At 41.0% G+C, this 55,715-nt stretch carries 47 protein-coding genes and 1 other annotated feature (1 of these 48 only partly in view); of the genes, 9 read left to right on the top strand and 38 right to left on the bottom strand.

Going from position 1 to position 55,715, the window contains the following annotated elements:
• Both FFM66_RS07020 and treP read right to left on the bottom strand, forming a co-directional pair.
• Window positions 1-4,263 (bottom strand): MucBP domain-containing protein (locus FFM66_RS07020; RefSeq protein ID WP_137605438.1); only part of this gene is annotated, 4,263 nt, incomplete at its 3' end.
• 258 nt (window positions 4,264-4,521) lie between these two features.
• Window positions 4,522-6,510 carry a PTS system trehalose-specific EIIBC component gene (gene treP, locus FFM66_RS07015; RefSeq protein WP_137605437.1) on the bottom strand — a complete coding sequence of 663 codons (1,989 nt, stop codon included), beginning with the start codon at window positions 6,508-6,510 and terminating at the stop codon, window positions 4,522-4,524.
• 345 nt (window positions 6,511-6,855) lie between these two features.
• On the opposite strand from treP, the gene FFM66_RS07010 reads away from it, so the two are divergent.
• From FFM66_RS07010 to treR, 3 genes are read left to right on the top strand one after another with little or no spacing between them, the layout of a single operon-like run.
• Window positions 6,856-9,468, top strand: coding sequence for a glycoside hydrolase family 65 protein (locus FFM66_RS07010; RefSeq protein WP_137605436.1), 2,613 nt, complete (start codon window positions 6,856-6,858; stop codon window positions 9,466-9,468).
• A 51-nt stretch (window positions 9,469-9,519) separates the two neighbouring features.
• Window positions 9,520-10,170 carry a beta-phosphoglucomutase gene (gene pgmB / locus FFM66_RS07005; protein WP_137605435.1) on the top strand — a complete coding sequence of 217 codons (651 nt, stop codon included), beginning with the start codon at window positions 9,520-9,522 and terminating at the stop codon, window positions 10,168-10,170.
• Between the two features lie 35 nt (window positions 10,171-10,205).
• Window positions 10,206-10,922, top strand: a complete 717-nt coding sequence (treR, locus tag FFM66_RS07000) for a trehalose operon repressor (RefSeq protein ID WP_048604580.1) — start codon at window positions 10,206-10,208, stop codon at window positions 10,920-10,922.
• A 37-nt stretch (window positions 10,923-10,959) separates the two neighbouring features.
• On the opposite strand, the gene mprF is transcribed toward treR, so the two are convergent.
• The 9 genes from mprF to yfmF all read right to left on the bottom strand — a co-directional run bounded on the left by mprF (window position 10,960) and on the right by yfmF (window position 23,239).
• Window positions 10,960-13,512 carry a bifunctional lysylphosphatidylglycerol flippase/synthetase MprF gene (mprF, locus tag FFM66_RS06995; RefSeq protein ID WP_137605434.1) on the bottom strand — a complete coding sequence of 851 codons (2,553 nt, stop codon included), beginning with the start codon at window positions 13,510-13,512 and terminating at the stop codon, window positions 10,960-10,962.
• A gap of 447 nt (window positions 13,513-13,959) precedes the next feature.
• On the bottom strand, window positions 13,960-15,516 hold the full coding sequence (rny, locus tag FFM66_RS06990; protein ID WP_048604582.1) for a ribonuclease Y: 1,557 nt from the start codon (window positions 15,514-15,516) through the stop codon (window positions 13,960-13,962).
• A gap of 319 nt (window positions 15,517-15,835) precedes the next feature.
• Window positions 15,836-16,879 carry a recombinase RecA gene (recA, locus tag FFM66_RS06985; protein ID WP_048604583.1) on the bottom strand — a complete coding sequence of 348 codons (1,044 nt, stop codon included), beginning with the start codon at window positions 16,877-16,879 and terminating at the stop codon, window positions 15,836-15,838.
• A 107-nt stretch (window positions 16,880-16,986) separates the two neighbouring features.
• Window positions 16,987-18,228, bottom strand: coding sequence for a competence/damage-inducible protein A (locus FFM66_RS06980; RefSeq protein ID WP_137605433.1), 1,242 nt, complete (start codon window positions 18,226-18,228; stop codon window positions 16,987-16,989).
• A gap of 143 nt (window positions 18,229-18,371) precedes the next feature.
• Window positions 18,372-18,950, bottom strand: coding sequence for a CDP-diacylglycerol--glycerol-3-phosphate 3-phosphatidyltransferase (pgsA, locus tag FFM66_RS06975; RefSeq protein WP_048604585.1), 579 nt, complete (start codon window positions 18,948-18,950; stop codon window positions 18,372-18,374).
• A 79-nt stretch (window positions 18,951-19,029) separates the two neighbouring features.
• Window positions 19,030-19,929 carry a helix-turn-helix domain-containing protein gene (locus FFM66_RS06970; RefSeq protein WP_048604586.1) on the bottom strand — a complete coding sequence of 300 codons (900 nt, stop codon included), beginning with the start codon at window positions 19,927-19,929 and terminating at the stop codon, window positions 19,030-19,032.
• Between the two features lie 22 nt (window positions 19,930-19,951).
• Window positions 19,952-20,677 (bottom strand): elongation factor P 5-aminopentanone reductase, encoded by a 726-nt coding sequence (ymfI, locus tag FFM66_RS06965; RefSeq protein WP_048604587.1) that lies wholly within the window; start codon window positions 20,675-20,677, stop codon window positions 19,952-19,954.
• Window positions 20,678-20,682: 5 nt separating this feature from the next.
• Complete coding sequence (gene yfmH / locus FFM66_RS06960) at window positions 20,683-21,981, bottom strand: EF-P 5-aminopentanol modification-associated protein YfmH (protein ID WP_137605432.1); 1,299 nt, start codon at window positions 21,979-21,981, stop codon at window positions 20,683-20,685.
• Entirely contained in the window at window positions 21,974-23,239 is a 1,266-nt protein-coding gene (yfmF, locus tag FFM66_RS06955; RefSeq protein WP_137605431.1) for an EF-P 5-aminopentanol modification-associated protein YfmF, read from the bottom strand. Before yfmF ends, yfmH begins: the two co-directional genes overlap by 8 nt.
• 170 nt (window positions 23,240-23,409) lie before the next feature.
• Here yfmF and mscL point away from each other — a divergent pair, with 170 nt between their 5' ends.
• Window positions 23,410-23,850: a large conductance mechanosensitive channel protein MscL gene (gene mscL / locus FFM66_RS06950; RefSeq protein ID WP_137605430.1), complete on the top strand. Its 441-nt coding sequence runs from the start codon at window positions 23,410-23,412 to the stop codon at window positions 23,848-23,850.
• 50 nt (window positions 23,851-23,900) lie between these two features.
• Here the strand turns inward: mscL and FFM66_RS06945 are convergent, their stop codons facing one another.
• The 12 genes from FFM66_RS06945 to FFM66_RS06890 form a co-directional block, all read right to left on the bottom strand.
• A complete protein-coding gene (locus FFM66_RS06945) occupies window positions 23,901-24,332 on the bottom strand; it encodes a GNAT family N-acetyltransferase (RefSeq protein WP_137605429.1) in 432 nt (143 codons plus the stop codon).
• A 70-nt stretch (window positions 24,333-24,402) separates the two neighbouring features.
• The gene (locus FFM66_RS06940; protein WP_371851513.1) at window positions 24,403-24,705 is read right to left on the bottom strand and encodes a Veg family protein; all 303 of its coding nucleotides are present in this window, start codon (window positions 24,703-24,705) and stop codon (window positions 24,403-24,405) included.
• 56 nt (window positions 24,706-24,761) lie between these two features.
• Entirely contained in the window at window positions 24,762-25,325 is a 564-nt protein-coding gene (locus FFM66_RS06935; protein WP_137605428.1) for a sigma-70 family RNA polymerase sigma factor, read from the bottom strand.
• A 63-nt stretch (window positions 25,326-25,388) separates the two neighbouring features.
• Entirely contained in the window at window positions 25,389-25,931 is a 543-nt protein-coding gene (locus FFM66_RS06930; RefSeq protein WP_048604594.1) for an NYN domain-containing protein, read from the bottom strand.
• Complete coding sequence (gene rlmB / locus FFM66_RS06925; RefSeq protein ID WP_137605427.1) at window positions 25,928-26,773, bottom strand: 23S rRNA (guanosine(2251)-2'-O)-methyltransferase RlmB; 846 nt, start codon at window positions 26,771-26,773, stop codon at window positions 25,928-25,930. Before rlmB ends, FFM66_RS06930 begins: the two co-directional genes overlap by 4 nt.
• Window positions 26,757-27,161 carry a Mini-ribonuclease 3 gene (locus FFM66_RS06920; RefSeq protein WP_048604596.1) on the bottom strand — a complete coding sequence of 135 codons (405 nt, stop codon included), beginning with the start codon at window positions 27,159-27,161 and terminating at the stop codon, window positions 26,757-26,759. Before FFM66_RS06920 ends, rlmB begins: the two co-directional genes overlap by 17 nt.
• On the bottom strand, window positions 27,158-28,567 hold the full coding sequence (cysS, locus tag FFM66_RS06915) for a cysteine--tRNA ligase (protein WP_137605426.1): 1,410 nt from the start codon (window positions 28,565-28,567) through the stop codon (window positions 27,158-27,160). The genes FFM66_RS06920 and cysS overlap by 4 nt, the downstream gene beginning before the upstream one ends.
• Entirely contained in the window at window positions 28,564-29,094 is a 531-nt protein-coding gene (epsC, locus tag FFM66_RS06910) for a serine O-acetyltransferase EpsC (protein ID WP_048604598.1), read from the bottom strand. The genes cysS and epsC overlap by 4 nt, the downstream gene beginning before the upstream one ends.
• Before the next feature lie 146 nt (window positions 29,095-29,240).
• Window positions 29,241-29,441: a binding site (T-box leader), on the bottom strand.
• Window positions 29,441-30,898, bottom strand: a complete 1,458-nt coding sequence (gltX, locus tag FFM66_RS06905) for a glutamate--tRNA ligase (protein WP_137605425.1) — start codon at window positions 30,896-30,898, stop codon at window positions 29,441-29,443. (Overlaps the previous feature by 1 nt.)
• Before the next feature lie 222 nt (window positions 30,899-31,120).
• On the bottom strand, window positions 31,121-32,242 hold the full coding sequence (locus FFM66_RS06900) for a PIN/TRAM domain-containing protein (RefSeq protein ID WP_048604600.1): 1,122 nt from the start codon (window positions 32,240-32,242) through the stop codon (window positions 31,121-31,123).
• 58 nt (window positions 32,243-32,300) lie between these two features.
• On the bottom strand, window positions 32,301-33,671 hold the full coding sequence (gene radA, locus FFM66_RS06895; protein WP_048604601.1) for a DNA repair protein RadA: 1,371 nt from the start codon (window positions 33,669-33,671) through the stop codon (window positions 32,301-32,303).
• A gap of 23 nt (window positions 33,672-33,694) precedes the next feature.
• The gene (locus tag FFM66_RS06890; protein ID WP_137605424.1) at window positions 33,695-34,210 is read right to left on the bottom strand and encodes a dCTP deaminase/dUTPase family protein; all 516 of its coding nucleotides are present in this window, start codon (window positions 34,208-34,210) and stop codon (window positions 33,695-33,697) included.
• Between the two features lie 548 nt (window positions 34,211-34,758).
• Here FFM66_RS06890 and proB point away from each other — a divergent pair.
• Entirely contained in the window at window positions 34,759-35,559 is an 801-nt protein-coding gene (gene proB / locus FFM66_RS06885) for a glutamate 5-kinase (RefSeq protein ID WP_048604603.1), read from the top strand.
• A 2-nt stretch (window positions 35,560-35,561) separates the two neighbouring features.
• Window positions 35,562-36,809, top strand: coding sequence for a glutamate-5-semialdehyde dehydrogenase (locus FFM66_RS06880; RefSeq protein WP_137605423.1), 1,248 nt, complete (start codon window positions 35,562-35,564; stop codon window positions 36,807-36,809).
• Window positions 36,810-36,858: 49 nt separating this feature from the next.
• Here FFM66_RS06880 and FFM66_RS06875 read toward each other — a convergent pair whose 3' ends face one another.
• Complete coding sequence (locus tag FFM66_RS06875) at window positions 36,859-37,284, bottom strand: GNAT family N-acetyltransferase (protein ID WP_137605422.1); 426 nt, start codon at window positions 37,282-37,284, stop codon at window positions 36,859-36,861.
• A 131-nt stretch (window positions 37,285-37,415) separates the two neighbouring features.
• Between FFM66_RS06875 and FFM66_RS06870 the strand changes: the two genes are divergently transcribed.
• The gene (locus FFM66_RS06870) at window positions 37,416-37,610 is read left to right on the top strand and encodes a hypothetical protein (RefSeq protein WP_048604606.1); all 195 of its coding nucleotides are present in this window, start codon (window positions 37,416-37,418) and stop codon (window positions 37,608-37,610) included.
• A gap of 67 nt (window positions 37,611-37,677) precedes the next feature.
• On the opposite strand, the gene FFM66_RS06865 is transcribed toward FFM66_RS06870, so the two are convergent.
• Window positions 37,678-38,496, bottom strand: coding sequence for a ZIP family metal transporter (locus FFM66_RS06865; RefSeq protein ID WP_048604607.1), 819 nt, complete (start codon window positions 38,494-38,496; stop codon window positions 37,678-37,680).
• Window positions 38,497-38,826: 330 nt separating this feature from the next.
• On the opposite strand from FFM66_RS06865, the gene FFM66_RS06860 reads away from it, so the two are divergent.
• A complete protein-coding gene (locus tag FFM66_RS06860) occupies window positions 38,827-40,449 on the top strand; it encodes an ABC-F family ATP-binding cassette domain-containing protein (RefSeq protein ID WP_048604608.1) in 1,623 nt (540 codons plus the stop codon).
• A 116-nt stretch (window positions 40,450-40,565) separates the two neighbouring features.
• Here FFM66_RS06860 and FFM66_RS06855 read toward each other — a convergent pair whose 3' ends face one another.
• From FFM66_RS06855 to rbsK, 8 genes are read right to left on the bottom strand one after another with little or no spacing between them, the layout of a single operon-like run.
• Window positions 40,566-41,834, bottom strand: coding sequence for an ABC transporter substrate-binding protein (locus FFM66_RS06855; RefSeq protein ID WP_137605421.1), 1,269 nt, complete (start codon window positions 41,832-41,834; stop codon window positions 40,566-40,568).
• Between the two features lie 20 nt (window positions 41,835-41,854).
• On the bottom strand, window positions 41,855-42,949 hold the full coding sequence (locus FFM66_RS06850; protein ID WP_137605420.1) for a glycoside hydrolase family 172 protein: 1,095 nt from the start codon (window positions 42,947-42,949) through the stop codon (window positions 41,855-41,857).
• A gap of 43 nt (window positions 42,950-42,992) precedes the next feature.
• Complete coding sequence (locus FFM66_RS06845; RefSeq protein ID WP_137605419.1) at window positions 42,993-43,814, bottom strand: carbohydrate ABC transporter permease; 822 nt, start codon at window positions 43,812-43,814, stop codon at window positions 42,993-42,995.
• Window positions 43,811-44,761, bottom strand: a complete 951-nt coding sequence (locus FFM66_RS06840) for a carbohydrate ABC transporter permease (protein ID WP_137605418.1) — start codon at window positions 44,759-44,761, stop codon at window positions 43,811-43,813. Before FFM66_RS06840 ends, FFM66_RS06845 begins: the two co-directional genes overlap by 4 nt.
• Window positions 44,762-44,815: 54 nt before the next feature.
• Window positions 44,816-46,078: an ABC transporter substrate-binding protein gene (locus FFM66_RS06835; RefSeq protein WP_137605417.1), complete on the bottom strand. Its 1,263-nt coding sequence runs from the start codon at window positions 46,076-46,078 to the stop codon at window positions 44,816-44,818.
• 1 nt (window position 46,079) lies between these two features.
• The gene (locus FFM66_RS06830) at window positions 46,080-46,682 is read right to left on the bottom strand and encodes a KpsF/GutQ family sugar-phosphate isomerase (RefSeq protein ID WP_137605416.1); all 603 of its coding nucleotides are present in this window, start codon (window positions 46,680-46,682) and stop codon (window positions 46,080-46,082) included.
• A complete protein-coding gene (locus tag FFM66_RS06825; protein WP_137605415.1) occupies window positions 46,683-47,681 on the bottom strand; it encodes a LacI family DNA-binding transcriptional regulator in 999 nt (332 codons plus the stop codon).
• 9 nt (window positions 47,682-47,690) lie between these two features.
• On the bottom strand, window positions 47,691-48,614 hold the full coding sequence (gene rbsK, locus FFM66_RS06820) for a ribokinase (RefSeq protein ID WP_137605414.1): 924 nt from the start codon (window positions 48,612-48,614) through the stop codon (window positions 47,691-47,693).
• Between the two features lie 366 nt (window positions 48,615-48,980).
• Between rbsK and FFM66_RS06815 the strand changes: the two genes are divergently transcribed.
• Window positions 48,981-49,967 carry a LacI family DNA-binding transcriptional regulator gene (locus tag FFM66_RS06815; RefSeq protein WP_161526738.1) on the top strand — a complete coding sequence of 329 codons (987 nt, stop codon included), beginning with the start codon at window positions 48,981-48,983 and terminating at the stop codon, window positions 49,965-49,967.
• A gap of 58 nt (window positions 49,968-50,025) precedes the next feature.
• Here FFM66_RS06815 and FFM66_RS06810 read toward each other — a convergent pair whose 3' ends face one another.
• The 5 genes from FFM66_RS06810 to FFM66_RS06790 form a co-directional block, all read right to left on the bottom strand.
• Window positions 50,026-50,895, bottom strand: coding sequence for a DegV family protein (locus FFM66_RS06810; RefSeq protein WP_137605412.1), 870 nt, complete (start codon window positions 50,893-50,895; stop codon window positions 50,026-50,028).
• A gap of 214 nt (window positions 50,896-51,109) precedes the next feature.
• Entirely contained in the window at window positions 51,110-52,402 is a 1,293-nt protein-coding gene (locus FFM66_RS06805) for an adenylosuccinate synthase (RefSeq protein ID WP_048604610.1), read from the bottom strand.
• A gap of 212 nt (window positions 52,403-52,614) precedes the next feature.
• On the bottom strand, window positions 52,615-53,976 hold the full coding sequence (dnaB, locus tag FFM66_RS06800) for a replicative DNA helicase (protein WP_048604611.1): 1,362 nt from the start codon (window positions 53,974-53,976) through the stop codon (window positions 52,615-52,617).
• A gap of 246 nt (window positions 53,977-54,222) precedes the next feature.
• Window positions 54,223-54,672: a 50S ribosomal protein L9 gene (gene rplI, locus FFM66_RS06795; protein ID WP_048604612.1), complete on the bottom strand. Its 450-nt coding sequence runs from the start codon at window positions 54,670-54,672 to the stop codon at window positions 54,223-54,225.
• On the bottom strand, window positions 54,669-55,715 hold the 3' portion of the coding sequence (locus tag FFM66_RS06790; RefSeq protein ID WP_137605411.1) for a DHH family phosphoesterase. Its footprint extends 906 nt past the window's final position; 1,047 of the gene's 1,953 nt are visible here — the last part of the coding sequence; the start codon falls outside the window, past its right edge; the stop codon is at window positions 54,669-54,671. The genes rplI and FFM66_RS06790 overlap by 4 nt, the downstream gene beginning before the upstream one ends.

Below are 55,715 nucleotides of genomic sequence, written 5' to 3'. Positions count from 1 at the left end.
TTCTGTACTTGGTTCTGTACTTGGTTCTGTACTTGGTTCTGTACTTGGTTCTGTACTTGGTTCTGTACTTGGTTCTGTACTTGGTTCTGGTACAGGTTCTTTTTCTGTCTTTTTATAAATCAGAATTAAGGTTTGATTCTCTTTTGTATACTCACCTTTCAGCGGTGCAGATTTTTCATCTAGTTTAAGGTAGGTGTATCCCGTGATTTCTTTTGGTTCAATACCATACTTCTCACCGATTTTCCCTTTTTCAATTTCTTTTTCTTTAATGCTGTTGCCTTCTTCGTCGACATAGTTGATTGTTATGACGGCCTCTTCTGCTTCAATCTCGACTTTTTTATAAACAAATAAAATCGTTTGGTCTGCCTTTTGTAATTCACCTTTTAGCGGTGCGGAATCCTTGCCTAATTCTTTGTATTCATAACCTTGCTTCGTCAAATCATCTGGGACGATTTCATAACCATTACCGACATAGCCACTTCGTTCGTTGGACGGCTGCAGTTCTTTTCCTTCCTCATCCACATAACGAATCGTCAATTTACCGGATTTTTCTGGAGTAGGTACTTCTGCTTTGGCGTAAACAAGCGTTATTGTCTGTTCTTTTTGCAAATTGCCTTTTAGTGGTGCGGAATTCTCTCCTAAGCCAGTATAGACATAATTTTGGTTAGTTAAATCAAGCGGTACGATTTCATAACCAGCTCCAACATAGCCATTGTGTTCCATACTTGCCAGCAGCTCTTTTCCATCTGTATCTACATAACGAATCGTTAATTTAGCAGTTTCCGGTGTTGGTACTTCTGCTTCGGAATAAACCAGAATAAGCGTTTGTTTTTCTTTTTGCAGGTTGCCCTTCACTGGAGCTGAGCCTTCACCTAGACCAACATAAACATAATTTGGCTGAATCACCTTACTTGGTTCGATTTCATAACCATTACTAACAAAACCGTTGAGTGTGGCTTCTGGTTGAATTTCGTTTCCTTTTATATCCACATAGCGAATCGTTAAGCCACCACTAGTTTCTGTTTCAACTTCGCCATTTTTTTGGTAAATAAAGGTAATCGTTTGTGCTTCTTTCTTGAAAGTTCCTGCTAACGGAGCTGAATCCTTCGTCACCCCGACATAGGAATACCCCGCTTTTGTTAGGTCATCAGCTACTACTTCATAGCCATTACCAACGAAGCCATTATTATATACATTGTCTGCTTGAATTTGTTTTCCCGTTTCATCTACATATCGAAGGATCAAATCACCCGCTTCTTCAAGTTCAGGGAGCTGTCCACTTCGATAGATTAAGGTAATTTCTTGTGGATCTTTTATCAGTTCACCTTTCAATGGTGCTGAATTTTCAGCTAATCCAACATAGCTGTACCCTTGTTCACTTAAATCATCTGGAATAATTTCATACTTGTTACCGATAAATCCACCTTTGAGAGTTTCATCATCCTTAATTGTATTACCGGTATCATCTACATAATGTACTGTCAAATCACCTGCTTTTCCGTATTCTGGTACTTGACCGTCTTGGTAAATTAAGGTAATTTCTTGTGGATCTTTTATCAGTTTGCCCTCCAATGGCGCTGAATCTTTACCTAATCCGATATATTTATATCCCTGATTAGATAAATCATCTGGAACGATTTCATAACCGTTGCCAATAAAGCCGCCTTCATGAAATTGATCTGGTTGAAGTTCTACACCAGATTCATCGACATAATGAATGGTTAGTTTCCCTGCCGCTTCAGATTCGGGTAATTCTGTCTTCCCATAAACATACGTAACACTTTCCGGAGATTTCAATGTCAAATTATTATGAATTGTACGAACTGTGTAACCCGGTCCATCCGGATTTTCTTCATAGTAATGCCAGTAATCATTGATATTGCTATAGGACATAGATTCACCATGAGGAATCGTCAAAACTTGCGTACTAGGGTTTTGGGCATCTGTATAATCGGTCAACTCGACAGAAATATCTCCTGCTTCATTTGTCCGAGTAATCGTCATGTCAATTGGATGCAATTCCATGACACCATGACCAACTTTATAGTCTGTTGGATAGGTATAATTCTGTAAATTCACTTTATATGATCCATTTACTGGTAAATAGCGTTTTGCATAGTAATTTGCTAAAAAGCTTTCATCGAAATCATAGGTAGCAAAACCAGTTGTTGATTTTATCGTTTCATCTATCTGATCTTTCGTAATACTTGGCTTATCGAGTATCATCTCCTCTGATTCCTTATACGTTTCTCCATCCAGCAATTTCCCCATCAACTGATAGCCATCGCCGGCGTAAATTCCTTTTGTTAAATAATTATTCCCTGAAGATAAAGTCAACTCTACTTCCGGAAGGTTTAGCAGTTCTTTTCCTGTCAACCAGTCTACCCATTTGACTGTCGCCCCGGGTTGAGTGGATGGCGTTGCGAATAATTGCCCTGGATTCCAATCATAGTAATATTCCGTCGTATTCCCGTCTTGATCTTCATCCCATTCATCTTGAAAATAGTCTGCAAAATTCAAATCAAGATTATAACCTGAAAAGTTGATACTCATAGCAGTGTTACTCCATGGATCGTCGCTCTCTGTTATTCTGAGTATTTTCTGCTCTGCTCGATCACGTCCAACAAAACTGGCAGTCAACTTCCCATCTGGTCCCGTCAAAATATTGCCTTCTTTATCTACAAAAGAAATGGATGTTGTCTCGCTTTCTTCATCATAAGATAAAACTGCGAACGTCTCTTTCCCTAAAAATTGTTCTATCCACGGACCAACATAAGAATTTGCAATAGCAGTACCTTCCATGATTTGTCGATTATCCATATTTCGTACTTCACTGTAATTTGCGATTGCATAAATATTTTTAATTGTTCCTAATGAACCAGTCTTTTTCGCAACAACTGCACCTCCGGCATTGTACGTGCCGAGAGTCGTCTCAACTGTAAGGGGCAAGCCGAGAATCGTATCTGATGTGCTGCCCTCTTCACCAATATTCCCCTCTGACCCATTGTCCCCACTGTCAATTTCACTGCCATCTTTGGCATAGACATAAGTAGTTGTTTCAGGTACGTCTAGGTTAAGGTCATTATGGATCTTTCTCGTAGTCCAGCCAGGTCCGCCATTATCATGACCATACCAAAAATCATTTTCATTATTGTAGCTTTGTTCATCCCCATGTTTGATTGAAAGACTTTCTACCTCGTTACTTGTGTAATCTTTCAATGTCACCTCAACGTCACCTGCAACATTTGTTCGCTTCACTGTCATTTCAATAGGATACTTCGCCGTGTCCCATTCTTTATAATTTTGTAAAATAACCGTATAGGATTCTCCTATTGCTAAATGGCGATGAATATGGTAATCCGCCAGATTACTTTGATCGTAGTCATCTGCAATCGTCCCTTTGGATTCTGTTACCTTAGGATCAATTTGATTTTTATTGATGCTAGATCCCTCAGCTTCTTCAGTTGTTTCCTCGTAAGTTTCCCCTTCCTTTAATTGCCCCAATAAATGATACCCTTCTGGTGCGGCCAATGCCTTCGTTGTGTAGCTACTACCTGGCAAAACAGTCGTTTCTGCTTCTGGATACTGGGAAAGCTCCTTACCCGTTTCTGCGTCTACCCATTTGACTGTGGCTTTTGATACAGAAGGAGTGAACAGCAGTTGCCCTATATAAACGTTGTCTATAATAAGCTTCTCTGTTTCTGCTTCTGTTCCTTCATCCATATGATATTCCATAAAATTTATATCAAAATTGTACCCAGAAAAGTGGATCAGCATTCCTTGATAGTCACTAATTTTTTTAATTACAGTTTCTGCTTTTTCATGACCACTAAATTCTGCGACTAAAGGATTCCCTTCATAGTCTTTAAGTACTTCTCCTGAATTATTAATAAATGAGAGCGTGGTTTTTTCTGTTTTTTCTTCATAAGAAAAAACAGCTCGTAATTCCTCATTAAGCCATTCCAATCGCCAGTCGTTACCTACAGTTCCATTTGCAATAGAAGATCCCTCCATAGTCTTCCGATTATCAATACTCCGCACTTCATTAAGATCAGCAATAGCATATACATTCTCGATATCACCAATTTTCCCCGTTTTTTTCGTGATCACTGCGCCACCATCATTAAATGTCTCACTTGTTGGCACAATCGTGACGGGTAGACCTAAAATTGTTGTATCTTCAGCAAACGCCTTTGTTCCTGAGAATATCATAAGACCAAATGCTACTAAGATACCCAACCCAATTACATTTCTTCGGTTCATTTTTCTCTTCCTTTCCACTATTTGTTTTCGTTTTTATTTTCCCATCAACAAATTCCACTAAAATCAAATTCCTGTTTTATCTATAACTACGCTTTCATTATACCTTCTTTAAAAGGAAAAATTACGTCAATAATTATCGTGTTCGTGTCAATTTCTGACCTGTTTAGTTCTTCAAAACGTCATATTTTCCAAAAACAAAAAAAGCCAGTGAAGAAACAACCTTCACTGGCTAAATGTACTCTCTGATTTGGTTAAGTTTTACAACATCTCCGCTTCACCGACATGTTCTTTGGCTTTGATTTCGCCGGTTTTTGTCAGTGTCAGACTTGAGACTTTCTCTGCATTAGTAAGAACCGTCAATACATCAGTTCCTTTTCCAGCCGCTTTGACAGCAGCGATATCCATGATTGCCAACAAGGTGTTTGGTGTGACCTCATCCCCTTCTTTGACCTTCACATCAAAAGGTGCTCCTTTTAACTCAACCGTATCTAGTCCCATGTGCACGAGGACTTCTGCTCCGGTTTTTGTCAAAAGACCAATCGCATGCTTCGTTTCAAACACGCTGGTCACTTTTCCGGCAACCGGTGAATAAATCTCGTTGGCTGTTGGTCGAACCGCAAATCCGTCACCCATCATTTTTTGGGAGAAAACAGGATCGGAAACTTCCCCAATTGCGATGACTTGACCATCGACTGGTGCATATAATTTTTCTTCAGTCGTAGCTATTGGCGTTGCACTAACAGCTTCTTCTGTCGCAACATTTGATACGCTGACACCGGCTGTAGCAAATTCAGGCGCAAGATTACCGGTAGCTTCTTCGACAGGATCGATCTTATTAAAGATTCCTTGACGACGGAATACGATAGTCAAAATAAACGGTACAACAATCGCAATCAGCATCGCCACCAAGAAGGCAAGTCCGCCACCGCCAATATTGAAATTGATAGCTAAAATCCCTGGCAAACCACCGACACCGATCGCATTGGCACGAACTCCCATCAGATTGCTGAACATACCAGCCAGACCTGAACCGATCATCGCAGCGATAAAGGGATAAACGTATTTTAAGTTGATCCCGAACATCGCAGGCTCTGTAACGCCCAGATAACAAGAAATCGTTGCTGGAATTGAAATTTGTTCTTCTTTTTTATTGCCTTTGTGTAAGAAATAAACTGCCAACACCGCCGAACCTTGGGCAATATTGGATAGCGCGATCATTGGCCATAAATTGGTTGACTGAAAATCAGCAATCAACTGCATATCAATGGCATTGGTCATATGATGCAAGCCCGTGATAACCAACGGTGCATATAAGAACCCAAACAGTGCACTGAACAACCAGCTGACCGATGACGTCAATCCTGTATTTACGACAAAGGAAATACCGCTGCCTAGCCACCAACCGAATGGCCCTAAGACCACATGAGCCGCCAAAATCGTAGGCAACAAAGCAAACAACGGAACAAAAATCATAGAAACCGCTTCAGGAATCCGTTTTCGGAAGAAAATTTCCAAATAAGCCAACATAAATCCTGCCAGCATGGCCGGAATAACTTGCGCTTGGTAACCAATCTTGTCGATTTGGGCAAAACCAAAATCCCAAAATGGAATATCTGCTGCCGCTGTACTTCCTACCGCATAGGCATTCAATAATTGTGGTGAAACCAAGGTAATCCCTAAAATGATCCCCAGTATTTGGGTGGTTCCCATTTTACGAGTCACACTCCAAGTAATCCCGACTGGCAAGAAGTGGAAAATTGCTTCCCCTGGCAGCCATAGAAAATCATTGACACCATTCCAGAAAACCGATTGTGAAACAATCGTGCCGTTCCCGAAATCGATACCTTCTAATACATTACGAAAACCTAAAATCAACCCACCGACAATGATTGCTGGAATAATTGGTGTAAAAATTTCTGCTAAAACTGCAACTGCTCGTTGTATCGGATTTTGATTCTTTTTCGCAATAGACTTGCTTTGTTCCTTGGAAACTCCTTCAACACCGGAAACCGCCGTGAATTCGTTGTAAAACGTTGGAACATCATTCCCGATGATAACTTGGAACTGACCCGCATTGGTGAACATTCCCTTTACACTTGGAATATCCTCAATTGCTTTCTCATCGGCTTTGTCTGGATCGTTTAGTACAAACCGCATTCGTGTTGCGCAGTGAGTCACTGCCGCGATGTTTTCTTTGCCGCCGATGTCCTTCAGCAGCTGTTCAACATCTGCCTGATATTTACCCATGGATAAAACCCCTTTCATAGTAACTTGTATATATATGTCTGTTTTACAAATTAATAATAACGTGTAAATAAAATATATGCAAGCGTTTTACAAAAATAATTCAAACTTTCTTTTTTTAAAGAAATCATAGACATCTTCTTTTCACAAGAAAAATAGGTTTGTATCAATATTTTTTAAATTTTTTTCACAGTTTGTTAAATAACTATCACTTGTACTCTCTCACCAGATATGTTTTGCTGTTTTTATTTAAAAACATAAGAAAACAACAATTTTTAATTGTAATTGCTTACATTCTCCGCTATAATATTCTTGCATGTATAGACAAGTTAGAAAAGGAGTGTCGTAATGAAAAATGTACAAATCACATATCTTGATCCGCAATGGCAGGTCATTGGAGTTGATCAGCCGGCTGTTTTTGACACGTTGACAGAGGTAGAAGCCTATTTGCAGCAGATAGCAGGATCCTTTGATGGTGGAGAAATCCACGCTGAGAAAGAAATTTTGGTTTCACAGGAAGGTCGGATTCTTGAAGCCGCTCAAACATTGACGGAAGCACTGAACCTACCCTTCGTTTATACAAAAGATGCCGAAAAGCAACGGGAAGATTTACCTTGGCTGATAACTTATCATGGGTACGCTCCCGGCAAGGATGAATATTCTGTGGAATCCTTGTTGACAGTCGGTAACGGCTTTATGGGTCTGCGGGGGACAACGCCGGAAATGACCATCACCGAAGAAAATTATCCTGCTACCTATTTGGCCAGCTTGTATAATACCGCAGCTTCAGAGGTTTCCGGACAGACGATTTACAATGAAGATTTTGTCAATGCACCAAATCTGCAAAAAATTTATTTAATCGTAGACGGCGAAACAGTTGATATCGCAAACAATACAGTACTGACGATGAAACGCCAACTAGATTTACGAACAGGGTTATTTCAATCTTGGAGTGAAATTCAGTTAAACAATGGAAAGAAAATCGCGATCCAGACAAAAAAAATCGCCAGCATGGCAGAGGTGCATCGCTATAGCCTGGTTTACCGCTTTTCGCCGATCAATTTTTCTGGTGAAATCACCTTGGTATCCGAAGCAGATGGTGGAGTATTCAATTATAATGTCGCCCGCTACCGCAGCTTGACCCATCATCACTTGACGCTTGATGTGTTGCAGGCGCATGAACAATACGCCCGCTTGGATGCCCGAACGAACCAGTCCGGTATCACCATCCGACAAACTTCGGCACTTGCCAGTGATACCTTGGATTTGACGAAACTTATCAATGAAGAGCAGACAGAAAAAATTTCCCAACATCTAACGATTTCAGCCCATGAAAAGGACTGGTATTCCCTAGAAAAAACCGTGGATGTCCAACAATTCCGACAAACACCCCCAGATTTTGCCGGTTTTTCGCCACTGCCTTCTTTTACAACGCTTTATCACGAATCACAAAAAGCATGGCAACAGCTTTGGCAAAAAGCCGCGATCACTGTTGAAGGGGATTTGATGTCACAAAAATTATTAAATCTCCATACCTATCATCTGCTGTCTTCGGCTTCCCCGAATGGCAACAAGGAGCTGGATGCTTCTGTGACCGCACGGGGATTGCACGGGGAAGCCTATCGCGGGCATATTTTCTGGGATGAATTGTTTATTTTTCCTTTTTATATCATCCATTTTCCTGAAACGGCAAAAGAATTGTTGTTGTATCGTTACCGTCGACTGGAAATGGCGAAAAAAGAAGCCGCTGAAGCCGGTTATCAAGGAGCAATGTTCCCTTGGCAATCCGGATTGGAGGGCAGCGAGCAATCTCAAAAACTGCATTTGAACCCCATCAGTGGCGAATGGAAGGAAGACCACAGCCGACTGCAACGGCATGTCTCCTTGGCGATTGCTTACAATGTGTGGCAATACTGGCACAATACCCGCGATATTGCCTTTATGAAAAATTACGGAACGGAAATGCTATTGGAGATTGCTCATTTTTGGCAAAGCGCCGCTACTTGGGATGAAGACTTGCAACGCTACTCTATCGAAGGTGTCATGGGCCCGGATGAATTTCACGAAGGCTACCCTCATGCAGCAAAAGGCGGGTTGAAAAACAATGCCTATACCAACATGATGGTGGTTTGGCTCTTTGAAGAATTGGCTGCATTACAACAAAAATTACCCGCAGAAGATTTTCGTGAAGCACAGGCGAAAACCGGTGTTGATGACCATCTGTTGACAGCAATGCAGAAAATCAAAAATCAACTGGCATTGACCATCAACGATGAAGGAATTATTGCGCAATTTGATGGTTATTTTGATTTGAAGGAAGTCGACTGGAGCTACTACAAAGAAAAATATGGCAATATTTATCGGATGGATCGGATTTTGAATGCAGAAGGCGAATCCGCAGATGCCTATAAAGTTGCCAAACAGGCGGACAGCTTGATGATTTTTTATAATTTTTCCAAAGCACAGGTTGCCGATATTTTGACGGATCTGGATTACCACTTACCGGAAGATTATGTAGAAAAAAATCTGCATTACTACCTGCAACGCACCAGTCACGGTTCAACGCTGTCTCGGGTGGTTCACGCCCAATTAGCGGCCATGGTAAAGGATCAGCAGTTGGCTTGGCAACTTTATCAAGAAGCGCTGTATTCTGATTATCGTGATATCCAAGGAGGAACTACGGCAGAAGGAATTCATGCCGGCGTGATGGCGGCCACTTTGTTTATTCCGTTGACGACCTTTGCCGGTTTGGATATCCGTCGAGAAAAAATTCATTTCCACCCTAACCTACCAGATGCATGGCAAAAAATTCGTTTTGCTATCACGATTCGCGGAGTGGATTATCAGGTAGCTGTTACCCACCAAAGTCTGACGATTACCGCAAATTGCGAAGAAACGATTACAGTAGGCAAAAAATCTGTTACACTAAAATCAAATGAAACCCAAACGATTGCTTACTAAAAGCCGTTAGGATATTTATTCCATTAAAAGATGAACAAGGAGTGTTTTGACATGAAAAAAGGATTTATTTTTGATTTAGACGGTGTCATCACCGATACAGCCAAATTTCATTTTGTTGCTTGGCGGGATTTAGGTGCTGAAATCGGCATCACGGTTGATTTAAAATTCAATGAACAACTAAAAGGCATCAGCCGCATGGATTCCCTAGAACGAATTTTGGTTCATGGCGGAAAAGAAAATGCGTTTACAATGGAAGAAAAAGAAGCATTAGCAGCGAAAAAAAATACCCATTATGTGGAATTACTACAAGACTTGACGCCTGCCGATTTGTTACCGGGAGTGAAAGAATTTTTAGATGCTGCCCACAATCAAGGGGTGCCTTGTGCGATTGCTTCGGCTTCTAAAAATGCGCCATTTATTTTAGAAAAATTAGGTGTCAGTGATTTGTTTGACGGCATCGTTGATCCAGCAACCTTGACAAAAGGCAAACCCGATCCGGAAATTTTTGTTAAAGCAGCCGAATTATTGAATATCCAACCAGAAGAAGCAATCGGTTTTGAAGATGCCCAAGCTGGGATTGATGGCATCAAAGCCTGCGGAATGACCGCTGTCGGTGTTTTATCCGGCGAACCATTACACGGTGCAGATTTGACGGTTCACGAATTGTCAGAATTGACCATTGCTGAACTTATCCAACGCTAAACAACGCTTTAAAGAAAAAAGGGAGGATGAAATCCATGAATAAATTTAGAGAAATATTTCTTGATTTGGAACAAAAGATTTTGGCAAAGGAATATCCTCCCCAAACGCTACTTCCCAGCGAAAATCAACTAATCAAGATTTATGGTGTTTCACGTGAAACAGTTCGCAAAGCCTTGAATCTGCTGCGAAATGCCGGCTATATCCAAAAACAGCAGGGAAAAGGTTCTATTGTGCTGGATCTCAACCGTTTTGATTTCCCAATTTCCGGATTGACCAGTTTCAAGGAGCTGCAAAATGCTCAAAACATCCACAATGAAACCAAGGTCGTGGAAATCAAGAAAGTCGCCGTTTCACCCAAACTTCATCAAACCACGGATTGGCCCGTGGCTTCCGAAGCGTGGAAATTGGTTCGGCAGCGAAAAATTGATGGCGAAGTCGTGATTTTGGATATTGATTATTTAGATGCTCGGATTATCACCGACTTGCCGGAAAAAAAAGCCCAAGATTCCATCTATCATTATTTTGAAAATGATTTAGGCCTGGAAATCGCTTATGCGCAAAAAGAAGTGACCGTTGATCCTGTGACCAAAGAGATTCGTGATTTGATGGATTTATTGCCGGAGGATCAGCATGTCGTTGTCGTTCGCGGTCTGGTTTATCTGGAAGACACCCGTTGTTTTGAATACACCGAGTCGATCCATCGGCTGGATAAATTCCGTTTCGTTGATTTTGCCCGACGGAGAAAAGCCTAAAAAAGGTATCTGCACAGCTCACGTGCAGATACCTTTTTTATACATCCAACATAACATCTTCCACAAGTGTTGGTCCCTTGTTTTTTCCTTTTCCAATCAGCAACAGCAACTGCAAGGAAGCAAGATAGAAATTTCCGCCCTTCACATAGGCAAAATAGCAACTCTCCCAATCCTCCACATACCGTTGTTTGCCAGCAACATTTCGTTGAAATCCGTAAAATGTCCCGTAATTGTAGATCACATTCATGATCCGTTCTTCAATGGAAGCAAAAGGACCATCTCCGACATGGGCAAAAGGGGCCATTCCCAAATCAGCCAGTTCATAACCTTGCGCCTGCCATTCTTTCAGCATATTCACTACCAGATAATTGGCTAATTCCGGGGGTTCTTCCGGCAGCATCCTCAGCAAATCATAGGAAACCCAATTACGATCAATAGGCTGTTGGGTAATAAAACCAACCACCTGTGTTTTTTTGCGAAGAATCCCAATCGGACTTTTCAATAAATACTCCTTAGTAAACCGACCACTGCCAAAGAATTTTTCCTTATTGCCCTTCAACCATTCCTCAGAGACCCGCTGAATATCTGCCACCAGTTCTTCCGGCAACTGTTCATAATACGTAAAGTGATACTCCTGCCGTTCAAAAGATTTGCTACTATCAAAGGATTTATCCCGCAAAGATACTGTGGCACTTTCCCCGATTTTAGTAAATTGGAAACCCAAATCATGGAGCAAAACAGCGTAGCGTTGACTGATTCGATAAAAAGCCAACTGATACCCCAGCAAATCCGCTTCTGAGATAAAGGCCAAGGTTGCTTCTCCCCAGAGCTTTTCATTTCCGATGGGTCGGCCTAAGACAAAGCAACGGTTTCCTTTAATTTGATACCCGAAAACCAATTCATCCTGTCCATCTTTTTGATAATAATAATACTGATACCCTGGTAAAAATAACCGATGACTGGAGCGAGTGCCGCCAAAACGCTGAATCAATGCTGCAAAGCGTTTTTCATCCCATGAGGTGCCCAGTTTTTTTTCTGTAAAAGCCAAGTACTGCTGCAATCCCAACAACGTCATCAAAGAAATCGCTACGCCCAATAATCCGGAGAACCAGACATCATCTGACGGGAACAAAAAGAAATTATCCCCTAAGATTTGATTGTTCCACCACTGACCACTGTGATACCCGGCAACTGCATAGACAATAAACAAGCAGCCAAACAAGCAGCCGTCAAAGATTTTTGCTCCCCATGAGTAAACAAATTTTTCTCGATAAAATTCATGCCGTGCCAGCCAAACAGTAGCTAAAATCAACAGATAAACCACCATCAATCGTAACGATCGTGTGCGGGAAATCGTGTTGATGATTCCAAACAATAACAAGGCAATCGTAGGAAAATACGCCCGTTTGACTTTTGCAAACAGTGCCCGTGCCAAACCTAACAATAAGAATCCAATCAGCAGATTTAAGGTTTGGTCCAAAAAATTAAAGGAAAAGGGCAGAATAAACTCAAAAAAGCGACTGATATTGGACAGATTGGTCACCGTTGAAAGCAGAACCATCATAATTCCTGCAAAATACACCGCCACAACGACTACGATATGGGCAATCCGCTGCAAAAATATTCGTGGCAGATTGTCAAAGAAACGATTCAGCTTTACACTGGTTTGGGTCAAAAAGAGAATCACACCGCTTAGAAACGGCACTAAATAATAAAACAAGCGATAATACAGCAACCAAACGACCGTCTGATCTTGAGACAACCCGATTTGGCTCATCCCTAAAATCATCAAAACATCAAAGGTTCCCATTCCCCCGGGAACCATCGTCAGCATCCCAATTAGGGTCGCAATCAAGAACATCGGCGCCACATCCACCAGCGAAATCGGCAGCTCCATCAAATAACCGATACTTAAAAAAACCGCCAACGCAGATAGCCATTGGGTGAACGAAGTTGCCAAAAGGGTCAATACTCCTTTCGGATACAATTCGGCAAATAATTTCTTTCGCCGTAAATAACTAAAAATCAGTAAAGAAGGGGCGTATAGACTGCCGCCAAGCAACCAGATCCAATATTTTTGATAAAAGGCATCCCCATGAAAAGTAAACAAAGCGACGAGTAAAAATAACGCCCAGATCGACAAGCCGCTTAGCATGAACAAAGCGATTTTTGAGACTGTCGCCAAGATTTTTTTGCGATCGATTCCTTTTCCGTAAAAATTCGCCCGCAAACTGGCCCCGATAATTCCGCCAAAACCAGCTAGATTATTAATGGTATTGGTCGTCCACGCCGCTATCAGCCAATCTTTTCGTGGCATTTTGGGCTTGCCGAGTGTCTCCAATGTTTGGATTGTCACCCAATCATACCCCAGCATCGGAATGATTCCCACCAAGCCAATAATCCCCATTAGCACTAAGGTACTGTTATTTTGCTCATCCATTGTCGTTAAGACATCATCCCAACTCATTCCGTGGGCGATATTGATCACTTGATTGCTGACAAAAAGAATAATTGATCCGAAAAAAATCAATCGCAAGAGGAAACTATGGGCTTTGACCCATTGAAGGCCCTTTTGGACAACGCTTCGCATGATGTGTTCCTCCTTGTTCGTTTTAATGTATTAAATTTTCCTGCAGAAAATTTTGGTTTATTCTCACGCCGTATATCATTCCACTAGACTTCTTGAAATAAGTGGAACTGACATCCTTGTTCGTTTTAATGTATTAAATTTTCCTGCAGAAAATTTCGGTTGTTTCTCACGCCGTATATCATTCCACTAGACTTCCTGAAATTAGTGGGACTGACATCCTTGTTCGTTTTATTGTATTAAATTTTCCTGTAGAAAATTTTGGTTGTTTCTCACGCCCTATCCCCATTCCACTAGACTTCTTGGAAATAGTCGCACTGACGTCTTCACACTATAAAATAATGGTAGCCTAAAAGAAGAAAATTTGCTACTAGAAACTAATAAACCCGCTTTTTTAAAGAAAGAAACAGAAAAAAAACGACTCTGCCTATTCAGCAAAGTCGTTTCAGCTTATTTTGCGTAATCTGTCGCACGGGTTTCCCGGATGACGGTTACTTTGATATGTCCTGGATAATCCAAGTCATCTTCAATTTTCTTGCGGATGTCACGAACTAAGCGCACAGCATCCAAATCGGAAATCTCTTCTGGTTTGACCATGACCCGAACTTCCCGTCCTGCTTGAACAGCAAAACTGGATTCGACACCGGCAAAACTGTTGGAGATGTTTTCCAAACTTTCTAAACGGCGAATGTAATTTTCCAATGATTCGCTGCGGGCACCTGGCCGTGCAGCGGATAAGGCATCGGCTGCGGCAACCAGCACAGAGATGACGGAAGTTGCTTCGACATCACCATGGTGAGAAGCAATCGCATTGATGACCACTGGATTTTCTTTGTATTTTGCTGCCAATTCTGCCCCGATTTCAACGTGAGAACCCTCGATTTCATGATCCAAGGCCTTCCCGATGTCATGCAGTAAGCCGGCGCGTTTTGCCAATTGGATGTCTTCTCCTAATTCAGCAGCTAAAACGCCAGACAATTTGGCAACTTCCAACGAGTGATTCAAGACATTTTGACCGTAGCTTGTTCGGAAATGCAAACGTCCCAAAATCTTGATTAAATCTGGATGCAACGTATGAGCGCCCACTTCAAAAGCAGCTTCTTCCCCATATTCACGAATCCGTTCATCCATTTCCTTACGAGATTTTTCGACCATTTCTTCGATACGTGCTGGATGGATTCGTCCATCTTGGATCAGCTTTTCCAAAGTCATTCGCGCAATTTCCCGACGAATCGGATCAAATCCGGAAAGTACGACTGCTTCTGGCGTATCGTCAATGATCAAGTCGATACCTGTCAATGTTTCCAGTGTCCGGATGTTTCGTCCTTCACGTCCGATAATCCGTCCCTTCATTTCATCATTTGGCAGGGAAACCACAGAGACCGTCGTTTCAGATACCTGATCAGCTGCACAACGTTGGATAGCAAGAGACAACAGATTTTTTGCTTTGCGATCTGCTTCTTCTTTTGCCCGTTGTTCTGATTCCTTCACCATAATTGTCAATTCGTGGTTCAATTCTTCTTCCGTTGACTTCATGATGACTTCTTTTGCTTCATCTCGAGACAAGGCAGCGATGCGTTCAAGTTCTTGCTGTTGTCCTTCAATTAATTTCTCGACTTCTTTTTCTCGCTCGTCAATTAATTGCTGTTTCGCACTAAGTTTATCTTCTTTTTCTTCCAGTGAGTGCTCACGCTTTTCAATAGAGTCGTCCTTACGATCAAGTAACTGCTCTCTTTGAAGCAAGCGATTTTCTTGTGATTTTAATTCAAGTTTGCTCTCTTTCAACTCACTTTCAATTTCTGACCGATACTTCTGATTTTCTTCCTTAGCTTCTAACAATGTTTCTTTTCTCAGAGTTTCCGCTTCTTTTTTCGCACTGTTCAAAATTCCGGTTGCTGAATTTTTAGCGCCTTCAATCTCTTTATCATGACGAGATTTTGCCACGAAGTACCCTGATCCAAGACCAACAATTAAACCGATGATAGCGAGGAGAATATTAGGTACCATTAGATACACCTCCATACTATCTTATTAAAATTATTCTGTAGTTTTTTGATAAACAGTTATCAGTAATTATCAATATGCCTACTTGCATAGGTGTGTTTACACACAACTTTATTCTAATGTTTGTAGTAAGCACTGTCAACTTTTATTGCAGATAATGCAGAATGTATGAGCAGTTTATCATGCATCGTACGGATTGACGGATTTTGCCGAAATTTATTCGTTGACTTTTTTAAACCATTAAACCCTCATGTGGTAGAAAAGCCAATCCTGCCATATTTAGAAAAAAGCCGTCATCTCCTAAGAGATAACGACTTTAATCTTAATCTAACGGTAATTCTTCCTGTTCTTCGACTTCTTCTACAACTGTAGTGCCGTCGCCAATACCGTAAGCTTCACGAACTCTGGTAGAAACTTCTTTCATCATGTCAGGATGTTCCCGCATGTAATTCTTTGCATTTTCTCGACCTTGTCCGATGCGTTCTTCTTTGTAGGAATACCATGAACCGCTTTTTTCAACGATATCCTGTTCTGCAGCCATATCCAGCAATTCGCCTTCTTGGGAAATACCTAACCCGTACATAACGTCGACTTCTGCAATTTTAAATGGCGGTGCAACTTTGTTTTTAACGACTTTGATTTTCGTCCGGTTTCCGATAATATCTGTGCCGGATTTTAATTGTTCTGCACGACGAACTTCTAAACGAATCGTAGCGTAGAATTTCAATGCCCGACCGCCGGGAGTTGTTTCAGGATTCCCGAACATGATACCGACTTTTTCACGAATTTGATTGATAAAGATCGCAATTGTTTTGGTTTTATTGATGGAACCAGACAATTTACGCAGGGCCTGTGACATCAAACGAGCTTGCAGCCCAACGTGAGCATCTCCCATTTCACCATCAATTTCAGCTCGGGGAACAAGCGCCGCAACGGAGTCAATGACAACAATATCAACCGCGCCACTGGAAACAAGTGCATCGGCGATTTCCAAGCCTTGTTCACCTGTATCCGGTTGAGAAAGGAGAAGGTCATCAATATTAACACCCAATTTTTGTGCATATTGGGGATCAAGTGCATTTTCTGCATCAATAAAAGCTGCGGTACCGCCTTGTTTTTGAACTTCAGCGATTGCATGCAGGGCAACTGTCGTTTTCCCTGAACTTTCAGGACCGTACACTTCAACGATCCGTCCACGAGGATACCCGCCTACGCCTAATGCTACATCTAGTGCCAATGAACCACTAGGAATCGTCGAAATCTGTTGGTCGATTTTTTCTCCCAGTTTCATGATAGCACCTTTACCATAACTTTTTTCTATCTTCTTTAACGCAGCATCCAACGCTGCTTTACGTGCATCTGCCAAATTGATTTTCCTCCTTAAAATTTGCGCCAATGTTGCTTGCTTTCGTACCATTATCATAGCTTTTCTTTAGAGAAAAAGCAAGAAAAAGCGAACATATTTTCGCATTTTTATTTTTCTTTTAACAATTCTCGTCGTAAAAGATCCAGTCCCGCCATAACTGCGCTGTGGCGGATATGACTGCGATCGCGGGTAAAGCGATACTTTCGGCTGCTGATGCCTTGTGGTGTTGCCAGCGCCAGCCAAACTGTTCCTGCCGGCTGTCCTTCCAGTTCCTCTGGTCCAGCGACTCCGGTGAAGGCCAATGCATAATCCGTGTTGGCTTTTTGTCGAGCTTTTTGTGCCATTTGTTCTGCACATTCTTGGCTGACGGTACCAAATTGTTCAATCAGTTCAGGCGAAATTCCTAAAAACTCCTGCTTCGTTGTTGCTGAATAGGTAACAAAACCGCCGGGAAAAACAGATGAAACACCGGCAATATTTCCCAAGGTCGCCTGAAAAAGTCCAGCTGTCAAACTCTCCGCTGCTGTGATGCTGCGATTTTGCGCCTTCAACAACGCTACCACAACAGCTGCCAATGAATTTTCTTCGCCGTAGCCATAAAAATAATCACCGACCCGATCCATGATTTTCTTTTCCACTTGATCCAATTGCAACGCCGCAACGGCTTCTTCCGATGCTTTGGCAGTCAAGCGCAAGGTCACTTCATTTGTTTTGGCATAAGGGGCAATCGTTGGATTGGTTTGCGTTTCGATCAAATCCGCCAATGTTGTTACTAAATTGGATTCACCAATTCCGTAAAACCGCAACACGCGAGAATAGAGCTGTTGGTCTTGTTGATGATAGGTTTGAAACATCGGTTTGACATACCGCAAAAACATTGGCTGCAGCTCGCTTGGTGGACCCGGCAATAGCAAATAGTCGGTCGTCCCTTCATAAAAAATTCCCAGTGCCAAGCCAGTATCATTTGGAAAAACCTGTCCTTCTTCAAAAACTAAAATCTGTCTTAGATTGTTGGCAGTCATTTCCCGATCAAGTTTCTGAAAAAAAGCGACAAGCTGCTGATAACCCGCCTCATTACGAACCAATTTCTGACCCACGTGTTCAGCCACGACCACTTTTGTCAAATCATCATCCGTCGGTCCCAAACCGCCACAAAGAATGACGAGATCACTCCGCTGGTCTGCCATTTTCAACAGAGCCTCCAACCGTTGCCGATTATCTCCCACGACGCTATGATAATAGACTTCGATTCCTAAATCTGCCAACTCTTCAGATAAAAAAGTCGCATTGGTGTTCACTACTTGTCCTAATAAAATTTCTGTTCCAACTGCAATAATTTCTGCTTTCATACAAGACGCCTTCCTATCACTTTTTTTCTCTTCATTCCACCAGCATACTGGATGGAAGTGACACTGACATTCTACAAATATATACGCAACCTTTTTTCTTTAAAACAAAAAAGTCCAGAAAAAATCTGAACTTTTTGATCTTCTTACATGGAACCCTTAAAAACAGCGGTATTTTTGGCGAAATAATCAATTCCTGAATAAATCGTAAAGACTAAGCAGGCGTACAGCATGATTTGGTCTAATGGTAAGCCCATCAATTGGAAAGGCAGATTATTGATGAACAATAAAATAATGGCTACCATTTGTGTTGCTGTCTTGACTTTTCCCGGCCAAGCAGCAGCCATGACTTCTCCATGCTCCACCAACAACAGCCGCAAGCCCGTGACCGCCAACTCCCGACAAATGATGATGGCTACAACCCAACCCGGTGCTTTGTCCAATTCAACTAATAAAATGAACGCCGTCATCACTAACATTTTATCTGCCAATGGATCGGCAAATTTTCCAAAATTAGTAACCAATCCACGGGAACGGGCAATTTTTCCGTCCAACCAATCGGTGATACTGGCAACAGCGAAAATAATCGCTGCCACAAGATGGGTGACCGGCAGTGAGACATCCCCGGCAGTCACTACACCCCAATCAAAGGGAATTGCTAAAACTAGAATAAAAATCGGAATCATAAAAATTCGAACAACAGTTAATTTATTTGGTAAATTCACGCAACGTTTCTCCTCTCTGTTCTTTTATAGGAAGAACAGGATTGTTTTTATTTCCATCAATACGGCTAAAAAAGCCTGTTTATTCAGTCGCTTCTTGGTATTGAAGGGTCAGATTGATATTTTTACGCAATGCCGCCAAATTCGGGTCAGTAAAATCAAGGTCTTCCTCATTCGCCTTGATCGTCAAATTCCCACTAGCACCCAACACGATGGTCGCATTTTGTGCATTTTCCGGCAACGTCGTCTCTTGGGTCTCACCGGCTTGTAAAGTATATTGATAAACATAGCCGCCATTAACCATCACACCGACCCAGCATGGTCCCGTAGTTCCGGTAAAGGTTAATTTCAATGGACTTTCAGCATCACGGATTGTCATATTGGCTTCTGCCTGTGTGTTGCTGTCCATTTTGATTGACATTTTCTTTTCTTCTGAAGATTCGGTGGTGCTTTCTTGGGTTTCCGTGCTGCTTTCTTTGGTACTGGAAACCGTGGTGCTACTGGAAGTTTCTGCAACTGAACCATCTACTGTGATAGAGGATTCAGTAATCATCGGCGCAGCATTGCGGTCCTGCCACGTCATATAGGCGACAAAGCCCACGATTAGCAACGCAACGATTCCCATCAAAATCACCGGCAGTAATTTTTTGAACCGACTTTCTGGTTCTTCTTCATGAAGTGCTTTGCGGGAACCTTGCACCGTTTCCGGCTGCGGCCGTTTTGGCAACGGCGGTTCAAGGGAGGCTTTGCCATCCAGAACAGCAACCAACTTGTCGCCATTCTCACCTACCGCAGCGGCGTATTGCCGCACGAAGGCTCGCACATAAAAAGTCCCCGGCAATTGATCCAGTTCGTCTCTTTCAATTGCTTCCAAGTATCTTTTTTGAATTTTGGTAATCTGCTGCAATTCATCTAAGGATATATTTTTATTCAAACGGGCTTGCCGTAATCTTTGTCCAATTGTGGTTGCTTCGTTGGCCACTCGCTCATCTTCTCCAGTCTGTTTAGTACAACCAGCCTCCAGTTATCGGTAAGGTAATTCCCGTCGTATACTGTGCATCTTCGGAAAATAAATAACTTACGGCGGCTGCAATCTCCTTTGTTAACGCCAGTCTCCCTAGCGGAATATCTTGTTTCAACCCGTTCATTTCGGTTTCGGTCCAGGAATGATTCATCTGTGTGGCAACGGCTCCCGGAGCGATACAGTTCACGGTGATTCCCAAAGTCGCCACTTCTTTCCCATAGGCTTTGACGAAACTTTGCTGGGCACCTTTGACTGCGCTGTAAACCGTCTCCATGCTGCTGCCGGCAATGCCGTAAACCGATCCAATAAAAACGATGCGGGAATTTTGTGATCGCTGCAATTTTTCTTGCAGGGCTTTAATCAATAATAGCGGGGTTTCCATATGAATCTTCCATAACCCGCTGATATCTTCTGGTGTGTGTTCTGTCAGTAATCCGTATTTCGTATACCCTGAAGCGAAAACGATCCCGTCAACTTGGAACAATGCCTGTAAAAATGGCGGGATTTTTCGATTATCCAACATATCTAAGGATACCATAAAAAAATCTTGATGAGGATAGGCTTCTTGCAAGTCGCTAACAAAATTTAATACTTTTTCCTCGTGTTGATAATAATGACAATACAAGGACCAACCATCTGCTGCCAATCGCCGACAAACAGCTTCGCCGATGTCTCCGCTGGCCCCCATGACTAATGCGGTTCTCATTTTTTTCACTCACTTTCCGGTTGAATGGTAAAGTGGCTCAAAGCTTCTTTTTTAATCAACTGGTCTCCCGCAGCAAAAACATCTGCTAAAGTGATGGATTGAATGATCTCCGGCACGTCAAACAAGGTGGTCTCACCAAAAAGATTTTGCGTAAATTGATTGGCGATATATTCCAATGAGTTCAGAGATTGGAAATATTTCCCTAACATCTTTTTCTTCAAAAGCGTCAAGTTTTCTTCGTTGAGTTCAGGGTCTTTTTGGTATCCTAATAAAATTGCCGTGATTGCTTGGAAAAAGACTGTCGAGTCTTCTGTGTCACCGGCAAAATCCGCAAAATGAAACCCGCGATCCAAATTGTACTCAAAATCAAAGGTATCATCAATCACGCCATCGGTATACAACCGCAAGTAATTTTGCGACGTGTTTCCCAATAACAACTGGAACAACAGCTCCATTGCTGTTTTGAATCTCAGTAGTTCCCGTCCTTCTTGGGGAAGCAGTGCTTCTTCGCCCTTGATGCCTAAAACTGCTTTTTGTCGGGTCACCGGCATTTTCAACGAACTGCTTTCTCGAATATCTGCTAAGGTTTCTGTTGGAAAGTTACGTTTAATCGGTTGAGCTTCTGGAAATTCTTTGTCTGCTTGGTTTTCTTTGATCCAAGCCATCATTTCTTCCGGATCGATATTCCCCACCACAAACAACGTCATATTGCTAGGATGGTAAAAGGTACGGTAGCAAAGATACAGATCTTCTGCCGTAATTTCAGCGATGCTGTCTACAGTACCGGCAATATCAATGTGTAAAGGATGTTTGGGGTACAAATTACCGATGATCCCGAAAAATTGCCGCCAATTCGGATCGTCCTCATACATTTGGATTTCTTGACCAATAATGCCTTTTTCTTTGTCCACTGTTGCTTTGGTAAAGTACGGTTCCTGTACAAAATTCAGCAGGGTTACCAAATTTTCTTTGATTTTCTCTGTTGCAGAAAACAAATAACTGGTTTTTGTAAAACTGGTGAAGGCATTGGCAGAGGCTCCTTGTTTGCCAAAATCTTGAAAGACATCTCCTGTCTCTTTTTCAAATAATTTATGTTCCAGAAAATGGGCGATCCCGTCAGGAACCCGCACAAATTCCGTGCCGCCATTGGGAACAAATTCGTTGTCAATGGAACCGTAATTTGTGCTGAAAAGCCCATATGTTTTATGAAAATCAGCTTTGGGCAATAAATAAACCGTCAAGCCATTGGGTAAAACTTCGGTATACAGCGTTTCGTTTATTTGTCGGTAACTTTTTTTATTCATGCTCATTCTCCCCATCCAAAAAGAATACTGCCTGCAATGTCAGTTCACGGGCGACTTTTTGCACCTCTTCTTTGGTTACTGCTGCTAACTGCCGTAAAAAATGCGCTTCATCCAGTTGCGTTTGTGGCAGCCAAGTATCCAAATAATTAACTTCGATTAAGGCTTGTGGATTGTCTAAAGACAACAAAAACTGATTTTTTAACATGGCTTTGGTTTGTGCCAGTTCATCATCGGTAATCTCGCCTTTGATTAAACTGACTAATTGTTCATGAATCAAACCCAACACCTTTTCCCGATTTTGTCCATCGATTCCAGTTTGCACGGAGACAAATCCTCGAAAAGAATCAAAACTGCTGGAAGCGTAATAAGCAAGACTCGCTTTTTCCCGTACATTCATGAACAGCTTAGAATGGGGAAAGCCGCCAAACAGACCATTGAAAACCATCAAAGCAAAACGCTGTGGTTGGTCATAATAAATAGGCATACGATAACCGAGATTCAATTTCGCCTGAATGATTGGTTCGCGTTCGACTTTTTCTGAAATAACCGTTTCTTCCTGCTGATAAAAAATATCCGGATGGACCCGTTCCGTCGTCGCAAAAGGGAACTGACGGACTTCTGCCAAAACAGCCGCTTCCGTGATATCTCCTACAACAAACAGATCAATCTGATCCTTCGTCAACATATCTTGATAGGTCTGGTAAAGATCACTGGCAGTCAAGGTTTCTAAATCTTCGACCCAGCCAAAGCTTGGCGTTTTTTGATCCGAATCATTGGCAAAAAATAACTGTTGCAGTTTCAAGGAAGCATAGGTCTGCTTGTCTTCTCGAATACTGTTTAAGTAAGCCAATAAATTGTCTTTTTCAATTTGAAAAGTCTCTTCGTCAAAAGCACCCTTTGAAATATTGGGGAAAAATAAAATCTCTTTTAAAAAAGCCATTGCTTGGGGAAAAACCTGATCGTCTTGCAGGTAATCACCGTTAACAATCGTCATACCGATATTGACTTGATGCAAATTGCCTTTCTTACCGACATTTGCGCCAAAACTTGCGCCGTATAACTCCGCTAACCGGCTGCTTAACGCAGTTTGGGTGGGATAATTTTTACTGTTGGTCTCTAAAAGACTCGTCAGCAACGTGCGGGCAGCTGCCGCTTTTTTTTCAAGGCGGGCAGAAAAACGCAGATACAGACGAATCGTCTTATATTTTTGGGTTGGAAGTACATGAAGATTGATGCCATTTTGCAATTGTAGCGCCATCGAAATTCCTCTTTTCTGTAGTTTCAAGTCATGGTCAATTATAGCACAGCTGCTTGTCAGGATACATTCCACTGTTTTTAGTCAAATTACTTCAAAAGATCTACAACATTCGTTATACTGAATTGTAGATTAGTCGTGAAACTTTACCATATTCATACTAGGAGGATATCATGATCAAAGAATTCAAACAGTTTATCATGCAAGGAGACGTCTTGGATTTGGCAGTTGGGGTCGTTATCGGGAGTGCCTTTACCGGGATCGTCAAACAAATCGTTGATGGCTTAATTACGCCGCTGATCGGGTTGGTGGTTTCGATTTTCATCGGAACAGATGACTTAAATGGCGCATTGTCAATTTTAGATTGGGAAGTTCGCAAGGGAGTTGTTTTTAAATTTGGTGATGTTGTTAGTGCTATTATTACATTTTTGATCACCGGATTAGTCCTGTTCCTAATCGTTCGAGCAGTCAACCATGCCAAAAATCTTCACAAAAAAGAAGTGGTGGAAGAAACCACTGTTCCGACTGCGGAAGATTATTTAGCGGAAATCCGCGATTTGTTAAAAGAAAACGTCCAAACTTCAGAAAATCGCAACCAGCAGGATTTGTTTTGATTTTTTCGGAATAGAAAAAGTGATGCCCTCTGAAAAGAGCATCACTTTTTTTATTTCTCCATATCAATATGAGGGATATCGTCTTCCAAATACACGTCGGAAATTGCTTGAAAACCAAAGCTGCCATAAAAATCCGTCAAATAGGCTTGTGCCCCAATAACAACCGGTTGATTGGGAAAACGTTCGGTGATGACCTGTAAGGTTTTTTCAACGATTTTTTTCCCTAATCCCTCTTTTCGATGGTTTTCATGGACTAAAACTCGCCCAAAATGAACGGCTGATCCTTCTTGATAGATTCGCGTGTAGGCTAAGATTTCTCCGTCATCAGCTTGCAAATAGGTATGGATCGCCTGTGGATCAATCTCGTCGATTTCTTGGTAAGGACACGCTTGTTCCACAACAAAAACGGCTACCCGTTCCTTTGCCAGACGATAAAATTCCATTGTGGTCAGCTCATCAAATGTTTTTACGATATATTCCATGACTCTTCCTCCGATTCTATGGTTGAAAAAAGAGTCTCTGCTTTTTGATGAAAAGCGGAAACTCTTACTTTTAAATTGCTTCTGATAAAAATTCGATTTCTACGGTGCGTGTTAAAACATCTGAATAGCTGTAAGAAACTCGTTCAAATGAATTCTCTTCTTGATCTAAATCGACGACGAATACTGATGGATACGTTTCAGTCAAAACGCCTCGTCGTTCAGTTTGACGTTTCCGACCAGTTTGGGCAACTAACATGATTTCGCTGCCGATCCGACATTCCAGGTCTTTCTTGATTGAAGCTAAAGTTGTTGGCATCGCATTCACCTCGAAAGTAATTATAACACAATTAACAGAAAATTTCAAGTGTAACATAAGATAAATCACAATTCAATAGCTTTTTGAAATAACATGAGGATTAAAAACGCTTTCTAGTTCCATTCGTGAATATATTTAAGCAGTTTGGCTTTCGAACGGTCATAGGCACACCGCACTTTATTCAAAGACAACTCGTTTTCTGCGGCAATTTCATTGAAATCTTTCCCTTGAAAATAGGCCGTTAGCACCTCTCGTTCCAATTGGGAAAATAAGACAAATTCCTGATCCATTGCCTCTTCCACCATCAATTTTATATTTAGATTATCGGCAACATTCATGCCGTCATTCAAAAAGTCTGGTCCATCATAGGCGATTTTTTCCTCAAGAGAAACCGCATTGAGATTGCTTCGCCGTTTTAAAGCGTGTTGGTAACGCAAATAGCTTTTGATCCGATTTTCAAAATTCCGGCGAAAAAAAACGCCGAATGTCGCTCCTCGAAGTTCTTGAAATTTCTCGATACTTTCCTGTAACACGATACGCCCCACTTGCAGCCAATCCTCCTGATCAAAATCCTGCAAAGAATAAATCCCCTGAACCCGATAGATTACTGGGCGATATTGATGGAATAACTCTAAAAAAGCCGCTTCATTGCCCGCTTTTGCTTCTTGCCACAACATAAAAAAAACTCCTCCTTGTCAGTTCTACAAGAGGAGCATAGCAAAGGGAAAATTTTTATTTTTTCATTTTTTTGGTTGCTTTTTATCTGTGGTGAGTTCCTTTAACTTCCCTTCCAATTCCGTCAATTGATCTGCTGTCCACGGGGAATTGCGGCGAAAATTACTGAACTTGATGTCTTCTCGATGACGCAGAATCGCTTCTTGGGTCTTTTGGATAGCTTTGTACAATTCTCTGGCAGACGTGCGCAACGCCCCTTGAGAGAAAACCACCCACTGTTCTGCCAAGTCACTGGTAGCTACCGTCACTTGAGTCAATGGCGTATTTAACTCCCCTGCAACTCGTTCAATATAGCTGTCCGCTGTTTCGCCTTCTTCTGTAAAAACGACTTGCAGCTGATACTTGGTAAAGCGTTGCGTGATTCCCGGCACAAATTGAGCATCAAAAACCACGATGATTTCCAAGCCTTCGTATTTTGAGAAATTAGAAAGCATCTCCAACAGCTTTTCTCGAGCATCTTCCAGTTTTTCCTGCTTCTTCAAAACAATCAATTCCGGCCAGGCTCCAATCATATTGTAGCCGTCAACAAGTAATAGCTGTTTCTTCATTCGGTCACACTTCTTTGACGAAAGGCCTCATACATCAAAAGCCCCGCCGCCACACTGGCGTTCAAACTTTGGACATGTCCCACCATCGGGATCGTCAGCAATTCATCGACTTCTTTTTGCAGACCGGCACTCATGCCTTTGCCTTCATTACCGATAATCAATGCAATCGAGCCTTTTGCCTGCCATTGTTGGTAATTCGTGCCGGACATACCGGTGCCAAAAATCCAAAATCCGGCTTCCTTTAATTGCTTGATACTTTGAGCAAGATTGGTTACCCGTGCAACCGGTACATGCTCTACTGCACCTGTTGAGGTTTTGACCACGATGGGGGTGATGCCCACTGCTCGATGTTTTGGAATAATGACACCATCCACACCACTGGCATCTGCAGTCCGTAAAATCGAACCAAAATTATGGGGGTCTTCCAAATTATCCAAAATCAAATAAAAAGGGGCATGATCCTCCGTGTTTGTTTTTGCCAACAATTCATCCAATGAAAGGTATTCATACGGGGTGATGGCTAAAACCATGCCTTGATGCACACCACGATCACTCATCGTTTCAAGTTTTTGCTTTGGCACCCATTTGACCGGTACAGAAAGTTCCCGTGCCAGTTCTTTTAATTGTTCAAATTTTTCTCCCCTGCCATCTTCTAGAAGAAACAATTTATTCCCCCGCTGTTGTTTCAGCGCTTCCGTCACCGCATGGAAACCAAAAACAAAATTTTCGGAAAGCTCGGTGGTCTCTTCTTTTGTGGACTTTTCAGCATGTTGCAGCCCGCGATGCTTCAACGGTTTGTTTTGATTAGGGCGTTTTTTTTCAAATTTATTTTGCTTTTTCATCCATATCCCTCACTTTCTTGATGCACCAGTCAATCAATTCTTCTAGGCGCACAGTTTGTTTTGATAAATGCAGATAGCCCATCAATGCCTCAAAACCGGTGGAAATGCGGTACGTGGTGATGTCCGCATTTTTTGCACTGGTGTAGCTTTTGCTGTTGCGGCCCCGACGATAAAAAAGTTCCTCTTCTTCCGTCAGAATGTTTTCCTCCTGCATGGCATGAATCAGTGCCGCCTGTGCCTTTGCCGAAACATAATGGGTCGCCAGTTTATGCAGTTGATTCGGTCTTGTTTGTCCTTGATCGATCAAATAATCCCGAATATAGACTTCATAAATTGCATCTCCGACATACGCCAGCGCCAACCCGTTCAATTGTTTGTAATCTTTCATTTCTCTCGTCTCCATCGGGTGCCTTGTGGGGTATCTTCCAACACAATCCCCTGTTCTTTAAACTGGTCGCGGATTTCATCGCTGCGTTGGAAATTTCGGTCTTTGCGGGCTTGATTGCGTTCAGCGATCAAGGCTTCCACTTCACTATCCAACAACTCATCCGCAGTAAAATAAATTCCAAAAACTGCCAACCATGCATTTAATTTTTCCAAAGCAGCGTTCAGGATTTTTTCCGACACAGCCCCTTCACTATAGGTATTCAACCATTTTGCCAATTCATAAACCACAGTGATTCCGTTTGCCGCATTGAAATCATCGTCCATCTCCGTCGTGAAGCGTTGTTCCAATTCTGCCAATTCCGCCAGTTTTTGTTCATCTTCTGGTCGAGAGCTGTCTGCACTTTGTTGACGAAAGGCCGCATTTTCTACAGTGATTCGCAACCGTTGCAGATTGGTGGCAGCTTCCTTCAATGTGGTTTCGCTATAACGAATCGGACGGCGATATTGGGTCGTCGCCATGAAAAAGCGCAGCACTTGTGGATCGACGGTTTGGATCAGTTCATGGACGGTGACAAAATTCCCTAGAGATTTGCTCATTTTTTCATCGTTTTCACCAATCGTAACGTAGCCGTTGTGCATCCAATAATTAGCAAATTTTTTGCCAGTTTTGGCTTCACTTTGAGCAATTTCGTTTTCATGATGAGGAAATTCCAAATCCTGTCCTCCACCGTGAATGTCAATCGTTTCCCCCAGATGTTGGGTAGCCATCACGGAGCATTCGATGTGCCAGCCGGGACGACCTTCCCCCCAAGGTGCCGCCCACGAAATTTCTCCCGGTTTGGCAGCTTTCCATAAAGCAAAATCTAATGGATCTTCTTTGATGGCTTGTTCTTCCCCGGTTCGTTGACTGGCACCAACTTCCAATTCATCGATGGATTGGTCACTTAATTTTCCGTAATCTGCAAATTTCCGGGTGCGGTAATACACATCCCCTTCAGCTACATAGGCATAGTCTTTTTCGATCAGCGCTTGAATAAAGGCAACGATTTCTTTCATATGATCCATCACTCGCGGATGCAACGTTGCGGGCTTGACGTTCAAGGCGTGGGTGTCTTCTTCAAAAGCTTGAATAAAGCGATCAGCAACTTCCGGCGCTGTGATCCCCAATTCCTTAGCAGCGCGAATGATTTTGTCATCCACATCAGTAAAATTCGATACATAATCCACCTGATAGCCCCGATATTCAAAATACCGGCGGATGGTATCAAAGGCGATAGAACTGCGGGCATTGCCGATATGGATATAATTATAAACAGTTGGTCCGCAGACATACATGCGCACCTTATTGGCTTCGATTGGTTGAAATTCTTCTTTTTCTCTTGATAAGGTATTGTACACTTTAATCATTTTGAAACCTTCTTTCCATTGATTCTGACTACTTTTGCCGGAATACCCACGGCGGTCGCCCCAGCCGGAATGTCCTCCAAAACAACCGCGCTTGCCCCGATTTTAGCGTATTCTCCGATGGTTACCGGACCTAATATCTGCACATTGGTAGAGAGCATCGCTCCTTTTTTCACAGTGGGATGGCGTTTGCCGGTATGCTTGCCGGTTCCTCCTAAGGTCACACCATGAAATAAAACCACATCGTCTTCTACCACCGCCGTTTCACCAATCACCACTCCCATGCCGTGATCAATAAAAACACCTTGACCAATCTGCGCCCCGGGATGAATCTCGATTCCCGTTAAGAAACGCCAGAATTGTGCATTGAGCTTTGCCAACAAAAACCAGTGATGGCGATACAAAAAATGCGACCAACGATGCCAAAATAGCGCGTGAACACCGGGATAAGTCAACAGGATTTCCAGCGTTGACCGCGCCGCCGGATCATTGCGCTTCGCCGATGCAATCGCACGGTTCATCCACCCCATAAGCTCTCTCCTTCCTTTAAACGATTTTTTCTGACTCCTTGCTGTTTCGAAAAACTTCTACCGATACAATCAGCCTATGTATTAAAAAAGCGCACAGCTACTTTCGTATAAAATAAAACAAGCGCCCTTCAAATAAGTCTCCTTATTCAAAAGACGCCTGTATGCGTGGTTCCACTTTTGTTTCTAGCCAAGACAGCTAGCTTAAAATGAGTAACGTTCATGACCCGTAGCCAACTTCCGCCGACTCCACTCCCAGATGCATTTCCCAAAACCTGATGATCACTTCCAGCAACCGCAATCTCTCTGAAATCAGTTTTTTTGGTACTTCGTTTGTTCCTCGTGTTTGTTATAATGCTTTATTCAAATGATCCAACGCTTTTTCTTTTCCTAGTAATTCAATCGTTGTTGGCAATTCTGGTCCGTGCATTTGTCCGGAAACCGCCACACGAATCGGCATAAAGAGATTTTTTCCTTTGATCCCGGTTTCTTTTTGAACTTCCTTGATGGCTGCTTTCACGGTTGCTGCATCCACGACCGTCATTTTTTCCAATTTTTCTTTAAATGCGTCTAGAACAGTCGGCACGGTTTCACCGGCTAAAACTTCCTTCGCTTCCTCGTCCAATACTGGATGTTCATTGAAGAACAGGTCGGAAACTTCAACGATTTCTGCTGCATAACTCATTTGTGGTTGGTACAGTGAAACAAGTTTTTTCACCCATTCTCGTTTTTCAGAAGTCGGATTTGCTTCTACTCGTCCTTCTGCTGCTAAATAAGGCAGGCACATTTCCGTCAATGCATCCAGATCCATCGCTTTGATGTAATGGTTGTTGACCCATTCCAATTTCTTCGCATCAAATGCTGCTGGTGATTTGCTTAACCGATTTGGATCAAACATTTCCACCAATTCTTTTTGGGTGAAGATTTCTTCTTCGCCGACTGGAGACCAGCCCAACAATGCGATGAAGTTGAACATTGCTTCTGGCAAATAGCCAAGTTCCCGGTATTGTTCAATAAATTGCAGAATTGATTCATCCCGTTTGCTTAATTTTTTCCCGGTTTCACTGTTGATGATTAAAGTCATATGCCCAAATTCAGGCGGTGTCCAACCAAAGGCTTCATAGATCATCAATTGTTTTGGCGTGTTGGCGATATGGTCGTCTCCTCGCAAAACATGCGTGATTTTCATCAAATGGTCGTCCACAGCTACGGCAAAATTATAGGTTGGCATTCCGTCACGCTTTTGGATAACAAAATCGCCGCCGACATTGTCGGATTCAAAAACGATTTCTCCTTTGACCATATCGTGGAATTTGTATTCCGTATTTTTAGGCACTCGGAAACGAATCACTGCTTCTAGTCCTTGCGCTTCTTTTTCCGCTTGTTCTTCTGGTGTCAAGAAGGCACATTTTCCGCCATAATGAGGCATCTCCCCATGTGCTCGTTGGGTTTCCCGTTCGGCTTCTAATTCTTCTTCGGTACAGTAGCATTTGTATGCCCGATTGCTTGCTAAGAGTTGATCGATCAATGGTTGATAGATGTCTTTACGTTCCGATTGACGGTAAGGTCCGTATTTCCCAGGATTTTGAGGGGATTCATCCCAATCCATCCCTAACCAAGTCAAATTCTCTAATTGGCTCTTTTCGCCATCCGCAATATTGCGTTTTAAATCCGTATCCTCGATGCGGATGATAAACTCTCCATCATTATGACGGGCAAATAAATAATTGAATAGAGCGGTTCGCGCATTTCCAATGTGTAGATGTCCGGTGGGGCTTGGTGCATAACGTACACGTACTTTTGTCATCTTTTTTCCTCTTCCTTTGATGTCTTTTTGAGACTGCCGACACTAATTTCCAATAACAGTCAGTCAAACTGACTGCTCAGAATCTATTGTACAGCAATCCGCATTTCAGGCGATTTTTTAACCGTCAGAAAATACAATCTTCAGCTAGAATTGTACAATCAATAAGCCAATTAGTAAAGCCAACCGACCAGCAAAACTAGAACAACCGGCAAAACGACTGGATCAGCCGTTTGCCTCTTTTTTATTATCAATTCCCCGACCAGAATGGGCCGGTTTTGCAAAAATCATGCGACCAGCAGCCGTTTGCAAGGCGCTGGTGACGATTACTTTGATTCGTTCATTCATATAGTGCTGTCCGTCTTCCACCACGACCATCGTGCCGTCATCCAGATAAGCGACGCCTTGTTGGCGCTCTGTTCCGGCTTTGACTACCAGAACTTCCATTGCTTCCCCAGGAATAACCACTGGTTTGACTGCATTAGCCAATTCATTGATGTTCAGGACCGGCACATTTTGAAACTCAGAAACTTTATTTAAGTTGTAGTCGTTTGTGACGACCACCCCATCCAATAATTTTGCCAGCTTGATCAGCTTACTGTCAACTTCATTGATTTCTTCAAAATCTCCATCGTACATTTCAACGGAAATCCCATCTTCTTTTTGCAACGCATTTAAAATATCCAGCCCTCGGCGCCCGCGAACCCGTTTCAAGCTGTCACCAGAATCTGCAATATATTGCAGTTCGTACAAAACAAAATTGGGGATCAAGATCGTTCCTTCTAAAAAGCCGGTTTTGGCGATGTCGTAGATACGCCCGTCGATGATGACGCTGGTGTCTAAAATCTTATACCGTCGAAAAGAATCTTCCGCTTTACGTTCCAGTACTTGTTCGCTGCCTTCGCTTTTTTTGTTGCGCGGAGCAAAAATTTTCTTCCATTCATCAATGCGGGTCGTTCCGATTCGAAAACCCAAATAGCCGAACAATATCATCAGGATAATCGGTACTACACTGTTGATAAAGGGAATTTGAATATTATAAAGCGCCATGGAGATGATTACACTGATCGTCAGACCGATGATTGCTCCGGCCGCTCCGAAAAGTAAATAAGTCAAACTCAGCTCGCTTAACTTTTCCTCGATTTTTTTGATTCCGGCTGAAACATATTTTGCCAACACTAAAGAAAATAAAAAGAAAATAAGTGCGCCTAACAAACTGTTGGTAAATGGATTGTTCAGCCATTGATTACTTGCCTGATCGATTGCCTGCCAAGCCAAGGGAAACAAAGAGATTCCTAAGCTTGCTCCGGCAACGACCATTAAAATTACAATGACGCGTTTCTGCATGGTCATTCCTCCTATTTTTGAAAAGGAACACGTAAAATCGTCTTCCTTTTCTTTTTTATCAACGAAAAACTTTCTTCAAGGTCTCCGATAATGTAGTGACTCCGACAACTTCGATTCCCTTTGGCGGCTGCCAGCCCACCAGATTATTTTTCGGTAAATACACTTTGGTAAAGCCTAGTTTTTGTACTTCTTTGACCCGCTGTTCGATGGCATTCACGCGGCGGATTTCACCGGTCAGACCGATTTCACCAATGAAGCATTCGGTGGGACTGGTCCCTTTTTCCTTGTAACTGGAGGCAATGCTGACGGCAATGGCTAAATCAATCGCCGGTTCATTCAGTTTGACTCCGCCGGCAGCTTTCAAATACGCATCCTGATTTTGCAGCAGCAAACCGGCACGTTTTTCCAATACTGCCATAATCAGGGAGACCCGATTAAAATCCAATCCGGTGGTGGTGCGCTTGGCATTGCCGAACATCGTCGGCGTGACTAACGCTTGAATCTCCACCAGAATCGGGCGGCTGCCTTCCATTGCTACCACGATTGCTGATCCCGTCGCCCCTTCCAATCGTTCTTCCAGAAAGACTTGGGAGGGATTTGCCACTTCTCGCAGACCATTTTCCTGCATTTCGAAAATACCAATCTCATTAGTGGACCCAAAACGGTTTTTGACCGCTCGCAAAATTCGGAAACTGTGGTGCTTTTCTCCTTCAAAATACAAAACCGTATCCACCATATGCTCTAACATTCGCGGTCCAGCAATTGACCCTTCTTTGGTCACATGACCAACAATAAAAATCGCGATGCCGTTGGTCTTGGCGATTTTCAGCAGTTCTGCTGTTGTTTCCCGTACCTGACTGACACTGCCCGCCACACTGGTGATATCCGGTTGGGTCATGGTTTGGATAGAGTCAATGATGACATAATCTGGACGAATATTTTCAATAGCTCGACTGATGTCGTGCATATCTGTTTCTGCGTACAAATAAAATTCGGTATCAATTGAACCTAACCGTTGCGCCCGCATTTTGATTTGTTCTGCGCTTTCTTCTCCCGATACGTAAAGCACCTTGCCGCCGATCTCTGCTAATTGCTGTGATACTTGTAGCAGCAACGTTGATTTTCCGATACCGGGATCACCGCCAATCAAAATCAGTGAGCCGGGAACCACACCGCCTCCCAGTACGCGATTTAGTTCCGCTAATTTTGTTTCCACCCGTGGTTCTCGTTTCGGTACGACATCTGCGATTTTGGTGGGTTGCATTTTTTGTCCGGTGATCGTTGTCCGTACCCGGCGATCTGTCGTATCCTGAGTGATTTCTTCCACCATGGAATTCCAGCTGCCGCAATTGGGGCATTTTCCTAAATATTTTGGGGAAACATAGCCGCAATTTTGACAAACAAACTGGACTTTCGCTTTTTTTGCCATTTTCAGCCTCCCGCTTTGTTCAGTTATTTATCGGATGAACCAAAGCCGCCTTGGCGCTGCGTCATCGTTTCATCTTGGTCTGCTTTTAGAAAAGGTAGAAAGATTCCTTGCCCGATTCGTTCCCCTTTTTTGATGGTCACATCCGTCAAACCAAAATTAAGAAATTGGAACATGATGTGTCCTTCATTGTCTGGATTATTATAATAATCGCTGTCAATGACTCCCACGCCATTTGCTAAAAGCAAAAAACGCTTCAAGGGATTGCTGGAACGATTGGCAAGCTGCAAAAATTCGTCTTCTCCCATATATGCTTTGATCCCTGTGGGTACTAACACGGGTTTGATTTTTTTCTGAAGATTTTCCCGATCCCCCAGCAACAGTTTAGCAGCATCCATAACTCCTGATTTCCAAATGCTGGGAATCACTGTTTCTGCGGCAGCTTCAAAGTCATAGCCCGCTGCGTGATGCGTTGCCCGTTTAGGCAAAGTGATCTCCGCCTCTTGATAGGTGGTAAGTATTTCAAAGCCTCGTTTTTTCATGGGTTCCTCCTAAAATTTCCTAGTGTAATTTTAACACAATTCACCACTGATTATGGGATTTATGCCAATTATTCTGTAAATTTACATAATTTCTTCACGAATGCCGGGAAAAGAAAAAATCCCCGTAAAAAACCACGATAGCAGGCAAGTCGACAATCTGAAAGAAACTACGCAGATCCTATTGGAAAAATTTTGAGAGATTTTTACATGATGAGAAAGGTGGGAGGCTCATCACTTGTCAAGTTGCAGAAATAGGGGAAATATGCTGGACTAGACAAGCAATAAGAAGTGCTTAAAGTACAGTCAACGAACCGCTAGGGTGTGAGACTAGCGGTCTTTAGTTACGTTCTATTGGATAGATTGACGGGCAGACTTGCTATTCTTGGCAATTTTGCGATCAAGCCATTTGTAAAAATAATGTGCGGTTATTTTTGCCAGAAATCCCTCGATTTTACTACCTTTTTTTTAACATGACAATAAAGATGAAAAAAAAGGCAAAAGCTAGTACAATAGTAAAAACAATATAGCTATCAGTTTGAGGTGGAAAGATGCGGGAATTTTTAAAAGAAGCACGGCGAATCGTAGTTAAAATCGGAACCAGTTCATTGATTTATCCAAATGGGAATATCAATTTGTCGGGAATCGACCAACTGGCGTTTGTTTTGGCCGATTTAAAAAATCAAGGAAAAGAAATTATTTTGGTTTCTTCTGGTGCCATTGGAGTCGGCATGAACAAATTACATATTGGGACACGACCGGCAGCCATTCCCGAACAGCAAGCCGTAGCCGCCGTCGGACAGGTAGAGCTGATGAATATCTACACTCAGCGTTTTGCCAGTTACAGCCAACAAACCGCACAAGTTTTGCTGACTCGCGATATCGTTGAATATCCTGAAAGCCGCAAAAATGTGATCAATACCCTCGAACAACTGCTTTACATGGGTGTGATTCCGATTATTAATGAAAATGATACTGTGTCGATTGATGAAATGGATCACTTGACCAAATTTGGCGACAACGATCAGCTTTCTGCCATCGTTGCGCAAATTCTAAAAGCCGATTTGCTAATCATGCTTTCAGATATCGACGGTTTTTATTCAGACAATCCCAGCAAAAACGCTGCTGCTAAACTGTACCCTCGCATTTCTTCCATCAATGAGACCTTGATGGATCAAGCGGGGGGCAAAGGCAGCCAATTTGGAACCGGTGGTATGCACAGCAAATTAAAAGCCGCCCAACGAATTTTAGAAAATCATCAAGCTATGATTTTAGCCAACGGCAAGCAACCCGCGATTATTTTTGATCTTTTAGCCGGCAAAGAACTCGGTACTTTATTCAAGGAGGAATAGGAATGACGCAATTAGCAGTTTTAGGCGCCCAAGCCAAAGAAAGTGCCTATCAATTAAGTTTGATGGATACCCCAAAGAAAAATCAGCTCTTGTTGCAAATGGCAGCTGATTTAGAAGCCAATACAAAAAAAATCCTAGCTGCCAACGCCAAAGATTTAGCCGTTGCCGATCAAAACGGTATCAAAGAAACGATGAAAGACCGACTGCGTTTAACAGATGAACGCATCGCCGCAATGGCAGAAGGCATCCGACAAGTAGCCCAGTTGCCCGATCCTATTGGTGAAGTCAACAAAATGTGGAAAAATGTCGACGGTTTGATGATCGGACAACAAAAAGTTCCTCTTGGGGTAATCGGTATTATCTATGAATCCCGACCAAACGTCACGACTGATGCTGCCTCTCTTTGTTTTAAAACCGGCAACGCCGTAATTTTACGTGGAGGAAAAGAAGCGTTCCATTCCAATCAGGTTCTGGTGGATATTTTGCAGGAAAGCCTGGCTGCCCAAAAAGAGAATCCTTATGCCATCCAATTTGTCGACGACACTTCCCATAAGGTCGCCAACGAAATGATGGGCTTGACGGATTACTTGGATGTGTTGATCCCCCGCGGTGGCGCAGGGCTGATCCGTCGAGTCAAAGAAACGGCTACTGTTCCGGTTATTGAAACAGGCACCGGCAACAATCATGTGTATATTGACAAAGATGCCCAACTAGCTATGGCGATCGATATTATCGTCAACGCCAAAACCCAGCGACCATCTGTCTGCAATGCCGCTGAAACCTTATTGATTCATCAAGCGGTTGCCGCCGAATTTTTACCACAAATCGAAGCGGCTTTAACAGAAAAACAAGTTGAACTACGGGCTGACGAAAAAGCCTTGGCTTATTTAAAACAAGCCGTTCCCGCAACAGAAGCCGACTGGGAAACCGAATTTTTGGATTACATTCTCGCAGTGAAAGTCGTTGATTCCGTGGAGGAAGCAATCGCACATATCAATAAATACAACACGAAGCACTCCGAAGCGATCATCACCGAGAACTACTCTGCTTCCCAAAAATTTCTGAAAGAAGTCGATGCTGCGGCTGTCTATGTCAATGCCTCCACCCGCTTTACGGATGGGTTCGTCTTTGGCTTTGGCGCTGAGATCGGCATCTCCACCCAAAAACTCCACGCCCGTGGTCCTATGGGGCTGGAAGCTCTAACCTCCACAAAATACATTATTTATGGCGAAGGACAAGTTAGAAAATAGGAAAAAGACCAGAAAGTTTGGCTAGTGTAGCCAACTTTCCGGTCTTTTTTTAAAACTCTTTTTCCAAACTTTGGCAAGGAACGCCGTCTTCTAAATACACCTCGCCGTAAGGCACATACCCCAACTTTTGATAGAAAGGCAAAGCCGTTAAATCAGCATGAATACTTGCTTTTTTTAATCCTTGAGCCAATGCATAGACTTCTAGCGCCTCAATAATTTGGCTGCCTAAATGCTGTTTGCGGTATTCCGGCAAGGTCGCAATCCGGGTCAGCCGAGCAGTTGTTCCTTCCTGCAAAAAACGACCGGTTGCGGCTGGTTTGTTTTCGTCATACAAAACCGCATAGATTGTTTCATCTAAATCATGGGCATCAAATTCTTCTTCCAGCGGAATTTTTTGTTCCAACACAAACACCTGCAGCCTTATGTAACAACTAGCCGCCCTCTGCCAACGCTGATTGCCTACAACTAACTTCATTTTTTCAGCCCTTTCTTTTTTTCTTATCATACCAAAGTCTGACAAATCGGGAAACCAGAATACTTCCCTAGACCGATGGCAGTCTTCGCTTTTTTTGTTATTCTTAAAAAAAAGGAAATGAGGAGAATACTATGAGTAATCAATCCACGCTTTATAAAGTTTTAGCATTCGTCGGCTTTTTAGTCGTTGCCAGTTTTTTATTAAAAATCGTTTTAGGTCTTGCCGGTTCTCTTATTTGGCTAGTCTTCAAAATTGGGATCCCTGTGGCAATCGTCTACTTCATTCTTCGCTGGTTGAGTAATCGCAACACGTCTCGCCGGTATTAAAAATTGAGATTCTTCCCCGAAATAAAAAAATCAGTCGATGTTCTATCGACTGATTTTTTTGTTTTTCCTACCCTAACGCTACATCCAAAATCATCATCACCATAAAGCCCAGCATCGTGCCAAAGACTGCAAAATGGCGTTTGCTCGAAGTGGTTTGCTGTGCTTCTGGAATCAGCTCTTCCACGACGACATAAATCATTGCACCGGCTGCAAAAGCCAAAGCATAAGGCAGAATCGGTGTCATTTTTGTCACCAAGATTGCACCGATAACGCCGGCAATCGGCTCAACGATTCCGGACGCCTGACCGTACATAAAGGATTTTCGACGGCTTAAGCCTTCTTGCCGCAAAGGAATTGAGACAGCAGCGCCTTCTGGGAAGTTTTGGATACCGATACCTAATGCCACCGAAATCGCCGCTAAAACGGCGGTTTGCGGATTAGGGGCGTTTACCGCCGCACCAAAGGCCACACCAACTGCCAACCCTTCCGGAATATTGTGCAACGTAATTGAAAATACCAATAACACCGTTCGTTTTAAATGACTGGGCAGTCCTTCTCTTTCTTTGTTCGGACCAAAGTGCATATGGGGCAACGTTTTATCCGCCACATACAAAAATAATCCCCCGGCACCAAAACCGATACTGACCACCAGCCAAGGAATATCCCCATTCTCAGCTGCACGACTGATCGCCGGATCTAATAAGGACCAAAAACTTGCTGCAATCATGATTCCTGAAGCAAAACCCAACATCATGTTCAATACATCCCGCTTGATGGTTTTAAAGAAAAAAACCAATCCCGCGCCTAAAGCTGTCATAAAATAGGTAAATCCTGTCCCCACCAAGGCTTGCTGCCATGGTGCCAAACTCAAAATCCAATCGATCATTACTCACCCTCCAAAACTATTCTTCTCCTTTATCATAGTTTGGCAGACCACTTTTTGACAATGATTCCGCCTTCAAAATAGCACAATCGCCTACTATCGCTATGATAATTTTCTATTTTTATGGTAAGCCTAATAAATTTATTTGTCAAACAAAATTTTTAATGGTTTGATACTTATTTTTCTGCTCTTTTTCTCTGGACCTTTTGAAAAAACAGGATCTGGTGATTTCTTCAGAAAATGTGAATTTACTTAAAGTTTGTTGAAACTTCCCATTTTCCCCGCTATAATGCTATAAGACTTGACAATAATAAGAAAAAGTGAGGATACCCATTGATTACAGTAAGTGACGTAAGTTTACAGTTTTCTGATCGTAAACTTTTTGATGATGTGAACATTAAATTTATCCCTGGCAACTGCTACGGCTTGATTGGTGCAAACGGCGCCGGAAAATCGACCTTTTTAAAAGTACTATCTGGCGAAATCCAACCTTCTACCGGAAATGTTACAATTGGTCCGGACGAACGGATGGCAGTTTTAAAGCAAAATCATTTTGACTTTGAAGATTATTCCGTAATCGAGACCGTTATTATGGGACACAAACGGCTTTATGACGTGATGAAAGAAAAAGATGCCATCTACATGAAAGAAGAATTTACAGACGAAGACGGTATCAAGGCAGCGGAATTAGAAGGTGAATTTGCGGAATTGAACGGCTGGGAAGCGGAACCGGAAGCTGCAGTTATGCTGCAAGGATTAAACATTCCGGAAGAGCTTCACCATTTGCAAATGAGTGAATTGACTGCGGGACAAAAAGTGAAAGTATTGTTGGCACAGGCACTGTTTGGCAAGCCGGATGTTTTGCTGCTGGATGAACCTACCAATGGATTGGATATCCAATCCATCAATTGGCTGGAAGACTTTTTGATTGATTTTGAAAATACCGTGATCGTGGTTTCCCATGACCGCCATTTTCTAAACAAAGTTTGTACCCACATGGCTGACCTTGATTTCAGTAAAATCAAATTATATGTCGGCAATTATGATTTCTGGTTGGAATCCAGTCAGTTAGCAACAAAACTGCAATCCCAACAAAATGCGAAAAAAGAAGAACAAATCAAAGAATTGCAAGACTTTATCGCTCGCTTCAGTGCGAATGCGTCGAAATCAAAACAAGCGACCTCACGGAAAAAAATGCTGGAAAAAATCACATTGGACGACATCCAGCCTTCTTCCCGCCGCTATCCTTTTGTCGGCTTCAAACCGGAACGGGAAATCGGTAATGATTTACTGCAAGTAGAAAATGTCAGTGTCACAATTGACGGCAAGAAAATTTTAGATAATATTTCCTTTACCCTGAACAAAGAAGACAAAGTGGCCTTCGTGGCAGACAACGATATCGTGACCACCACCTTGTTTAAGGTTATCATGGGGGAATTGACGCCGGATACCGGCAGCGTTCGCTGGGGGGTTACTACTAGCCAAGCCTACCTGCCTAAAGATACCAGCAAGGAGTTCGCCAACGAAATGACGATTCTGGATTGGTTGCGGCAATATGCAGCGAAGGAAGAAGACGACAATACGTTCCTACGCAGCTTCTTAGGACGGATGCTCTTTTCCGGTGAAGATGTCTTGAAACCGGTCAATGTCCTTTCCGGTGGAGAAAAAGTCCGTTGTATGTTGTCAAAAATCATGCTTTCAAAAGCCAATGTGCTGGTTTTAGATGATCCGACCAATCACTTGGATTTGGAATCCATCACTGCGCTGAATGACGGTTTGATGGCCTTTACCGGCTCACTGCTTTTCGCTTCCCATGACCACCAATTCATCCAAACCTTGGCAAATCGCGTAATCGCCGTTTCCAATAAAGGTGTGGTTGACCGGATGGATACTACCTATGATGAATTTTTGGAAAGTAAAGACGTACAGGATCGCGTTGCCGCACTTTATGCGTGATTTTCGTGTGTTACTATAAAAATGTACCCATTGGGTTTTGAAGGACCCGTAAAAGTTAGACAATAAAATCTAACTTTTGCGGGTCCTTCATGAATTCTCATCCAAAGGTATATTTTTTATTCTTTGGCTAAGGCAGCTTCTAACTTCTTCTGAGCTTCTTCTGCAGCCTTTGTTGGAGATGTAGCAAATAAAGCATTTTGAATCATATCACCAATAATATTACTTTCTTCTGGTGAAAGAGTTAATTCAGGAATCTGTGTTCCATAAATTTTATCAGTAACATCTTTAGCTAAATTTTGTTGGTAGGACTCAGGCGATCCGTCAATGATACTTCGGCGAGGGGAGTATGAAAATTTAGCCTCTGTATTCCATTTTGTACTACTCACACCATCTTCATCTAAAAACATATATTTAACAAATTCTGCTGCTTCATCAGGATGTTTACCTTTGGAATTTACTACGAAATTCCACCCTCCAGCAACCGTGACATCTTTTGCATCTAGTGATGGTTTAGGTAAAGGAATTACACCTATATTTCTATCTTTATACTCCTCATTCAATACACGTATACCTACCGTTCCTCCAATCCACAATGCTGTTTCATCATCACCAAGAATCCCTACGTCACCTGCTCCACGTGATGGTTTAACATTTGCACTTCCATCTTCAATAAAAGATCTCCAAAATGTTAGTGCTTTGATAACTTCAGGAGAATTTAAATTTGCTCTTCCATCAACGATGTAATTGCTATCTTGCTGCCAAATGAATGGCATTAAACAAAAATTTTGAAATGCTCCTTTCGTCATTTCAAAGGTAATACCTGCTCGTTCTGGTGTTGTAAGTTTTTTTGCTGCAAGAATTAATTCATCCCATGTTTTAGGAGGTGTTATATTAGCATTATCTAAAAGATTCTTATCATAAAAAAGAGCCACTAGATCTTGTTCTGTTGGTACTGCTAAAATATGGCCCTTTTCATCAGTAACAGAGTCGATAGAAGCTTTTGAATAATCCGCTAACACTTCTTTCGGGAAATATTTTTCCATTGGATAGGGAATTCCAGCATTAATAAATGTACTTATGGTTCCCGGACTTGCAACAAATATATCTGGTCCAGTTCCAGAAGTAAAAGCAGTTGCAAGTTTGGTTCCCATATATTCGTCTACTGGTACATTCGTTTGTGTAATTTCCACATTTGTGTGCAACGTCTCAAAATCTTTGATACGATCATTAAAAAATTTTTCCTCTCCACCACCCTTTGACCAAAAGTTCCAAAAACTTAATTGTATTTTTTTATCATTGTTCTCTTCAGTATTATTATTGCTACCACAACCAGCTAAGCTAAAGAAAACTATTACTATTAAGAATCCCCAAACACTTTTTTTCATGTCTTTACTCCTTAGCCTGTTTAATAGTTAAAAAAATCTTCTGTTTCTGATTCTTTTGGTTCAATGATATCTGATAAAGGCAATCTGCCTGTTACACCTATGATTGGTAAAAATTCTTTATGAGGTTCGGTCTGATACCAATACGCAGTACTACTATAATCATCACTTCGATGGTTATTATGACCGTGTTCGATAGTAACTTTTATTGATTTATCAAACATAACAGGGTCTTCTATATGATAACGATAGGTCGATATTTTTCCAGCCCAATTTGGATCGCCACCAAGTATCAACCCAAAGTATGGGCTATTGTATTCCTGCGTTGGACACCAAGCCGTATTAAAATAATCTTCCATGCCAGTTCCATGTAGAGAAGGAGGCCATTCTTCTCCATCAATGAATATCATGTCATCGCCTTCACCGTACCAGTTCCATTCATTCGTAAAACGCAAATTGTGAATATTCAAGTTACATCCAATATAATGTCCCTTTCCTTCCGCTTCTAGTAGTACATAATTATTTTCTCCAGAGGTATTTTTACCTCCAAATTCAAAATAGGCATTATCATTATTTTCATCTTTTAATCCTTGAGTGACTTCTCTATGCCAATGTGCATGAAATCGCAAGTTCGTATCAACGTTTTCCTCATATTCTTCATAATCAATGTAGTAATAAAATTTTAATGGTCTTTCTGATTCGCACTGAACCTCGATGACTGCTTTTTCATTAAACGGCATTGGAAGAAAACAATTCAAAGCCTGACCATTTTCAGGACCCATCTGAAATGGTGCTGAAACAAAGTTCTTAGTAATTCCATGTCCCATGCCAAAAAAATCACCTATAGGAACCTCTACGCTAGGGTTCTCTTCTCCATCCCAATACATTCTCAAAATAATCTTTCTATATAGATAGTCCTCCATCATATTTTCTAACGGTGCCATAGTTATCCAAATATGTGTGATGCAACCTGGTTTATTAATATTAGCAAGTACTTTTCTGTCATTTGGATAAAGTTTGAGGAAGTCGCGGTTTCCTCCGGTGACATCATAACTAGAAAAGCGTTTTCTTTTACCTGATCTTTCTTTACAAATATCTCTCAATGAGCTTCCTAACATAATATCTCTCCTCATATATATAAATTTACTGTATATTCAACCACTATTCTTTCATACCAGATGTTTTTATCCCATCTTTAATATAATTTTGGAATAGGAAAAATAAGATAACCGTTGGTAATGCGGCTATTACTGCTCCAGCCAATATAAGATTCCAAGCAGTTGTGTGTTCCTGCTTAAAGTTTGCCATTGCAACTTGAATTACCCATAAATCTTGACGCTGAGTAACGATCAATGGCCATAAATAGGTATTCCAGTTAGTAACAAAGAATGTAATTGCAAGAGTTACGGTAATTGGTTTGGAAAGCGGCATATATATTTTCCAAAAAATTTTAAAATTAGATAACCCATCAATTCGTGCAGCTTCCATCAATGAATCTGGAATATCCATAAAAAACTGTCGATATAAGAAAATACCGTATGCATTAGGCAATAATGGAAGAATAACTGCCCAAAGGGTATTCATTAATCCCATCCCTTTTACAATCGTAAACAACGGAATCATGATTACCGCAAAAGGAATCATCATCGTGCTCATAAACCATGCAAAAACAAGTTTTCTTCCCGGAAATTTAAGCTTTGCTAAGGCATAACCAGCCATTGAATGGAAAATAAGCGCAGTTATTGTAATTGTTATAGCAATGATAAAAGAATTTATCATACTCCTAAAAAATGAACCATTCGCAAAAACTTGTCTAAAATTTTCAAATGTTAACGTTTTAAAGTTAGGAATCAAAGACATATTAAATATTTCATTGTTCGGTTTAAAAGAGCTTAGAACCATAACGTAGATGGGGAATAGAAACAATAAAGCAAGCAGTACTGCACAAATATTAATAATAATTTGTTTTCTTCTACTTCTCATTTTTTCTTCCCCCTTTTGTGTTTAACCATATCAACTTTATCATCTCTCATTGTTTTAAATTGGAAATATGATAGACCCATAATCAATAAGAATAAGGCAACCGCCATTGTAGATGAATATCCAAAATCGTACATTGTAAATGCTTGATCATAAATTCTAAATACTGTTACTTCGGTGGCTTTTGCTGGTCCTCCGTTTGTCATAATTTTGATTTGGTCAAAAACCTGAAAAGATCCAATCGTCGTCACAACTAAAATAAAAATTGTTGTATTTTTTATTTGAGGAAGAGTCACATGAATGAACTTTTGAAATGAACTAGCTCCATCTATTTCTGCTGCTTCATAATATGTTTGAGGTACATCTTTCAGTGCAGATATAAAAATAACCATATTATATCCAACGATTAGCCATACTCCGACTGCTACGACACTTAAAAGTGCCTGATTCCTATCTGCTAAAAAATTTTGGTTTGGAATACCCAAAAGATTCAATATTTCATTGAAATAACCTCTCTTTGGAGAATACATAAATGTCCATACTAATGCAGCAACAACAGTTGAGATTGAATAAGGAATAAAATAAGCCATACGTGCAAAAACTTCTAATTTTCCTTTCAAACTTGTTGTAATTAATGCCAATCCCAATGAAACAGCATAAACTGCTGGAATATAGATAATTGCATAAGTAAATGTGACTTTTAGTGAATTAAAAAAATCGCTATCTCTAAGTAGTCTTTTATAATTATCCAATCCTATAAAACTCATTTCAGTCAAGCCGTTCCATTCATGAAAACTAACATAAATAGCATATAGCATAGGTATAAAAACAAATATTGCTAATCCTAAAATATCTGGAAGAAGCATTAAATAGGCCGTTAGGCTTTCTCCTAAAGTTTTGTTTATACTTTTCTTAGTTTTTTTTTGCTTTTTTTGTTCTACTTTTTGCATTGTTCTCCCCCCTTTATGGAGGTCAAAATTTATTTGACCTCCATAATTCAAAAATTAATTACTTTCGAAATATTCCGTTAATTTTTTATCTGCATCTTTAGCCGCTTGTTCAGGGGTATCACTAAATAAAGCATTTTGAATCATATCTCCAATAATATCGGATACCTTGGGATCCATTGATAATTCAGGGCGTTCAGTGCCGTAAATATCATTTGTAAAGTTAGCACGTAACCCTTTTTGATAGATATCTTCAGCATTTTTAATAACTGATTTTCTAGGAGAATAGGAAAATTTCACTTCTGTATTCCATTCAGTGCTGTTCTTAGCATCCTTATCAAGAAATAACCATTTAGCAAATTTTGCTGCTTCATCTGCATGCTTACTTTGAGAATTGACAACTAATTTCCAACCGCCTGCAACTGAAGTAGGCATCCCATCCTCTGGAATAGGTAACGGAACTACACCAACATTGGTATCTGCATAATCGTCTTCCAATGCTTTAATACCAAAACTTCCGCCAATCCACATTGCAGTTTCTTCATCTCCCAAAATCCCCACATCACTAGCAAAACGAGAAGGCTTTAGGTTAGCGCTGCCGTCATCAACCATTTTTTTCCACAAAGTCAGAGCATCTATTACTGGTTTAGTATTAAGCAATGATTTTTCACCATCGAAGAAATCCCCACCTGACTGCCATACAAATGGCATGAACGAAAAATTACCATATGCTCCTTTCGTTAAATCGTAAGTAATTCCCGAAATTTCATCCGTAGTTAATTTTTTTGCTGCTGTTATCATTTCATCCCAAGTTGTTGGTGGTTGGATTCCAACTTTTTCAAACATGTCTTTGTCATAGAACAAAGCCATTAAATCTTGCTCAAATGGTATAGCAATGATTTTTCCATCTTTTGTAACATCTTTAATTGATTCTTCTGAATAATCTTTTAGTACTTCTTCATCAAAATATTTATCGAGAGGATAAGTAATACCTGATTCAATAAACGTATTAATTGTACCTGGACTTGCACTAAAAACATCTGGTCCTTCACCTGTAGCAAAGGCAGTAGTTAATTTAGTACCGGTATAGTCATCAATTGGAATATTTTTTTGAACGATATCTATAGATGGATTCTTTTCTTCGTACTCTTTAATTTTTTCATTAAAAAATTTCCCTTCTCCACCTTCACTGGTCCAATGGTTCCAAAATTCAATTTTAGTTTTGTCACTGCTAGAAGAATTTTCTTTTTTATTACCACAAGCTCCTAAAAGTAGTACAGCTCCAACAATTGTAACAAATGATAATACTTTTTTATTCATTTTATTCTCCTCCTGTTTTTTCTAATTTTTCTCCAAGGGACCCCCCAGGATGATAAAGATGAAAATCATCACTACTAAAGTTAGCAGATTCGGATAAGGTAACACCTAAGCTATCCCCTAAAGCCAACATAATAATAGCACTCGTTGTGGGAGCCAAATTCAATTGATCTGCTTCATTTTCATAGCTGTAAGCTAAAGTAAGATCGCAAGCATGTGCCAAAGAGGAATTTTTTTTTGAAGTAAATGCTATCTTAAAACAACCGATTTTACTTAATGACGGAATTACTGCTAACACCTCTCTCGTTTCTCCGCTGTTTGATAATAAAAAAACAACATCCTCTTTATTAACCATTCCCAAATCACCATGTACTGCTTCCGTGCTATGAACGAAAATCGAAGTAATTCCTAAACTTGAGAAAGTAGCAGCTAATTTTTGTCCGATGTGTCCAGATTTACCCACACCTGTAAAAACAACCTTTCCTTTTCTTTTTTGAACAGCATGTACTACTTTCAAAAACTCCGAATTAAGATTGTCTCCCACTGACTTTAGCGCCCGTTGCTCGGTATCAATTACCGCTCTTGCTCGATCCAATACATTTTCCATCTAACTTCCTCCTTGAATAACCGTTTTCATAACTAACCTAGTTTGATTTTCGTAGTATTTTTTTTCATTCATTCTTATTACTAATTTTGCTGCTTCAATTCCAATCTCTCTTGGTTCTTGCTGCACATAGCACAAAATAAAATTTTGAAATAAATTTTGAAACTGAATCTTACCATAGGAAGCAATTTTATATGATTCGCGTTGGTCTTGTGGAAGTCTTTCATAAATAGCTTTAATTATTCCAGTAGTCATTGCATTGTTAAGTGAAATAATATTGCATCCATTTGGAAATCTATCTATTATTTCTCTAAATAAAATTTCTCCTCCTTTTTCAGTGTAGTTCCCATCTAATATGGAGTAATCCTCCCCCACTTCCTCTAAAGCCGAAATAGTTCCACACAATCGATCATTTCCAACTGATAAATTCTGTAACCCATTTACTATAACTATTGGCTGTGTAACATTCTCTAAAAATTTTTTTGTCAATTTATAAGCATTTTGGAAATTAGCCTCCCCAACAAAGCTTATATTAGAAGCTTTTTCAACTTGTCTATCAATTGAAATAATTTTCAATCCTGTAGTAGCTAACTCTTCAATAAAAGAATCATTTTCTCCGGTAGTAGCTAAAATAACGGCTTCTACATTGTTTTCGAGAAATTTTTTCAAAATATTTTTTTCATGTACTGGATTATCATTTGAACTAGCTATATAAAGTACATACTTCTGTTTGCTAAACGTATCCTCCAGCCCTTTTATAATTTGCATAAAATACTCATTTGTAACATTAGGAATTACGATTCCCACAATGTTGCTGCTATTCCTCTTTAAATTTGAGGCAGTCATATTTGAATAATAATTCGTTCTTTTTATTGCTTCTAAAACCTTGTTTTTATTATCTTCAGAGACCGTACCGAGATTATTTATTACTCGTGAAACAGTAGCAATTGATAGCTGTGCTTCAGTAGCAACATCTCGAATTGTTGTTCTTTTTCTTTTCATCACAATACCTTAAATTAATATTCTGTTTAGATTTACAAGATCTTTCTTCGTTGGCAAAGACTTAATTGCTCCTGATTTTGTTACAGTGAAAGCTCCTACAGTATTTGCCAATAGTAAGATTTCTTTTTTATTCATATTATTTACAAGACCATAAGCTAACGCACCATTAAATGAATCCCCTGCAGCTACAGTATCAACAGGCTCCACTTTGAATGCACCCATTTCGGTTATTTGAAAATTATTGTCCATCCATAATGCTCCTTTTTCACCGAGAGTGACAATGACGTTTTCAACTCCCATTTCTATTAATAATCGTGAGGATTCGATTACATCCTTCCTTGTTTTAATTTTTTTATCAGTTAAAATACCAAGTTCTGTTTCATTAGGTGTTAAGTAGCTAATTTTTTGTAAAATGTCCTTTTCTAATAAAACGGCCGGGGCTGGATTCAACAAAACTTTTATTTGATTTTTATAGGCAAACTCAATCACTCTTTTTGTTACACTCAGATCCATCTCTAATTGCAAAACTAGTAATTCTGCATCCAAAATAATCGACTTTACTTCATTAAAGTCATCCATTGAAAATTGCAAATTTGCTCCTGGAACTACTATTATTCTATTGTTACCATCTTTATCTACCCAAACACACCCCACACCTGTTGATGACTTACTCGTAGATAACATATATTCTGTATCTACTCCTACTCTATTTAAGACCTCTTTTGCCTCAATACCAAAATCATCTTTTCCGACCATTCCAATAAAAGTAACTTCTTCTTCTAACTTTGCAATAGTTGCCGCCTGATTAGCTCCTTTTCCTCCAGCATTCTTATCAAAATCAACGCCAATTAGTGTTTCACCATTTTCAGGTAAACGGGTTGCTTTTGTCAGAAGATCCATCATGAAGCTTCCTAATATAACAATTTTAGCCATTAAATACCCCTCCAAGTAAACGTTTACTTACGCTTTTAAAAAAAATATGATTTGCTTTTTCCACAAGTAAACGTTTACTTGTGGAGGCTTTTAGCAAGCAAACGCCCACATTCCATTGAAAGCGTTTGCTTTTTACAAAATTAATAATACAGTCTCTCGTTTAAGAATTCAATACGTTATTTTTGTTTCTAATTTGTTTCTTAATTTAAATTTCATTATGTGTATATACTTTCATACCTCAATAAAATATTTTATAATTGTTTAGAAACGTGTTTTTTATTGTTTTTAAGTCCGCTTAGTTGTATTCTATATGATGTAATAGTAAACGTTTACTTAAAAAGTATTTTTAACCTAAGGAGAAAAACATTGAACCGAGTTACGATTAAAGAAGTTGCTAAACTTGCAAATGTTTCGATTGCAACAGTCTCACGAGTCATAAATAATATAAACACGGTAACTTCTGAAAATAAGGAAAAAGTTAATGCAGCAATTGAAGAATTAAATTATTTTTCAAATAAAACTGCTGCAAATTTAAAAAAAAATAGTAGTAATATTATTGGAATAATTATTCCAACATTGGCAAATGAATTCTTTATGCAGCTGATTAAAGGAATTGAGGACCATTTTAACCGTTCAGATTATGTTTTCTATATTGCTAGCTCTGATGATAACCCTCAAAAAGAAGAGTCCATTTTACGTAAATTATACGAAAGTAATGCTGAAATAATTGTCTTAGCTACTATTGGCTATAATGAATCATTTATCAAAGAATTAGTAAAAATGGGAACAAAAATTATCACAGTAGATCGCTTAATAGATATTAAACCGCGAATAGATTTTGTTGGAGAGTCAAATAATAAATCTGCTTATGAACTGACTATTAAATTTTTGGAAACAACTACTGTTAAAGAAATTGCTTTACTTGGTGGTTATGAATATCTTTCTATCGGGTATGAGCGAATTCAGGGCGTAAAAAAAGCTTTGGGAGAAAAAAATATTCCTTTTCACTATTACGATGGACAATATAACGAGAAAAATGCTAAAAAAATATTTTCAAAAATTAGAACTGATTTTCCTAATGGATGTGGTATTATTTCATTAAGTAATACCATGACTTCAGGTATAATTACAGAAATGTATGAAAATTTTAGTGATAAAGATCGTGTACTTTATCCGATAGCTTCCTATGGTCAAATTACTTTTCAACAGATTTTTTCTAAAAATATTATTACCTTTGTAAAACAAAATCCTTATGAATTAGGAATTGAAGTTGCCAGTTTGCTTCAAGAAAAACTAGAAATCACTGATTCAAATACCGTTGTTACTAAAATTCTAACTAATATAATTGAATAAAAAAATCTTGTATCCTCAGACTAACTGTTTAAGAGGATACAAGATTTTTTTATTCAACTTAATCCACGCGCACTTCACCAAAGGAAAAGACAGCGATACAGCCGTAGCCGGTATGACTGGCGATGGTTGGTCCCATCGGCAGCAGCTTCAATTCTTTGATGGTTATTTTTTGTTTTAGCAGATCTGCCACTTTTTCAGCACTTGGGCGATCTCCGGAATAGGCGATATAAATGATTTGATCTTCTTTAGAAGCGATGCGATTGATGGTTTCGTCCGCCACTTTCTGCAAGGATTTGTTCCGTCCCCGCACTTTGTCCACGTTTTTTAAATGCCCCGTAGCATCCACATGAATGATCGGTTTGACATTCAATAACCCGCCGACTGCCGCTGCGGTTTTTGAGATACGTCCGCCTCGTTCCAAATGTTTCAAATCATCCACGGTTACCCATGATTGCAGGTTCATTTTGTTTTTTTCGACCCATTGTGCTACTTCTTCCAAAGTTTTGCCTTGAGCTTGGCGTTTTTGTGCTTCCATGACCAGCAGTCCCTCACCGGCACAAGCCGCCAATGTGTCAACGACAGTAATCTGTACTTCCGGGTAGTCTTCTTTCAGCAAAGCGACTGCTTGCAAGGCGCTATTATAAGAACCGCTCATTCCAGAAGAAAATGCCAAATACAAAATCGGTGTTTGTTGTTCCACATAAGGACGGAAAAATTCCACGTAGCGACCGACATTGATCTGTGTTGTCGTTGCTTGGTGATTGGCTTTTATTTTTTCAAGAAATTGTTCGTAATCAAAGGTCTTACCAAGATCGTCTACATATTCTTGTCCATCCATTTCAATCAGCATGGGAATATAAGCAACCCCGACTTCTTCCAACTGTTGAAAAGGAATGTCGCAGCATGAGTCAGTAATGATTTGGTACATAACGATGCCTCCTATTTTGGTGATCCATTTTCCTTTTAGAAAATTTAGTTTGATTTTCGCATTTGTCTCTCCTTCACGAAACCTTCTCGGTGAAGTTGTATCCACTTAAATCTATTCCCATTTTATCATAGAATAGCAATAAAAAAACAAAAAGAGTCGCTGACACCGTTTTTTTTACGGAATCAGCATCTCTTTTTGATCGATTTATTGCTGCTTAGATTTGTGCCCAGACACTTTCCAAAATATTGGTTTGAGTACGGTCGGGTCCAACAGAGAAAGTCGAGATGCGTACACCGACTAATTCGGACACCCGTCGTACATAATTACGGGCATTTTCAGGCAATTCACTTAGTGTTTTACAGCTGGTGATATCTTCACTCCAGCCAGGAAGTTCTTCGTAGACTGGTTTGCACCGTTTCAATTCCTTCAAACTTGCTGGGTAATGATAAATTAATTCCCCGTCAAGTTCATAAGCCGTACAAATTTTAACAGTTTCTAATCCGCTCAGGACATCAATCGAATTCAATGACAGATTAGTGATCCCGGAAACTCGTTTTGAATGGCGCATTACCACGGAATCAAACCAGCCGACACGACGGGGACGTCCTGTTGTTGTCCCGTATTCGCGGCCGACTTCCCGAATGCGTTCGCCGGTTTCATCAAATAATTCAGTCGGAAATGGACCATCCCCCACTCGTGATGTGTAGGCTTTGCAGACGCCAACAACTTTATTGATTTTTGATGGACCAACGCCGCTGCCGATGGTTACCCCGCCGGCTACCGGATTGGAGGAGGTCACAAATGGATAGGTTCCTTGATCGATATCCAGCATTACCCCTTGCGCGCCTTCAAATAACACCCGTTTACCTGCATCAAGAGCATCATTTAAAATAACTGAAGTATCGGTGACATATTTTTTGATTTGTTGACCATATTCATAATATTCTTCAAAAATTTCTTCAAAAGTGATTGGTTCTGAATCAAACATTTTCACGAATTGACGATTTTTTTCTTCCAAATTGATCCGTAACCGTTCTTCAAAAATTTCTTTATCTAATAAATCGGCAATCCGAATCCCCACACGAGCGGCTTTATCCATATACGCAGGTCCGATCCCTTTGATGGTGGTACCGATTTTATTGTCGCCCTTCGCATCTTCTTGTAATTGATCCAATTTGATATGGTAAGGCAAGATAACATGCGCCCGATCAGAAATCCGCAGATTGTCGGTTTGCACCTTGTGTTCTTTCAAATAGTTCAATTCGGTCACGAGGGATTTCGGATTAACCACAACACCGTTTCCGATTACGCTGATTTTATCTTTGTAAAATATCCCGGACGGAATCAAATGCAATTTATAGGTCACACCGTCGAATTTGATGGTATGTCCGGCATTGTCTCCTCCTTGGTAACGAGCGATCACTTCTGCATTTTCACTTAAAAAGTCTGTGATTTTTCCTTTGCCTTCGTCGCCCCATTGTGTTCCTACTACAACTACTGATGACATTCGAACACCTCATTCTTTCTTCTTGATCCTGAATTATTGTATCAATAATCCTCCCCTAAGGCAACTAATAATCGAATATTCGTTTTAATTTTATTAATTAATCTAGTAAAACACGAACATTATTTTGGATTGAGTCAAAAAAACCTTTTTTTCATGAATAATCAAAAAAATTGCAGAAAAAAAGCAGAAGGCCGCAACCTTCTGCTTTTGGCTCAAAATTCTTCTCTTGGTGACAAGGAGGAGAATTTGTTGTACTCCTTGATAAATAACAATTCTACCGTCCCCCGTGCCCCGCTCCGGTTTTTTTCAATGATGACTTCAACGATATTGTCGTTGTGGGCTTCTTCAGGGGCGTCCTCTTCCCCGTCTCGTTGGTAGTAATCCTCCCGATACAAAAAGGCAACGATATCCGCATCCTGCTCGATTGATCCGGATTCACGGATATCACTCAACACGGGGCGTTTGTCCTGCCGTTGCTCCACACCCCGTGAAAGCTGGGACAAGGCGATGACAGGTACTTTTAATTCTTTGGCTAATTTTTTTAGTTGCCGGGAAATTTCGGAAACTTCTTGTTGGCGGTTTTCCCGACCCGTTCCTTCAATCAACTGCAAATAATCGATTAAAATCAGTCCAAGATTTTTCTTTTCTTGGGCTAATCGGCGACAACGGGCACGAATCTCCGAGATTTTGATTCCGGGAGTATCATCGATATAAATATTGGCCTTGGATAAACTTCCCATGGCAATAATCAAATTACGCCATTCTTCTTCCGTCAATTGTCCAGTACGCAAATGGCTGGCTTCAATCGATCCTTCCGCACAAAGCATCCGCCGTACCAAGGACTCTGCCCCCATTTCCAAACTAAAAATAGCCACGGAACGATCGGTTTTTGTACCGATATTTTGCGCAATATTCAAAGCAAAAGCTGTTTTTCCGACAGCTGGTCGGGCAGCAAGGATAATCAATTCTTCTTCCTGCAATCCTGCTGTCATTTTATCTAATGCTGGGTAGCCGGTGGGAAGTCCCGTGATTTCTTCATTATTTTGCGCCAATTGATCGATGTTTTCGATGGCTTGTGTCAGTACATCTGCAATCATTTGGAACCCATTGCTGTTGCGGCGCTCGGAAACCTCTAAAATCCGTTTCTCTGCATTTTCAACGATAGCGGAAATATCACCGCTTTGTTCAAAGCCTTCTGTAACGATTTGATTGGCTGCTTGGATCAGATTACGCAAAAGTGCCTTGTCGCTGACAATTTTCGCATAAAAGCCGATACTGCCGGCGTAAGGCGTTGTCTGGCTCAACTCCACCAAATAACTGACACCACCGATATCCTCCAGCGCATTGCTTTTTTCGACTTCCGCCTTTAATGTCACTACATCGATCGCTTCATTGCGGTCGCTTAAATTGATCATTCCTTGAAAAATGATTTGATGCCGTCTTTGATAGAAGTCTTTGGCTTCAACGACTTCCATCGCATTGATCAATTCATCTGGTTCAAGAAAAATTGCTCCCAAGACAGCTTGTTCTGCTTCAATGTCTTGCGGCGGCATCCGATCTTGCCATTCTACCATTGTGTTCTCCTTATTCGTTTTAAAGTATTAAATTTTCTTTACAGAAAATTTAGTCTGTTTCTCATGCCCTATCCCCATTCCACTAGACACTGTACATTAGTGGAACTGGCAGGTTTGCGTTACTAGGAAAAATCAGTCTTTTAAAATCATTTCGGTCTACTAATTCTACAAGATATTTTAGGAAAGCACAATATAGGCCCAGAAGGAAACTTCTGAGCCTGTAAGCTGTTGTTTTCACTTGGTTACTTATTCTGCCACATGGACTTTCAGGGTCGCTGATACTTCAGGATGTAGCTTGATTGGAACTTTTGTATAGCCTAGTGTCCGAATGGGATTCGCCAATTCGAGTTTACGTTTGTCAATTTTGACATCGTATTGCTTTTTCAGACCTTCTGCGATTTGTTTTGAAGGAATCGAGCCAAAGAGACGGCCGTCTTCTCCTGCCTTTGCTTTGATTTCTACCACTGTTTCTTCTTTTTCAATAAAGGCCTTCAATTGATTGGCTTCTGCCAAAATTTCTGATTCATGTTTTTCTTGGGCTTTTTTCTTGCCCTTCATTTCCGCAAGACTTTCCGATGTCGCTTCTTTTGCCAGATGATTTTTCAGCAAATAGTTTTGTGCATATCCGGTTGGTACTTCTTTGATGTCGCCTTTTTTGCCTTTGCCTTTGACATCTTCAATAAAAATTACTTTCATTCCGTGGTCCCCTCTTTCACTTGGTACTCTTTTAATTCATTATATAACATTGTTTTCACTTCGTTAATCTTTTTTCCGGAAATTTGTGTCGCTGCGTTGGTAAAATGTCCGCCGCCCCCTAGTGTTTCCATAAGTTTTTGGACATTGACTTTGCCACTGCTGCGGGCGCTGATTCCCACTTTGCCGTCCTCACGTTTCGTGATGACAAACGCAGCTTCCACGCCATTCATTGAAAGCAACGTATCTGCTGTTTTTGCGGCGGTAACGCTGTCGTACAGCTTTTCTTCCGATCCGCAGGCAACCACGATACTGGTGGTAATAAATTCACTGCTTGCCACCATCTCACTGATTTCCAAGAAGGACGTTAGATCGGTACTTAACATGTACTGGACGATTGCACCATCTGCTCCGCTGTCTTTTAAATAACTGGCAACGTCAAAGGTTCGGCTGCTGGTTCGTACCGCAAAGCTTTTCGTGTCCACAATCATTCCTGAAAGCAGGAGTGTTGCTGTTATTTTATCAAGTTTCTTCTGACTGTTGCTCTCGTATTGGATCAATTCGCTGACTAATTCCGAGGCAGAAGATGCGGAAGATTCAATATAGGTCAATAACGGTTTCGACGGAAATTCATCCCCTCGTCGATGATGATCGATAATCACGACCTTTTCAAATTGCTCGTAAAGAGGTTGCGAAATCGAAAGAGAAGGCTTGTGGTAATCCACCATAATCAGCAAACTATCCTTGGTGATTTGCCCCATCGCCTGTTGTACCGTAATCAGCTTGGCTTCCAGCTCTTCATGTTTATGGATTTCCTCCAGACAACGTTCCACATCAGGAATCAGCTCATTTTCGTCAATCACAATATAATTGGTCTTGCCTTGAAAGTCCGCCAAACAAGCAACCCCAAAAGCCGAACCGATTGCGTCCATATCTGGAAAACGGTGACCCATAATATAGATGTCATTGTTTTCATTGATAATATTTTTCAGCGCCGTACTCATGGCACGAGAGCGAACACGTGTTCTCTTTGCAGTGCCGGCAGT

It is taken from the genome of Enterococcus songbeiensis (assembly GCF_005405265.1).
Taxonomy (GTDB): Bacteria; Bacillota; Bacilli; order Lactobacillales; family Enterococcaceae; genus Enterococcus_C; species Enterococcus_C songbeiensis.
Note: the sequence above shows the minus strand (reverse complement) of the source record. Positions and strands in the feature narration are given on the sequence as shown.

Coding starts and splice junctions, on each gene's coding strand:
- yfmF (WP_137605431.1), bottom strand. CDS start 23,239: ATGGCGCTACAATTGCAAAATGGCATCAATCTTCATGTACTTCCAACC.
- FFM66_RS06945 (WP_137605429.1), bottom strand. CDS start 24,332: ATGGAATATATCGTAAAAACATTTGATGAGCTGACCACAATGGAATTT.
- radA (WP_048604601.1), bottom strand. CDS start 33,671: ATGGCAAAAAAAGCGAAAGTCCAGTTTGTTTGTCAAAATTGCGGCTAT.
- mscL (WP_137605430.1), top strand. CDS start 23,410: ATGATCAAAGAATTCAAACAGTTTATCATGCAAGGAGACGTCTTGGAT.
- FFM66_RS06855 (WP_137605421.1), bottom strand. CDS start 41,834: ATGAAAAAAAGTGTTTGGGGATTCTTAATAGTAATAGTTTTCTTTAGC.
- FFM66_RS06920 (WP_048604596.1), bottom strand. CDS start 27,161: ATGAAAGATTACAAACAATTGAACGGGTTGGCGCTGGCGTATGTCGGA.
- FFM66_RS06890 (WP_137605424.1), bottom strand. CDS start 34,210: ATGAAAAAACGAGGCTTTGAAATACTTACCACCTATCAAGAGGCGGAG.
- FFM66_RS06880 (WP_137605423.1), top strand. CDS start 35,562: ATGACGCAATTAGCAGTTTTAGGCGCCCAAGCCAAAGAAAGTGCCTAT.
- FFM66_RS06810 (WP_137605412.1), bottom strand. CDS start 50,895: ATGTACCAAATCATTACTGACTCATGCTGCGACATTCCTTTTCAACAG.
- FFM66_RS06850 (WP_137605420.1), bottom strand. CDS start 42,949: ATGTTAGGAAGCTCATTGAGAGATATTTGTAAAGAAAGATCAGGTAAA.
- ymfI (WP_048604587.1), bottom strand. CDS start 20,677: ATGAGAACCGCATTAGTCATGGGGGCCAGCGGAGACATCGGCGAAGCT.
- FFM66_RS06940 (WP_371851513.1), bottom strand. CDS start 24,705: ATGTTACACTTGAAATTTTCTGTTAATTGTGTTATAATTACTTTCGAG.
- pgmB (WP_137605435.1), top strand. CDS start 9,520: ATGAAAAAAGGATTTATTTTTGATTTAGACGGTGTCATCACCGATACA.
- FFM66_RS06805 (WP_048604610.1), bottom strand. CDS start 52,402: ATGTCATCAGTAGTTGTAGTAGGAACACAATGGGGCGACGAAGGCAAA.
- yfmH (WP_137605432.1), bottom strand. CDS start 21,981: ATGAATAAAAAAAGTTACCGACAAATAAACGAAACGCTGTATACCGAA.
- FFM66_RS06825 (WP_137605415.1), bottom strand. CDS start 47,681: ATGAAAAGAAAAAGAACAACAATTCGAGATGTTGCTACTGAAGCACAG.
- mprF (WP_137605434.1), bottom strand. CDS start 13,512: ATGCGAAGCGTTGTCCAAAAGGGCCTTCAATGGGTCAAAGCCCATAGT.
- rbsK (WP_137605414.1), bottom strand. CDS start 48,614: ATGGCTAAAATTGTTATATTAGGAAGCTTCATGATGGATCTTCTGACA.
- FFM66_RS06900 (WP_048604600.1), bottom strand. CDS start 32,242: ATGCAGAAACGCGTCATTGTAATTTTAATGGTCGTTGCCGGAGCAAGC.
- dnaB (WP_048604611.1), bottom strand. CDS start 53,976: ATGGTAGAATGGCAAGATCGGATGCCGCCGCAAGACATTGAAGCAGAA.
- epsC (WP_048604598.1), bottom strand. CDS start 29,094: ATGGGGTGGATGAACCGTGCGATTGCATCGGCGAAGCGCAATGATCCG.
- FFM66_RS06865 (WP_048604607.1), bottom strand. CDS start 38,496: ATGATCGATTGGATTTTGAGTTTGGCACCATGGCAGCAAGCCTTGGTG.
- FFM66_RS06875 (WP_137605422.1), bottom strand. CDS start 37,284: ATGAAGTTAGTTGTAGGCAATCAGCGTTGGCAGAGGGCGGCTAGTTGT.
- FFM66_RS06980 (WP_137605433.1), bottom strand. CDS start 18,228: ATGAAAGCAGAAATTATTGCAGTTGGAACAGAAATTTTATTAGGACAA.
- FFM66_RS06840 (WP_137605418.1), bottom strand. CDS start 44,761: ATGCAAAAAGTAGAACAAAAAAAGCAAAAAAAAACTAAGAAAAGTATA.
- treR (WP_048604580.1), top strand. CDS start 10,206: ATGAATAAATTTAGAGAAATATTTCTTGATTTGGAACAAAAGATTTTG.
- treP (WP_137605437.1), bottom strand. CDS start 6,510: ATGGGTAAATATCAGGCAGATGTTGAACAGCTGCTGAAGGACATCGGC.
- FFM66_RS06870 (WP_048604606.1), top strand. CDS start 37,416: ATGAGTAATCAATCCACGCTTTATAAAGTTTTAGCATTCGTCGGCTTT.
- cysS (WP_137605426.1), bottom strand. CDS start 28,567: ATGATTAAAGTGTACAATACCTTATCAAGAGAAAAAGAAGAATTTCAA.
- proB (WP_048604603.1), top strand. CDS start 34,759: ATGCGGGAATTTTTAAAAGAAGCACGGCGAATCGTAGTTAAAATCGGA.
- rny (WP_048604582.1), bottom strand. CDS start 15,516: ATGGTACCTAATATTCTCCTCGCTATCATCGGTTTAATTGTTGGTCTT.
- FFM66_RS07010 (WP_137605436.1), top strand. CDS start 6,856: ATGAAAAATGTACAAATCACATATCTTGATCCGCAATGGCAGGTCATT.
- rplI (WP_048604612.1), bottom strand. CDS start 54,672: ATGAAAGTAATTTTTATTGAAGATGTCAAAGGCAAAGGCAAAAAAGGC.
- FFM66_RS06845 (WP_137605419.1), bottom strand. CDS start 43,814: ATGAGAAGTAGAAGAAAACAAATTATTATTAATATTTGTGCAGTACTG.
- FFM66_RS06930 (WP_048604594.1), bottom strand. CDS start 25,931: ATGAAGAAACAGCTATTACTTGTTGACGGCTACAATATGATTGGAGCC.
- FFM66_RS06835 (WP_137605417.1), bottom strand. CDS start 46,078: ATGAATAAAAAAGTATTATCATTTGTTACAATTGTTGGAGCTGTACTA.
- FFM66_RS06935 (WP_137605428.1), bottom strand. CDS start 25,325: ATGTTGTGGCAAGAAGCAAAAGCGGGCAATGAAGCGGCTTTTTTAGAG.
- gltX (WP_137605425.1), bottom strand. CDS start 30,898: ATGACAAAAGTACGTGTACGTTATGCACCAAGCCCCACCGGACATCTA.
- FFM66_RS06830 (WP_137605416.1), bottom strand. CDS start 46,682: ATGGAAAATGTATTGGATCGAGCAAGAGCGGTAATTGATACCGAGCAA.
- rlmB (WP_137605427.1), bottom strand. CDS start 26,773: ATGAAAAAGCAAAATAAATTTGAAAAAAAACGCCCTAATCAAAACAAA.